Annotated in this window: 28 protein-coding genes; 27 read left to right on the top strand and 1 reads right to left on the bottom strand. The window is 40.9% G+C overall.

Features of this window, described 5'->3' with window-relative positions:
• On the bottom strand, window positions 1-122 hold a 122-nt coding region (locus ACRD69_RS21710; RefSeq protein ID WP_430817252.1), incomplete at its 3' end, for an endonuclease domain-containing protein.
• Window positions 123-1,010: 888 nt separating this feature from the next.
• Here ACRD69_RS21710 and ACRD69_RS21705 point away from each other — a divergent pair.
• The 27 genes from ACRD69_RS21705 to ACRD69_RS21575 all read left to right on the top strand — a co-directional run bounded on the left by ACRD69_RS21705 (window position 1,011) and on the right by ACRD69_RS21575 (window position 53,667).
• Entirely contained in the window at window positions 1,011-2,633 is a 1,623-nt protein-coding gene (locus ACRD69_RS21705; protein ID WP_430817251.1) for a tetratricopeptide repeat protein, read from the top strand.
• 598 nt (window positions 2,634-3,231) lie between these two features.
• A complete protein-coding gene (locus ACRD69_RS21700; protein ID WP_430817250.1) occupies window positions 3,232-3,489 on the top strand; it encodes a hypothetical protein in 258 nt (85 codons plus the stop codon).
• Window positions 3,490-3,552: 63 nt separating this feature from the next.
• Entirely contained in the window at window positions 3,553-11,250 is a 7,698-nt protein-coding gene (locus ACRD69_RS21695) for a S8 family serine peptidase (protein ID WP_430817249.1), read from the top strand.
• A gap of 77 nt (window positions 11,251-11,327) precedes the next feature.
• A complete protein-coding gene (locus ACRD69_RS21690) occupies window positions 11,328-11,744 on the top strand; it encodes a DUF4625 domain-containing protein (RefSeq protein WP_430817248.1) in 417 nt (138 codons plus the stop codon).
• A gap of 131 nt (window positions 11,745-11,875) precedes the next feature.
• A complete protein-coding gene (locus tag ACRD69_RS21685; RefSeq protein WP_430817247.1) occupies window positions 11,876-13,459 on the top strand; it encodes a T9SS type A sorting domain-containing protein in 1,584 nt (527 codons plus the stop codon).
• 499 nt (window positions 13,460-13,958) lie between these two features.
• Window positions 13,959-17,030, top strand: a complete 3,072-nt coding sequence (locus ACRD69_RS21680) for a SusC/RagA family TonB-linked outer membrane protein (protein WP_430817246.1) — start codon at window positions 13,959-13,961, stop codon at window positions 17,028-17,030.
• 22 nt (window positions 17,031-17,052) lie between these two features.
• Window positions 17,053-18,435: a RagB/SusD family nutrient uptake outer membrane protein gene (locus ACRD69_RS21675; RefSeq protein WP_430817245.1), complete on the top strand. Its 1,383-nt coding sequence runs from the start codon at window positions 17,053-17,055 to the stop codon at window positions 18,433-18,435.
• Between the two features lie 10 nt (window positions 18,436-18,445).
• Entirely contained in the window at window positions 18,446-19,354 is a 909-nt protein-coding gene (locus tag ACRD69_RS21670; protein WP_430817244.1) for a hypothetical protein, read from the top strand.
• 319 nt (window positions 19,355-19,673) lie between these two features.
• Entirely contained in the window at window positions 19,674-20,528 is an 855-nt protein-coding gene (locus ACRD69_RS21665) for a T9SS type A sorting domain-containing protein (protein WP_430817243.1), read from the top strand.
• Between the two features lie 75 nt (window positions 20,529-20,603).
• A complete protein-coding gene (locus tag ACRD69_RS21660; protein ID WP_430817242.1) occupies window positions 20,604-22,874 on the top strand; it encodes a sulfatase/phosphatase domain-containing protein in 2,271 nt (756 codons plus the stop codon).
• A 377-nt stretch (window positions 22,875-23,251) separates the two neighbouring features.
• Window positions 23,252-24,634: a hypothetical protein gene (locus tag ACRD69_RS21655; protein WP_430817241.1), complete on the top strand. Its 1,383-nt coding sequence runs from the start codon at window positions 23,252-23,254 to the stop codon at window positions 24,632-24,634.
• Window positions 24,635-24,649: 15 nt separating this feature from the next.
• On the top strand, window positions 24,650-27,775 hold the full coding sequence (locus ACRD69_RS21650) for a SusC/RagA family TonB-linked outer membrane protein (protein WP_430817240.1): 3,126 nt from the start codon (window positions 24,650-24,652) through the stop codon (window positions 27,773-27,775).
• A 121-nt stretch (window positions 27,776-27,896) separates the two neighbouring features.
• Window positions 27,897-29,591 (top strand): RagB/SusD family nutrient uptake outer membrane protein, encoded by a 1,695-nt coding sequence (locus tag ACRD69_RS21645; RefSeq protein ID WP_430817239.1) that lies wholly within the window; start codon window positions 27,897-27,899, stop codon window positions 29,589-29,591.
• A gap of 17 nt (window positions 29,592-29,608) precedes the next feature.
• On the top strand, window positions 29,609-31,024 hold the full coding sequence (locus ACRD69_RS21640; protein WP_430817238.1) for a hypothetical protein: 1,416 nt from the start codon (window positions 29,609-29,611) through the stop codon (window positions 31,022-31,024).
• 11 nt (window positions 31,025-31,035) lie between these two features.
• Complete coding sequence (locus ACRD69_RS21635; RefSeq protein WP_430817237.1) at window positions 31,036-32,562, top strand: sulfatase-like hydrolase/transferase; 1,527 nt, start codon at window positions 31,036-31,038, stop codon at window positions 32,560-32,562.
• A gap of 18 nt (window positions 32,563-32,580) precedes the next feature.
• A complete protein-coding gene (locus ACRD69_RS21630; protein ID WP_430817236.1) occupies window positions 32,581-34,176 on the top strand; it encodes a T9SS type A sorting domain-containing protein in 1,596 nt (531 codons plus the stop codon).
• Window positions 34,177-34,244: 68 nt separating this feature from the next.
• Entirely contained in the window at window positions 34,245-36,494 is a 2,250-nt protein-coding gene (locus tag ACRD69_RS21625) for a glycoside hydrolase family 3 N-terminal domain-containing protein (RefSeq protein WP_430817235.1), read from the top strand.
• An 18-nt stretch (window positions 36,495-36,512) separates the two neighbouring features.
• Entirely contained in the window at window positions 36,513-38,066 is a 1,554-nt protein-coding gene (locus tag ACRD69_RS21620; protein WP_430817234.1) for a sulfatase family protein, read from the top strand.
• 23 nt (window positions 38,067-38,089) lie between these two features.
• Entirely contained in the window at window positions 38,090-39,868 is a 1,779-nt protein-coding gene (locus tag ACRD69_RS21615; protein WP_430817233.1) for a sulfatase family protein, read from the top strand.
• Window positions 39,869-39,979: 111 nt separating this feature from the next.
• Entirely contained in the window at window positions 39,980-42,811 is a 2,832-nt protein-coding gene (locus tag ACRD69_RS21610) for a helix-turn-helix and ligand-binding sensor domain-containing protein (protein ID WP_430817232.1), read from the top strand.
• Between the two features lie 57 nt (window positions 42,812-42,868).
• Window positions 42,869-45,760 (top strand): helix-turn-helix and ligand-binding sensor domain-containing protein, encoded by a 2,892-nt coding sequence (locus tag ACRD69_RS21605; protein WP_430817231.1) that lies wholly within the window; start codon window positions 42,869-42,871, stop codon window positions 45,758-45,760.
• A 258-nt stretch (window positions 45,761-46,018) separates the two neighbouring features.
• Complete coding sequence (locus ACRD69_RS21600) at window positions 46,019-47,353, top strand: sulfatase family protein (protein WP_430817230.1); 1,335 nt, start codon at window positions 46,019-46,021, stop codon at window positions 47,351-47,353.
• Between the two features lie 10 nt (window positions 47,354-47,363).
• A complete protein-coding gene (locus tag ACRD69_RS21595) occupies window positions 47,364-48,950 on the top strand; it encodes a sulfatase family protein (RefSeq protein WP_430817229.1) in 1,587 nt (528 codons plus the stop codon).
• 63 nt (window positions 48,951-49,013) lie between these two features.
• Complete coding sequence (locus ACRD69_RS21590; RefSeq protein ID WP_430817228.1) at window positions 49,014-49,367, top strand: hypothetical protein; 354 nt, start codon at window positions 49,014-49,016, stop codon at window positions 49,365-49,367.
• Between the two features lie 328 nt (window positions 49,368-49,695).
• The gene (locus ACRD69_RS21585) at window positions 49,696-51,948 is read left to right on the top strand and encodes a sulfatase-like hydrolase/transferase (RefSeq protein WP_430817227.1); all 2,253 of its coding nucleotides are present in this window, start codon (window positions 49,696-49,698) and stop codon (window positions 51,946-51,948) included.
• 3 nt (window positions 51,949-51,951) lie between these two features.
• The gene (locus tag ACRD69_RS21580; RefSeq protein WP_430817226.1) at window positions 51,952-52,434 is read left to right on the top strand and encodes a hypothetical protein; all 483 of its coding nucleotides are present in this window, start codon (window positions 51,952-51,954) and stop codon (window positions 52,432-52,434) included.
• A gap of 6 nt (window positions 52,435-52,440) precedes the next feature.
• On the top strand, window positions 52,441-53,667 hold the full coding sequence (locus ACRD69_RS21575; protein WP_430817225.1) for a sialate O-acetylesterase: 1,227 nt from the start codon (window positions 52,441-52,443) through the stop codon (window positions 53,665-53,667).
• Window positions 53,668-54,226 lie beyond the last annotated feature (559 nt).

Raw genomic sequence — 54,226 nt, 5'->3', positions numbered from 1 at the left:
CAATAAAAATCCAGAATGTATTGCCCAATAGAATGTTGTCGCCTAAACTTCAGATTGCATATTCTTTTTCCTTTAAGGTAATTCCAAAGTTCACATTCCGCTGGAGTTGCTCTGTTTCTCAATAGTTATCTCCTATAAATCATTTCTGGCCGGTTACTTTTTATATCTTTCTTATATTGTTGAAAACTAATTTATAAAAAAGACTTAAAACCACCTCCCCTCTCCTTGCCAGGAGGAGAGCTGATTTACAGCTGGCAAAACACTATATATGTGAATGTTTGAATCTTTTCGAACACTCGTGGGCAGAGCCCTTAAATGGATTAATAACATTAATAAATACCTGATTACTCATGTGTACTCGTTATAGTTGGCTGGGCTTTCCGAAGTGACTGAGATACCTGTGTTTGTAGATAAGGTTTTGAACTAATGGCTCAAGATGCTTTGGCATATGTTTGCATGGTTGGCAAGCCAAAGGCAATTGTAATCCACAAGTCAAATAACAATAAAATATATTATAAATGTTATTATGACATCCTTAATCATTTGTGCTTGCCACATTCCACGCAACTATCACAAACCTGCCGGATAGGTACCAAACAGGGGTCTTCTTCGGATCAACCTCGCTAACAGCGAGGTTGATCCGAAGCATTACCGAAGAAATACCGAAGAAGGGTCGAAGGATTACCGAAGCCGTCCCGAAGAATTACCGAAGCATTCGCAAGAATTACCCGGCAACTCATGAATTATTGAGAGGAACATGTAAGAAATCTTGGTGCGAATTAAGGCTCAAAAACGGCTGAAATGGGAATCGTGGAAGATTGCATCCAATGATATTATATTAAATAGATGCAATGAAAAGCAGGACTCCGCATAGTGTTAAAATTATGGCTTGTTGTTAATCGGAGATGAACCAACAATTCGGTTATTTATTTTATTGCTATTAAATTTCTGCCTATTTTTGAACGAAGACGATAGATAAATAGCGTTGAACCATCCGTAATTAAAAATAAGTGGTTAAAACATATCTCATATTAATTTCTTTGGGTTTGTTCCTGTGCTTCAATGACCTTTATTCTCAAAATAAGTTCATTGAGGATAGTCTGCGTTTGGAAGTTGATAATGCCGAACAGGGGGAAGATGAGATACGTAATATGTTGGTATTGGCCGGTTATGTGCGTAAAACAGACGTGTTGGAAGGGATCAATATACTTCAGGATGCATTGGAAATAGCCAGGGAAATAAACCATGCTTTTTTGATAACCGATATTAATAATAAACTGGGTGCACTGCATGTTAGTATTGGTAATTATGAATTGGGAGGACGTTATTATTTTGATGCTCTGAATACAGCCGAGGAAAAAGGTTATAAGAAGTTCGTTTTTTACTCTTTTAATAATTTGGGTACCTTGAATCTTAAGTTCGATGATCTGGACGATGGCCTTGAATATTTCTTTAAAGCCTTAAATGTATTTAAGGAGATGGATGAAGAGGAAGCAGAAAATGAACGTCGGCATTTGAGTGGCACCTATAATAACATTGGGCTGATCTATAATGAGAAAGAGGATTTTAAAAGTGCCATAAGTTATTTTCACAGAGGCATAGATAATTATAAAGATTATCCTGCCGAAGATTTCATCATTCCGTTGTATAATAACCTGGCAGATGCTTACCGCTCACTTAATGAGTTAGATAGTGCACGTTATTATTCCGATGTATCGTATCGCTTAGCACTTAAAATGGAAGACAGCCGATTGATTGCGGTAGCTGCCACCCATAAGGCCAATTTTCATTTGTTTGCCCGTGAATATGAGGAGGCATATAAATACAGCATGCTGGCCTATGATCATGGGGATAAAATTCACTCCATGAACCACAAACTTGAGGCGACGGAAGTGCTTTACCAATCGGCAAAACAACTTAAACGCTATGAAGAGTCAGTTGCTTTCTTAGAGGAAAACAGGGCTTTGCAGGATAGTCTGTTCAATATGAAGAACATTGCGGAGCTGGCTAAAATGCAATTGAAGTATGATTATTCAAAGCTTGAAGAACAAAAGGAGTTGGAGGCCAAAAAACAACGTTTATACATTAGCTTGTTAGTTGCTTTATTATTGGTTGGTTTAATTATCGCTCTCTTAATTCTTAATTTAACGCGTTTAAGATCCAAGAAAACAAGGCTGGAAAAAGAAAAGCTGGAAGATGATCTGTTAAATAAAAATAAGGAGTTAGCTACAAACGTGATGTACCTGGTGAAAAAAAATGAAGTGCTCAATTCCATAACCAATAGCTTACAGGAGCTAAAAACAGACCTGCCTGCTAAGGCATCTCAAAAAATACAAAGTGTCATTTTTGATGTACAGGGTATCACTGATCAGGATGTATGGGAAGACTTTGAGCTGCGCTTTCAACAAGTGCATGAGCAGTTTTATGAAAACCTGAGGTTGGCCCATCCCGATCTGACACCCAATGAGATACGACTTTCAGCTTTTCTGAGCTTAAACATGACCACCAAAGAAATATCAGCCATAACCAAACAAAATGTAAGGAGTGTGGAGGCCGCCCGTACAAGATTGCGTAAGAAATTGGATTTGACTAACACCGATGTTAATTTGATTACCTATTTGTCAAGTTTGTAGTTACTTGTGGTGTGACGTTGAACCTATCGCTTAGTATAATTTATTGATTGAGGCTCCATAATTGCCGATACAGAATAAGTCTCCTTCGCTACCGCACTCGCACGGCAGCACTGCCTAAATCTATGTCCTGAAGGCACATAACATGAATAATCATCGTTGGCCGGAGCTAGTCTTAAGCACCTGACATCAGCCCTGAATGGGCTGAACCCGATACAGATAGGGTGGCAGTTTAACAGTTAAGCAGTTCGACCAATAAACTCCTCAACTCCTCACATATAATTTATACACAATCGAACATTAGCTATGGCCGACCTACAGCCTGCTAATAAAACAATGGCCAGCCATTATTATCTGTTAACCCCGATATCATGTGCTGGTTCATTTTCATTAACGCATCGCATAGCACTTACCTATCATAAATCGTCATCCGATGAGGAATCATTAAGGTAACTACTCATTTTCTCTTCTAAAACACAAATTCATTAAGATGCTGAAAACTAACATTTAAGACTTTGGTGTTGTAGTGATGTTGTACTGCCAATAGCCCCTGTTGTAGTCAAATAAGGGTATGTTTTCTCTTTCTGCTAGTCATGTGGGGGTGTTAAAATTTTTAAAGGTTTTACCTGCCGATATATTTGACCCATCAATATCAATAAGAATTGAGATGGCCTTTAATGAAGAAAAAATCGACAGGGAAATAGAAAGCTTATATGAAAAAAGGATGCTGGAGAATGAGGCCTTAAAAAAGATCATGCTTCATCTGGAATCCGGGAATCTGAATGCTCCCAGGAAATCAGCCAGGAAACAATCATGGATGAGCATGATCAAAGAGCTGTTCAAACTGCGCTTGGTTTAATACACTGAGCTTCCTGTAATAATAAATAGTCACAATTAAATCAGAGTAAACAGATAAAATCAAATGAAACAATTACTACGTATAACTAAAGTATTCTTAATACTCATGCTCTTTCTGGGTATATGCCGGTCTGTGGAAGGACAGGAGTTTAAGAAGGGAATTCAAAAGGGTATTGTAAAAGTGAAGTTACAACCCGGTTTGCAGGGGATAGAGAGCAACTTAAAGACAGCGCGAAAGACTGGAGTTGTGATAACCGGCTTTGAGCGCATTGATAAGTTGAATAACGATGTGAAGGCGGTTCAGATGACCCGTTTATTTCCCTATTCACCAAAATTTGAAAACAGGCATCGTAAGCATGGTCTTCATCTTTGGTATGTGATGGAAATTGACGAGGAGCTGGATGCCGGTGAAATAGCTGAGTTGTATAATGCTTTACCGGAGGTTCAGTATGCTGAGCCGGAATATGAAAAGATACAACAGCCTGTTAAGGCAAGTATTGTTGACAGACCTTCTGGTCTAAAAGGAGCGACCAGCGAATTATTTGATGATCCTTACCTGAAAGATCAGTGGCACTACAAAAATACCGGTCAAACAGGAGGATTAGCAGGTGCCGATATAAATGTAGAGAATGTTTGGAAGGAAACAGCTGGTGCCAGCAACGTTGTGGTGGCTATCGTTGACCATGGTATAGATATTAAGCATGAAGATCTGATCGATAACTTATGGGTTAACAAGGCTGAGTTAAATGGTGTTGCAGGTAAAGATGATGATGGAAATGGTTTTGTAGATGATATTCATGGTTACAACTTCTCAGACCAGATGGGTGAGATCAACCCGGGTTACCATGGTACACACGTGGCCGGAACAGTGGCCGCTGTCAATAACAATGGTATAGGTGTTGCCGGTGTTGCCGGGGGTACCGGAAATGGTGATGGTGTAAAACTAATGTCATGTGATATATGGGGCTATTCGGGTTCGAAATTGTACGTGCCACAGGCCTTTATATATTCGGCCGATAACGGAGCGGTTATTTCTCAGAACTCATGGGGCTATACTGTGCCACACATCTATGAGCAAGCTGTTTTGGACGCCATTGATTACTTCGTGGCCGAAGCCGGGAATTATCCTGGTAGCCCAATGCGCGGAGGAGTAGTTATTTTTGCCGCGGGTAATGACAATGACCCGGAACCTCACTATCCGGGAGCATACGAAAGTGCCATTGATGTGGCTTCTACTACAGATAAGAACGAGCGTGCCAGCTACAGTAATTATGGACCACATATTAGTATTGCTGCGCCTGGTGGTGATATGGATTACAACGATAAGTCCGGAGTGCTGAGTACGATGCCTGATAATAAATACGGCTATTTGGATGGTACATCCATGGCCTGTCCTCATGTGGCAGGACTAGCTGCTCTGATCGTTTCAAAATATCAGGGTGATGATTTTACTCGTGACGACCTGAAGCGTCGTTTAATCACTGGCGCCGATTATGATGCTATTTATACTATTGAGCATAACGAACAGTATAGTGGTAAGCTGGGTGTTGGATTAATTGATGCAGTGGCATCTATGCAGGAAAACAGTGGAATTGCACCTGATGCAATTGCCGATTTTGCTGTTACTAATATTGCTCAGGATTATGCGATCTTAAACTGGACAGTGCCGGTTGATGAGGATGATCTCAGACCTTATGAGTTTGAATTGTATTATTCTACAGTTCCTTTTACTGAGTTGAGCTTAGACCAGGCGAAGAAAATAATTATTCCTGTAGAACGTCGTCAGGCTGGGGATATGATGGAATATGTCATTGAAGATCTGGATGCATTAACAGAGTATTATTTTGCTATGCGGGCTGTTGATCGCTTTATGAATTTTGGTCCCTTAAGCGATGTATTGATGCGTAGCACCAATGCAGGACCAACGGTGGTGATTAATCCGGAGAATGTGGGACCGATAGCTATCGATGCTACAATGTCATTGAAAGGCGAAGGTGAGTTTACCATCAATAACGTAGGTGAAGGTGACCTGAAGTGGTGGAGTACACCGCGTCACTCATCAGTGATTGATGTATATGACAATGCCGAACCGGTAGTTATTACCAATTCTGCGCCTGTGCCATATCGTCACACCATCTCATCATACGAGGTGGATCGTCCTGAAATTGTACCATACGGACAAAAAGAAACATACAACTGGTTGTGGCAGGACATTCCTCCATATATGTTATTTATGGGGGAGACGGACCTGAGTTTGTCCAACTCAGCGGCCATACGTTACTATATAGAAAAAGGTGACGAAAACAATACAGATTTCATTGGTGGAGACCAGGTAAAAGTTGTTTCGGGTTTTAACCTCACTGACCTGGAGCTTGCATTGAATCATATTCCTGAAGATCTGGATCGTACCATTACAATTCAATTGTATAGCGGTTACGATATTAATAATGCCAAGTTGATATATGAGGATCAGTTTGAAGCAGATAAACCTGATGGAGCATGGTTTTATCAGATCGAGCTGAAAGATCAGTTTTATTTTGCACCTGACAGTTATTTTTGGGTAGCAGTTCATGTGCCTGCCGGCCCAACAAGTCCGTTGGCCGCTGGTATTGAAGAATTCAATGCTAATTCAGAGAACTGTTACTACAGTACCAATATGGGCCAGTCGTGGACAATGCTGGAAGAATTGATCTATCAAAACGATCGTGTGTGGGTAATTGGTGCAGGTAGTGAGTACGAGGCCCTGGAAAATTACATTACTCTGAGTCCCGATAGCGGACGCGTTACCTCTGGTGGGAATCAAATGGTGGCCATGGAGCTGGATGCTACCAGGCTGGCTAACGGTGATTACAAAGCAGGGCTGAGCTTATTTACCAATGAGACGGGAAAAGAGCTACAGCGTGTTGGAGTTGATTTTACAGTTCGTGGACACCAACCTGAATTAATATCAGCCGGTATTGTTGATTACCGATCGGTGTTTATTGGTAACAGTGTTGAAAAGGAAATAGAAATTGCCAACCTGGGCTATGGTCACTTTGCTTCAGATGGTAATGCACTGGATATTGAATTATCAAATCCATTGTTTACATTGGATTATAGCCTTGGTCCTATCATCAAATCACAGGAAACCATCCGCTTAAATGTACGTTTCTCGCCTGAGGCGGCGGGAGCTCAAAACTGTGAAGTGATATTACACGATAAAACGGGTTATGAATACCGTTTTACACTGTATGGTGTTGGTATTGAGCCACCAAAAGCAGAAATATCACCTTTGAGCACTGATTTTAACGATTTGACCCTGGGTGATGTGGTCACAGGTTCATTTACCTTAACGAATACAGGTGGATATCCATTGGATTACTATGTGCCTAAGTTTGGTGAAGAAACCATAGTAGATGTGGATAGCTGGGAGCATAAATCAGGTTATACAGGTGTGGTTAAAGAAGGAAACTTGTCAACGCCAGCTTTTGAATGGAACGATATTGCTGCCACGGGAACAGATATATTACCTTTCTTCATTGATAACCCTGAAGAGGATTATTACCAGGTCGAAATGGGTTTTGATTTCCCTTTCTTTGGCTTGCCGGAAGACAGTATCTATATCACCAATAGATCGGGCTTATTAAGTTTTGACACGCGTTATCGATTTAATACCAGTAGTTTGATGTATAGATATCGGGACAATAACCGACGCTATATTTCAGCCAATGGACAAATGTTCCTGATGGATATTACGCAGGGCGACCTGGGACATATTTATGTACAGTCATTTCCTGATCGATTCGTGGTGCAGTATGATGGTATTCGCCAATCCTATAGAGAGTCTGTTGAAGATGGTTTGGCCCCACCGCCTTTTGAAGAGGAGATGACCTACCAGATTATACTCTGGGACAGTGGTGATATTGATATCCATTTTAAAGATATTGGCGAAGCAGGTGATGATTACAATGGCCGTTTCCAGACACTGATTGCCATAGAGGACAAAGAAAAAGAAGATGGGTTAATGCTGGCCGGCAGATGGCATTACAATTACCAGGGTGTCTCATCTGCACCGGCGTCGTATAATCCGACACTGGTAACACCTCGTTCCGGCTATTACTATAGCTTTAAGAGTCCGGGATACGGGGCAGTAACGCAGGTGACAAATGCCTCGGGTACCATACCTGCAGGACAGTCTGTAACAATTGGGTATACCATAGATACCGACACCTTGTTTGTAAGTGATTTTGTAGAACGTATTGGCGTCGCATCCAACGATCCTGTCAATGGTAGTATTTTTCACGCAGCGAACCTAAACATCACTTCAGGCGGTGTGGTTGATTATCAACTATCTGAAGCCAGTCTTGATTTCGGTGAAGTATTCCAGGGCGGTTCAAAAGAAATGTCAGTGTTGGTTGCCAATGAAGGTAAGGCTTCAGGTAACATTATTTCTGTGGTAAGCGCCAATGGCAACTATAGCATCGATGGCTATTTACCGGCTAAATTGAATCCGAACGGTAAAGCCAAATATACCTTTAGCATTGATGCCGGTACATTAGGTACTGTTAATGATGTGATCACTTTTACCGATGATAAGGGCACTGTTTTCACACTGAATATCACCGGTACCATTATTGAAGCACCGGTGATCAGCAGCGGCACAAGTTCTTACAATGAGTCCTTAAATTTTGGAGAAACACTGACACGAACCCTAAGGGTGAATAATAGTGGTAAAAATCCAATGGAGCTAAGTACGGGAGGAACACAATGGTTAAAGGTGTGGGAAAAAGGAAATACGACCTTGGGCACCAACTTTGATTATCATTTGATTGAAAGTACCAGTGAGAACGATCCTGAGCACTATTGGTTTGATATTGCTGAACCTGAAAATGCCGTTCAGTATGGTGATGATTTTTGGAAAGCAGGAGGTTACTTTAAGAAACGGGCTCTGCCGTTTGATTTTAACTTCTACGGTGTTGAATACGATAGTCTTTATGTAGGTTTTGGTGGTGTTGTTACATTTAGTGATGGGCAGGATATTAATGGTTTGTTCTATGGAGGAAATGAGGTTGCGCCTGATCCTGATGCAGGTATAAGCAATTACATTGCGCCATTCCATGGGTTTATTACCTCTACAAATCCGGCATGGTATCGTAATCCGGGGCAATATATGTGGGCCGACGAAGAAAAGGCGATCATCCAGTATAACAACATGATTACCATGTTCAATGACGGTGAGCCGATGTCCTTCCAACTGATTCTTTACAAGGATGGAACCATCAAAATGCTCTATAAGTTCCATGATTATGAACGCGACTATACGCAAAAGATGGGTATAGTAGCCATGGAGAACCACGATGGTAGCAAAGGAACGACTTATAAGAAACGTGGACAACGAAGGTTAACGCCAGGATTGACACTTACCTACGTACCTAAAATGTCTTATACCATTCCGGCAGAATCGTCTAAAGATTTTGACCTGGTATTTGATGCCACAACCGTTTATGGTGGTGAATACTCAGGTGTAATCAGTTTGGCGAATAATACACCGGATCAACCGGAGTTTACAATACCGGCCACCTTAATCGTGAATGGAGAACAGGTACTGGACTTACCACAGGCACTGGAACTGGGTGGTAAGATGGTTATCGAACTAGGGAATGGCAACTACACAAGTTATGATAGTACGTTTACAGTGACCAATACGGGTACAGATGATATCTTAATCAAAGGATTACGATTGAAAAGCGCTTCAGCCTATAATGGAGCCTTATTGGGGGATGATACCAAATTTGGAACCGGTGAGGCCATTGATGGCTGGTATGATATATCTTACTCTTTATTGAACCATACTTTACGTCCCGGACAAAGTGAAACGTTTGCTGTAAGGGTAACACCGGAGCTGGTTGGTGATTATAGTGATATCATCACAGTATACACCGATAAAGCAGAAAATGCCAATGTTGAAATACCCCTGTCAGTCAATTATTATAATCCACCATCCATTTCAATTTCAGGAGATGACATGTATGTATATGCGCAATCGGATGCTGATGTGCAAATGCGCAATATGGTGATTGATAACACTGCCGGTGAGTCGGAACTTAGCTATAATTTTAGCATGGCTTATGAGCGTCCGGAAGAGACAATGGAAGCTTCAGGTGCCCATGGTTCATTTATCAGTGCATCTTCGTTAAAAGGTGGGAAGGCTCAGGCTTCGTCGGTTCTAAAAGGAACTCAGAATGAAGTGAACTTCAATCGTTTAATGGCATACAGCGATAAGCGTGAAGCAGATGGTGCCATCGGTTTTGCAGGTACTGCTTTATATCGTTCGGCTACACGATTCAAAGCTCCGGCTGATGGTTTTAACCTGACACATGTTCAAACCTTCTTTTTATGGGAGGAAAGCCTGAATAGTAAACTGACCATTGAAATATTATCGGGTGAGGCTAACCCCAATAATTCGGAAGTATTGTATTCAATGGAATACCTGCACCAGGAGAATGAGCCGGCCGAACAAGCTTCGGGTAGGCTTATTACAATTGAACTGGATGAGGAGATGACCTTCTTCCCCAATGAGGAGTTCTTTATTAGTATTACTTACCCTGAAGAGATATATTATCCTCAAGGTTATGTGAATCTTGAAGAAAGACTGGAGAACACTTCTTATTATGGTAATCGGGATGCATGGGCTGAGATGACCAGTGTAAGCGGTTTTGGGCTGGCTTGTAACCTGGTGCTGGCAGGTGAAGAAACCTATAAGGTAGCGGGCTGGGCCACACCGCAAGTGAAATATATTGGCAGTGTAGCTGCTGGCGAGAGCCTGACGGTACCGGTTGAATTCAACCCGGAACAAGCTTCCCAGGGCATGAACAAAGCCATTTTAACCATTGCTACCAACGACCCTGTTAACCAGGAAGTGGAAGTGGAGATGATACTGGATAAGAATAAAGGCCCTCAGTTTGTGAATGACCTATTCCTAAACATTGATATGCAGGAAGGCGATACCCTGGTTCAGGTCATTACTGCCAGTGATCCGGAAGGTGATGCCTTTACTTATGATCTGACTGAGACGATTGATTTTGCTGAGTATGAAGAGAAGAATGGGACGGTATACCTGACGCTGACACCGGGTTATGAAGATTCATCAGATGACTACCGCCTAGTTGTGGTGGCCACCGATGAACATGGAAATGCCAATAAAACCAGGATCAACCTGGTGGTGAACCATACCAACCGCGCGCCCGAAATGGTGAATCCTTTGGAGGAAGTAGTGCTGGTACTGGAGGGCGATTTTACCCATGAGATTGACCTGGATGATTATTTCAGCGACCCGGATGGTGATGCCATTAACTATTCAGTCGTCAACACAGGCACAAGCTATGTTGATATGTTCGAAATGGATCGTAGCCTTGTACTCTCTCCGCTTGCCCTTGGTACAGCAGGTATTAAAATTTCGGTTTACGATGGATTTTTTGGTAGTGCTGTGTTCGACCTTAAGGCCAAAGTGAAACACCGTGTGGGTATGGATGACCTGGAGGCTGACAGCTTTAAATTATACCCTAACCCGGCAAATGATATACTAAATATTCAGGTGGCCGACACTAACAATAAGGTTAAGGAAGTACGTGTGCTTGGTATATCCGGTGAGGTGCTTAAGCTTGTGAGAGATGGTTTGGGCCTTCATAACCGGATTAATATTTCTGATCTGGCCCCGGGCATCTATATGATAGAAGTAATTACAGAAACGAATAAAACAGTTAAGCGATTTGTAAAAGCGTAGGCAAGGTTGAAAAAACCGGCTCCCCTATTCCCATGATCGGGGGGCGGTTTTTACATCCGCCATTAAATCAAATTATTATGAAACAATTTAAATGCATTATTGCAGCCCTGGCGCTACTACTAATGGTTTCTGGTTGCGAGAACGACAATGATACAATTAGCCCCTCGGTAGAAATGGAAACACCTGCCATTGGACAGAAATACTTCAGGGGACAGATCATATACCTCAATGCCCATTTTAGCGATGAAGGTGGAAGTGGGCTTAAAGAATGTGTTTTAGGCATTAGTCCTGTACTTAAAGGATGGGACGATCCGTGGAGACCCGATGAGGAAATAGTAGAGATTAGCGGTAGCACTCAGACGTTAGAAAACTATATCGTGTTCAATGGCGAAATACCCTATGATATTATGTCGGGCTCCTATGTCATCAGTGTTCGGGTAACTGATAATAATGGCAACCTCACTCAATTCAGCCGGAACATAGAAATTGAGTAAGGTAATTGTTATAATTCCCCTCCTTTTCAAGGAGGGGTGCCAAAGGCGGGGTGGTTTAATCTCCTGCCTGATAGCTATTAACTCTTTAAAGGTTCAACGGAACCTTCATTTATTAATTTAATATATTCACTATGAAAAGATTTACATTTTTATTGGCAGCAGTTATGGCTGCAACAACTTTGTTTGGTCAAAACACAGGTTCATGGACAAATGGAGGTTTAACGGAAGGGCCTGTTCGTCAGGCTGTACGTTACGGCGGACAAATGCTGACATTATCTGACGATGGTACTAACGAGCATTTAAAGTATACCAATGTTGGATTAATGGGATCATCTTATTCAGCAATTACGACTTTACCATCAGAGACCATTCAATTTCTTCAAGGTGCGCAAGATGGTACATGGACTAGTTGGTGGGCTGAAGGTAATACAATTAAGCAAATTCAGAACGGTAGTGTTACCACAATTGCAGAATCGCAGGTTGACATTATCAACAACGTAGTACGTTTAGATAATGGCACCTACATTTGGGTTGGAAGTGATAACATGCTTTATATGCCAGATGAGTTAGGAACAGGAGGTGTTCAAATTGGCACTTATATTATATTACCAAATACAAAGATTATTGCTATTGGTAATATTCTTTATTTTGAGATGAATGTGCAACCGGCATTTGGATGGGCCAGTGATCAATGGTGTTCATTAGATTTTACTGACGATGTTAATGCTCCTGTATTTAGCAACTTAACAGGCTTCTCAACTAATCCAAGTTATTCTACGAATAATGCTGTTAACACAACGATGGATATTGGTGGGACACCAATTATTTTTGCTGCTGATGAATTAGCGGGGTATAATCGAATAATTGTTCACGGTGGTGATTATAATGCAGAAACACTTAAGGTTGGTGGCATGTATGCATGCAAATCATCGGTAGAGAACATTGCAGCCTATGGTACTAAAATGTACCTTGGAGCAGAAGTTACTGAAGGAGTATCAAAGCTATATTCTGTTGTTCCTGCACCATTGGCTAATGCTACTGTTTTTGTTGAGATAAATGGAACTGATGTGTCAGATGAGATTGAATCTGTTACAGTATCAGGTGATTATTTATTCTTTTTTGCAACTGATGCTACTTTAGGAAAAGGATTGTATAGCGTTGATTTAACTGCTGGAACACCTTCTGCAACTCGCCTTGGTGAGGCAGCAAATGGAATGAACCTTACAGCAATTAGCAGAACTGGAACTATTAATTACTATGCTGTATATAGTGTTGGAACGGCTGGTTCAGAACAGGTATTTGTTACTGATGGAATGAATATTTACGAAGTTATTTTAGATGATACATATACAGCTCAAAGTGGTATTAGAGCTATTTACGGACACGGTCGTGTTGTTTATATCATGCATTCGGAAGGTACCTTAAATGAAGTGAGCGAATTATACTCATGGCCAATGGATGTCGTTACATCGCTTGAATCTGCAACAGAAGCGAATGTATCAGTTGGTCCAAATCCTGTTTCCGACATCTTGCGCATTGCAGGTGAGACAGTGACAAACGTTGAGGTATACAATTTAGCAGGTGTCATAGTTCTTTCTGAAACGGGTAGCAACATTACTGCTGTTAACATGGGCCGACTAGGAAGTGGCTTATACATTGTAAACGTTACAACGGTTGATGGAGCAACCAGGACAGTTAAAATTACAAAACGCTAACGAGCGTGACAGAGGTTTAAATTAATAAACAGGATAATTTAATTAAGCCGGAAACACAATCTGCCCCGGATAAGCAATCTAAATCCTTGCAACTATTGTCAGGACTTAAAGTTCGACTATTTAGGGCCTTACCGGGGCAGTTTTTAACCAGCATCTTTTCAATTTGCAATTACTCATAATAGAATACCACAGGAAACTTATTACCAAATCACCAATCCTCAATTGGCTGGCAAGCCCAAATGCTGCAGCTCAAGCGCTGCTCCTGATATGGAAATAATGCATCTCCCTGTGAGATACAATATATAGAATGTAAGAATAGTATTCAGTAACGTTAAGCATGCGAACAACCAAGGGAAATCAAACAGGCATCTCTCTCTGGTTATTAGCAACTAAACTAAAATTAAATGAAACGAACAAGTAAATCGGACTGCCTGCTTTAATGGGTTGTCTATCATTTATTTGGGAGTTCCATCTGACATATGAAAATAAAAATTAACAGATGAAACGATTATTCAGTTTATGCATGTTTCTGGCCCTTGGTATCTCTCAGGTACTGATGGCTCAAACACGAACAATTACCGGAAAGGTAAGCGGGCAAGCCGATGGTCTGCCCATTCCAGGCGCTACAATAATGGTGCAGGGAACTTCAATAGGCACCATTACCAATATTGATGGTCAGTATACGCTTGAAGTTGACGGATCAGCTCAGGTACTGGTATTTTCGTTTGTGGGTATGGCCAGGCAGGAGGTTGTTATCAATGGTCAGTCGGTAATAAATGTAGCGCTAAGCGACGATACACAAACGGTGGAAGAAATTGTGGTAACGGCCTATGGCAGTAAGGGTAAAGTAGGACTGAAAGGTGCCATTACCACTGTGTCGGCTAAAGAGTTGGAACAGGTGCCGGTAGCAACATTTGATCAGATGTTACAGGGTAAGACAACTGGGTTGGCTATCTCATCGGGGTCAGGACAGCCCGGGGCATCAGCAAAAGTACGTATCCGTGGTACTTCTTCTATTACAGGTGGTAATGCACCGCTTTATATTATGGACGGGACACCTATCTCTGCTGGTGATTTTGCCAATCTCAATGCCAATGACTTTGAAAATGTAGTTGTTCTTAAGGATGCAGCTGCTACCTCTATCTATGGTTCACGCGCCTCAAATGGTGTGATATTAATCACGACTAAACGGGGACAAGCCGGAGAAACCCGTATCAATTACCGTTACCAGGCGGGTGTGTCCGTTAAAACGCAGGATAACTTTGAGTTAATGAACTCATCTGAAAAGTTATGGTTTGAAGAATATGCCAAAAAAGGTGTTGGCTGGGATTTAAGTCCTTTAAACCCTGTTAATGCGGGTTTAAGTCCTGAGCTCTTAGGACAACATGAAACTGAATTAGATCGTTTACGTGGTATCAATACCAACTGGCAGGATGTCTTTGTAAGAAACGGCCAAACACAAAGTCATGAAGTCAATATGTCCGGAGGTAATGAAAAGACTAAATTTTACCTGGCTTATCAAAACTTCTACCAGGAAGGGTTGGCTCAAAGATCGGATTTAAAACGTCATACAGGGCGATTGAACCTTGATCATAATGTGTCGAAAAAAATACGTGTTGGAGTGTCAACAACCTTTAGTTATGCTTCCAATAATACCATTGAGTCAGAAGGGGGTATTGCCCTTGCCAATCCATTTGCAGCCATGTACCTGGCCAATACTTATGAAGAACTGTATAAAGCCGATGGCACATACAACAGAGGGTTTTATAAATTTCCATCCAATAATGAGCGAAACTTCGATAATGGAAATGATTACCAGTCATTTGCCCTGACGGGGGCCAATGCCTATGATCGCATTCTATACATGTCAAGTACGGGTGAAAATACCAAGTTTGTCGGGGTGTTCAATGCTGAATGGGATATTTTACCTATTTTGACAGCCAAAACACAATATGGTATAGATTATCGCCAGGGCTATGGTGAACGTTATGTGAGTCCTGATTCATGGGAATCAAGCATTGCCAATGATGACGCGGCAAACAGGGGTGGTTATATATCTGAAAGCACCAACAGACGCGTTGAAACAACCTTTACCAATACCCTTGATTATAAGGAGCAAATTGGTGAGAAGCATATTCTGGGCGTACTGGTGGGTTCAGAGTACAGTGACCGTTATAATCAGTCATTCGGATTTACAGGATATGGCTTAAGTGCAAAACTACCGGAGTCGATGGCATCTATTACTCCCGGAACAAGCACCAATAACTTTATCCCGAATGTCGGAGGAGGAGAAAGTCAGCGCCGTTTATTCTCATTATTCACAATTCTCAACTATACATTCAATGAAAAGTATAGCTTTAGCGGAAGTATCAGGCGCGATGGTTCGTCAGCTTTTGGCGCCAATAACCAATTTGCCATTTTGTACTCCGGTGGATTTATTTGGGATATCAGTCGTGAATCCTTTATTGACAATATTCAATGGGTTAATAGTCTGAAATTGCGTGCCAGTTATGGAACCACGGGTAACCAGGGAGTGGGAGATTTTGAATCGTTGACAGTTTGGGGTACACCATCCTATAACGGTGAGCCGGGGCTTGGACTGGCAGGTTCAGGAGATCCTGATATCAAGTGGGAGATCGGTCATAAAGCCAACCTTGGAATCGATTATAACCTGTTCAATAACCGCTTGAACGGATCTGTTGATGTGTATAATAACATAACATCTGATCTTTTCCTGGTACAGAGCCTGTCATCTACAGCTGGAGTCCCTGGCGATGCCAAACGTGTTAATGCCGGTAAGATGCGTAACCGGGGTGTTGAGTTCCTTGTAAACTATGATGTTATCCGCAATCAGAATTTAGTATGGAGTATCAATGCCAATATTTCTTATAATGATAATGAGATTTTGGATTTGGGACAAGTGGATGAGTTCGAAAGCGGTACATCGATCGTACGGGTGGGGCTGCCGTTAAACTCTCATTATTTGCCTGAATGGGCAGGTGTGAATCCTGCTACAGGAGATCCAATGTATTATGCTACCGATGGCAGTGTGACCAGTGATTTTAATAAAGCAGCATGGGTAGCTAAGTTTGGGACCTCAGAAGCACCGGTGAATGGTGGATTTGGAACTGCTGTCAAATGGAAGGGCTTTGATTTAAGTGCCGCATTTACTTATGCCTATGGGTATTCGCGATTAAACAATGAATCGTTCTTCCAGGAGAACCATAATTTCGCCCAGTACAACATGTCGCGTAAAATGCTGGATATATGGCAACAACCAGGAGATATAACTGAAATACAACGATTGGGTACAGAACGGCAGATCACATCAAAAGATATTGAAGATTCTTCGTTTTTGCGCCTGCGTAACGTGCAGTTAGCCTATCGGGTACCTGAAAATATACTGATGAAAACAGGTTTCATTAAATCGATGCGAATTTATGGTCAGGCACAAAACCTGCTGACCTGGACCAGCTGGTCTGGCTTTGATCCGGAGGACAGCAACAATATTGCAACTTATGAATACCCGGCGGCAAGAACCTATTCTGTGGGTGTTGATGTGGCATTTTAATCAATCTAAAAAGAATATTGCAATGAAAACAATGATAAAATATATATGGTCAGCACTTGTCGCAATGAACTTTATGGCATGCGATAGTTACCTCGACCTTAATCCGAAAGATTCCATTGTGGATGAAGATGCGTTTCAATCCATAGAAGATGTGCAGGATGGAATGATTGGGGTGTATGCGTCTTTGAACGGGCATACAATAGTGGCTGTCTCTTCCCGTGCGAGTGATGATGTGCGATTATCTGAACAAAACCGTGGGCAGGGTATCGCCATTCACAACTGGGAGTTTACAGCTAATGTTGGTGAGTTTTACAGCATGTGGCGCGACATGTATCATACCATTGACCGTGCCAACCGTATGCTGGAAGTTGCGCAGCGTTTTGATGTGGAAGATGCGCGTATCAGGCAGGTAATAGGTGAGTGTTACTTTATGCGCGCTTATTGTCATTTTGAATTAATGAGGGGATTTGCCAATAACTATGATGCATCTGATGTATTGGGTGTTCCTTATATGTTAGAATCAACCATTGGTAATCCTGAGCGTATTTCACAAGCAGATGTTTATCAGTATGTAAAGTCCGATCTGCAACAGGCCATTGCCTTGATGGGAGATGAATTCCGAAGTAATAACGCCAATAAAATTGCAGCCAATGCTTTGATGGCTCGCGTGGCATTGTACCAAAAGGATTATGATGCAGCTATAGCTTTTGCATCTGATGTAATTGATGATTCAGGGATGCGTTTGGCCGAATTAAATGAGGTGGCTGATATTTGGAATGACGCTTTTGAAACAGAAGAGAAAACAGAGGTGATATTTAAGCTTTCGCGGGTTGAGGGATCACCAGCTTTAGGAAATATTTTTAACGATCCGTCAAACGGCGAGTTGTATTTCTCGCCAAGTAATGATCTGCAAAATCAATATACCTCTGATGATGTGAGAGCGAATATCTATTTTGGCGTCAATACACAAAACAATCCAGCCATATTTAAACATGATGGTAAGGGAGTAGGGCCGAACATTGTCGACTTGAAGGCTCTGCGTTTATCAGAAATGTTTTTAATAAGGGCTGAGGCTCATATCATGAATAATAACCTGGTTGGTGGAGCTGGAGATCTCAATATTCTTCGCAGCAAACGTTTGACTATGCCTGTGGCAGCTCCTGATGATAATCAGGAAACAGCGTTGGCTTTTTTGCAGGAAGAGCGTCGCAGGGAAATGGCATATGAAGGACACCGTTACATCGACTTGAAAAGGTGGGGTCTGGGTATTAAGCGATTGCCTGAAGATAGTGAGCTGGCATCAGGCATTGAGCTGGAGGCTGGTGATTATCGTTTTGTTTTTCCGGTGCCTCAGAACGAAATGTTTGCCAACGATAATATGGAACAGAATAAGGGATATAACTAACAGAATAAAAATGAAACAGATAATATATAATTCAATTGCATTTATATTATTAGTGCTGGCAGGTGCATGTACAGATCAGGAGGATCATCTGTTTAATGACAAGGATGCCTTCTTTGCCTTTAGCACTAATAAAGACAGAATACTTGAAAGTGAGGTTGAACCTTTATTGGTACCTGTTTATATCGCCAGTTCAATGCCGGGTGGACAGGTAAGTTTTGAGGTTGATATTGAAGGAATCGAGAATGCCGCCATTGAAGGAGTGGATTTTGAAATAGTTAATTCTTCCAGGAATCTAATTTACGCAGAGTCACTGACTGAGTACATCAGCATATTACCAATTGATAATGATGAAATGGATGGTTCCAAGACTTTTCGCTTAAAATTGATAAGCTCAGAAACAGGCCACAAGGTTGGCATGACAGATGGTGTTGGTACTATTGCTGAAATTACTATTGGAGATGACGAACATCCACTAATAGACTTTTTTGGAACGTTTGACTTATATGAAACGACCATTGAAGAGGGACATCCATCCTATGAATATGAAGTGACGATTTCAGGGCATGAAGATGCTGATAAGGCTGTTCTGACTGGTTTATGGGCTGAGAATCAGGACCTGGTTTTGCAGTTTGATTACGATAACGGAACTGTTAAAATAATGCGCGATCAGCAATTGTTCGGAGTAAACTATGCCGGGTTATCACTTAATCTGGCTGTTCTGGGCTGGGACTGGGCCGACCAAAGTGCAGGGTTGGTCAATTTGTATCCGGAAACCTATGGAACCTTTAATACGGAAACGGGCATTATAGAGTTTCCGAAAGGCTATTTATTACAAATTAAAGCTCCGGCAGAATACGCAGGTGCTCTGTTTGCAGCAGGTATTCAGGATTATTGTATCATGACTAAACAAGCTGAATAGATATTTCATAATAGATTCATAGTCGTAAAAGAGAGTTGCTTTCGGGTGACTCTCTTTTTTTGTCTGTTAAATATGATAAAATCATGGAGGATCTATCAATTTATATAAAAAACCATAGTGCTGTTTTTTTATTGAATATCTCAAATTTAATGCTTTGTCAATGTTCAGTTAGTCAGGTAGAAATGTGTTGTTAAAAATTACTTGTATAGGTGTTTTAACCGCTGAAAAAAAACAGTGAAAGTTGTTGATAGGTGTATTTATTAATTGTCGCTGACAGAGCTTATAGATTTGTTGCATCATTTATTTAAATCTATTTGTTATGAAAAAACTATTACTTCTTTTAACAACTGTTTTTTTTGCCAGCAGTTTATTTGCTCAGGTGGTAATTTGCGATTTTGAAACCACCTTAAAATATGGACCTGTAACAATTGGAGGCAGTGGATTGCAAACAACCAGCCTTGTAGCTAATCCCTCGCCTGATGCCATTAATTCATCAGCTACAGTTTTAAAAGTAAATGCCAATGCCATTGGAACGAATGGAGGCAATAAAATTGATGCCATAATGTTTCAATTGCCTGAAGGAGTATCATTTAAAGCAAACGATTATTCTGCGGTTAAGGTAAATATTTATGTGACAGGCGGTACACCTGCTACGGTTCTTAAGCCCAGAGGTAAAGCCGGCGTATGGAATTCAGATAATGTAAGCTCTCCTAATCCGGGTACATGGATCGGTGTAGTTAAAAACAGGTTTGATGGTGAAGATGGTTTAGCTACTAATAAAAGTGGCTGGATGGAATGCTATTTTGATATCTCAGCTAAAACGCAAACTGATGATTATGACGCTTTTCAAATCCAGGTAGACTGGAATGATGAAAGAGCAGAGGATTTGGAAATATATTTTGATGATTTCGTATTGGTCAATGAAATTCCTACCGGCATAGAGGATGAAATTCGTCAATCATCAAAAGTCTATTATAACAACGGGATCGTTAATGTATTGAGCGATGCCCGGGTAAGCGAAATAGGTATTATCGATCTAACAGGTAAATTGGTTAAAAAGATCAAAGGAAATGATTTGACACAGTTATCAGTTACTGAATTACCAACAGGTATTTACATTGTTAAGGTGGTTGCCGGTGGCATTGTGATGACTGAAAAGGTTATGAAAAATTAAAAGATACATAATAATTCAAAGGAAGGGCTTATCTTACGATAGCCCTTTTGTTTTAAAATATAGAGGGATTCTGATATGAAAAGAGCTTTGTTAATTATAGTTGGATTGGTGATTTTGTTGGCTTCAAGTGCTCAAAAACCCAATGTTCTTTTGATAATGGCAGATGATCATGCCAATCGAACCATAAGTGCATACGGAGACGGTATTAATCAGACACCGAATATTGACAGAATCGCTGATGAGGGAGCTATATTTTTTAATAGCTACTGTGCAAATTCCATTTGTCAGCCTAGCAGAGCTGCCATATTAACCGGTAAACACAGTCATAAAAATGGCGTATATGGTAATGGTTCGACTTATGATAATACTCAGCAGCAATTGCCCCGTATATTGCAAAATAACGGGTACATTACCGCTGTTATAGGTAAGTGGCATTTAAAGGGAGAGAACCCGGGCGATGCATTTTCTTATTGGAATATACTGACCGAAGGAGGGGGACAGGGATATTATTATAATCCCACGTTTAAGTCTCATACGGGAAGCACACAGCAGGTTGAAGGCTATTCAACCGATGTGATCACCGATCAGTCATTAAGTTGGCTGGATGATAATAAGAATTCTCCATTTTGCTTAATGGTTCATTATAAGGCACCACATGTAACGCGTATGCCAATGATCAGAAACCTTGAATTATACGAAGGAGAAACAATACCTGAGCCAGGCACGCTATACGATGATTATAGCACGAGGGAGAAGTATGCTTCTTCTGCGGTTAATCGTTTGCGTAGCGATATTGAAACAACAGCTTATAATTATTTTCCTAAATACGGAACATATGATCTGTCGGATTATAAATTGCTGGAACGAATGACGCCAGAGCAGCGCGAGGCCTATCATGCTTACTACGATGCTGCCAATGAGGATTATGATACCAAGGTTGCAAATGGAACAGTTGTTCCGGGAGCACAAAGTGGAAAAAGTTACGCCTATCAGCGTTTTATAAAGGACTATTTAAAGGTAGTGGCAGGTGTTGATCAGAATGTTAAACGTATTCTCGATTATCTTGATACAAATGGCTTGACTGAAAACACCATTGTCATCTACTGTGGCGATCAAAGCTACTTTACAGGTCAGCATGGTTATTACGAGAAGCGTTTTATTTACGAAGATGGAATGAAAATGCCTTTACTGATGCGTTTCCCTAATAACATTGAGGCAGCGACAGAAGTGAATGAGATGGTTCAGAACATTGACTTTGCACCTACCATTCTCGATTACCTCAGTATTCAAATTCCTGATGATATGCAGGGAGAATCATTCAAGCCGGTGTTGGAAGGCAATGTGCCGGCTGACTGGCGTGATGCCGTTTATTATCACTATTACGATCACGGTAAGCATGGCGTGCCTCGTCACGAAGGGATCAGAAGCCATCGGTTTAAGCTTATCAATTTCTACACCGACGATGCCTGGGAGTTATATGATTTGGAAAATGATCCGGATGAAGTGAATAACGTTTATTCCCAGGGCGAATATGCTGATGTGGTAAAAGATTTAAAATTGGAACTGGCTGTCTTAAAGCAGCAGTATGAAGTTCCGGGTGCCGAGCTCATGGCCGAAGATTTTGAAGGTGGCCCCTATAAAAGCAGTTTGGCTAAATTGGATTGGAAATTGCTGGCTAGTGCCGGATCGAGTTACAGGGTGGTTAACAATCCCATGCAGGATGCAACTAATGCATCAGACAAAACAGGTAAGTTGATTCGCGATGGTGCCAACACACAAACTACACTTTCTGTCAATCTTGAGAATCAGTATTGGGATTTGATGCTTAGTAGGTATTTATCACTTAAAGTCCGTTCAAACTTTAATAGTGATATACAAATTGTATTGTCTAAAGATGGAAGTGGGCAATTTATAAAATCAAAAAACATTAGTGGTAATAATGAGTGGACTGAACTAAGGTTTGATTTTTCTGATATCCCATATAGTAAACTTCAAAATACCTTTAATCAACTGGATATTGTTTTGGCTTCATCAAATCCGGGTGAAGATGGAATTATTTGGTTTGATGACCTGCTTTTTGAAGATAACCTTTCAACAGATATGGAGCGCTTACCAAGTGACGAAACGGTTTTATATCCCAATCCAACTGATGGATTACTCTACATCGGAGGAGAAAAGACAGTCAATGAAGTAGAAGTATTTGCCTTAAATGGAGCCATTGTAGCAACACAAAGTGGTAGTAATATATCTAAGGTGTCATTAAACGGCCTTAAGAAAGGAACCTACCTGGTCAGATTAAGAAATGGTAAGGAAACTTCATACATCGGGAAAATAGTAAAGAATTGATCATACACTTTTATCCCGGTATATAATAATTAAGGATGCTTCTTACAGGCATCCTTTTTTTATTTTTATTTGTTTTATAATTGAAGTATATAGACCCTACATTGGAAAGAGGCTTTAATCTGGGTATTTGAAAGATGTAATAAATGATAGTATTTTAAGTAGCACTGTAATAATATGATAGGTATTTAACTGTAACTAATGTATGGGTAATGTGTGATTCAAATATCAAAGAAAATTTACGAAATGAAAGCTCTGCTGTAGTCGGTTTTTACATCTGCATGCAGGGGTGAAAATATATTTGCTGTACAAAGTCTGAAAAAGGAAAATATTACCTGAATCAGACAGGAGATACAGTAACTAATAGAAAATTCAGTTTTATGAAAAATGTAAAGGGAAGGTTTCGGAGGGGAAGGAATTACCTGCTAATAGCCTTGGTGTTCTTTATAGCGGCCTGCACAACTTTTCTGGATGATGAAAAGTATACAGGCTTACCTCATTCATTGCGCTATATGCCAGTGGACTCATATCGCATAGGTGATGACTATGTATCTGCAACACCAACAGTGATGGGAGGAGAAAATGCAGTCTTTGAAATCGCATCCGTTGAAGGGCCATCACCTGATGAGGTGTTGAATGCTTCATTTGCGATTGATGCACAAAATGGAAATATCAATATTAAAGAGTATTGTCAATTACTACCAGGCGATTATTCATTGGATATTCAGGTGACTAATCCAGCCGGTACAGAAGTGTTTGCTGACGTTTTTAATTTCTCGGCCGTTCAGGTTGCTCCTGACAAACTAAGGTATATTCCATCGCTGTATTCCTTTTACAGCACTGCAACAGGGGATATGACGGCTGCTGCCAGTGTTAACGGAGGTGGTCCTTACGTTTTCACAATGGATGATCCGTTAAATTATTTCACAATAAATGAGCTGACAGGTGAGATAACAAAAGAAGCAATAGTTGAAATAGGTGATGATGATAAGCTTCTGCAAACTTTTGATGTTAGTGTTTCCAATGAAATGGGGACCCATACAGAATCCAAAGCAGTAACAATAGAGATAATTGGTGCCAATGTTGGAAAAGTGGCTTATAACGCCGAGTATAATAGTCCCAATGCGGTAAATTTAGGCCTTGTCAACAGCACTGCTTCTACTTTCGCAGGTACATATTCAGCGACCGTCAATGGTGAAGAGTATACCACGGAGCTCAGCCAAAGCATTAATGGCCCTGTTTATAAAGGTAACCGACATACCAATACCTGGCATGCCACCAGCGTTCCTGTGGTAATGGATGTCAGCGGTAATGGTGAGCAAGAGAATAGTTTATTTCTAAGTTTTAAAACCTCAACCAATACTACCGAATGCGTTTCAATCGTTGTTAGTGATCCGATTGATCTGAATAATGCCCAAAGTGCTTATGCTGAAATTGTAGCATATAAGCGTTATATAGATAATGATTTTAACCAGCAATTTGCTCTTTTGGTTTGTGATGATGAGCAATATAACAGCGACGATGCTTTTGCTACCGAATGGACAGTAATGAGTGAGAATATTGCACCGGGCATGTTACCATATTCTAATCCGATCAGTGAATCAAAGTTAACAGAAGGGGGTACACAAGCTTTTAATATACCAGGTGAGTTGACAGGTAAAAAGGTGCGTCTGGCACTTAAGGCTGTTCACCTGAACCCTGAACTTGGGAAGATTGGTAGAGAAGCCTTTGTATACAAATGGCAGGTAAGAGCGATGTACTAATTAATTTTTGCGAAGATGATGAATATTATAAAATATAAGAGAGAAGCGTTCTTTCTGGCTATTGTTTTGAGCTTGTTTTTGGGTAGCGCTAATCTGTTTGCACAAGCACAATTTAAAAAGCTGAATGGAACAGTGGTTGAAGAAAGCACAGGTGAGCCTATGCCTGGTGTGACAATCAGAATTAAGGGCCGTACCGAAGGAACGATCAGTGACTATGAAGGTAAATTCACTATAAGGGTTAAGGAAAGTGACGTACTCATCTTTTCATTTATCGGGATGGTTACGCAGGAAATCCCTGTTGGTGTTAATCAGCGCCTTAAAGTTGCCATGGTAAGTGACCTTGAAGAGCTGGATGAAATTGTTGTTACAGGTTATGGAACTACAAAAGCGAAAGATGTAACCGGTTCTATAAAATCCATAAAACTCAATGAAATTGACGATAACGCTTCTCCGTCCGTAGATGAGATGCTACAGGGACGTCTTGCAGGAGTAAGGCTTAATAAAGCCGACGGTGCTCCGGGACAGGCAATGGTATTTGAGATAAGGGGAAGCAATTCCATCACCGGTAACTCTGATCCATTATATATCGTTGACGGATTCCCAATTGATGATCCAAGCTATATTACCACCATTGCTCCGGAAGACATTGAGCGAATCGACATCCTTAAAGATGCATCAGCTACTGCCATTTATGGATCCAGAGGTTCAAATGGTGTGGTTATCATCAGTACGAAAAGTGGAGTTGATGATTCAAAAACAAGGGTAAATGTTAATGTTCAGCAAGGAGTTAGCGTAATACCGGAAGAAAGACGTTTGGATGTTTTATCGCCCTATGAATTTGTTTCTCTGCAACAGGAACAGGGAAATACGGCCTATGGAGACCCGGAATTATACAAGGGTGTAAAAGGTACCAACTGGCAGGATGAGATATTTAAACCAGGTAATTTCAGCCGTGTCAATGCATCTATGCAGGCAGGTAATGATTTAACACGCCTGTTCAGTTCTTTTGGCTATGTTAATGAAGACGGAACCATGCTTAATACAGGTTTTGAGCGATTTACAGGACGTTTAAAGGTTGACCATAAAATAAGTAAGAAGTTTGAGCTTGGTATCAATGCCGCTTATACAAATACCGAATATACAGGTATGAAAATTTCAACCTCGTCGGTTAGTGCCATTAAAAGTGCCATTATGTTTCGACCAGTGTTGCCCTTAGATAATGGATCATCGGAAGATGAAGAAGATGATTACAACGCTGGTTATTTTCCTCCTGATCAAACGCTTGAAAATACCGATCGTTCTGAGCCCCGTGATGTGGTTCAGGTTAATACATACTTAAACTATAAGCTTGCTAAAAACCTGAAGTTCAGAACTACTTTTGGTTATACCTACGATAACAAGCAGATCAAAACGTTCTATAATGAAGGAACAAACCAGGCTGACAGGGGAACAGATGGGATAAATGGCAGTGTGAAGCAAATTCAACGCCGTTCGTGGATCAATGAGAATACCCTGACCTATAATCTGGTTAAGGATAATCATAAGTTGAATGTACTGGGAGGTTTTACCCTACAGGATACCAAAATTTATGAAACCTATATGAAGAGTAACCATTTTCCTTTTGATGATTTTGGCTGGAATGATTTTGGTTTGGGAATCAGTCCCCAGGTTTCACAAAGTAATTTTTTGAATACACGCCTGATGTCAGGTTTGGCTCGTGTTAATTATACCTTTCGGGATAAATATTTACTTACCGCATCAATGCGTGCCGATGGGTCCTCTAAATTCCCAAGTCATAACCAATTTGGATACTTTCCATCATTTGCCCTGGCCTGGAGAGCCATTGAAGAGCCTTTTATTCAGAATCTGAATGTATTCTCAAATCTGAAAGTAAAAGGTGGCTATGGTACAACAGGTAATAATCGTATTGGTAATTTCGACTCCCTGGTGACACTGGGAAGTGGTAACGGATACTATTTCGGAAATTCCTATAGTCCGGCCATCTACCAGGAGAAATTGGCGAACACCAATCTAAAATGGGAAACGACACAACAATATAATGTTGGATTGGAAATGGGCTTTCTTAAAAACCGGATTATTCTCGAAACGGAAGGCTATTATAAATTAACGGATGACCTATTACTGGATGCCTTAGTGCCTCCGTCAGCTGGTTTTACAGGAGTGAAGGAAAACCGGGGCAGTATCACCAATTATGGAGTGGAAATAACTTTGCAGACGGTAAATGTGCACACCAGGAACTTCAAGTGGACAACCAATTTTAATATTTCATTTAACCGCAATGAGGTTAGTAAGCTAAGTGTTGGTGAAGATGAACGTCTATATAATCCTAATGTTGGGGGAATCTTTTCTGAAGAAAATATATATGGTTTGTTTGTTAACGAACCGGTTGGTGTAATGTATGGCTACCGAATGGAAGGTATATACCAGGTCGATGATTTTATTCATAACTCTGAAACAGGCGAATACATGCTAAAAGAGGGGGTGACCAAACTTGATTACACAGCCGGGAAACTGGGGCCGGGAATGCCTAAGTACGCTGATTTGGACAATAACGGTATTGTTGATGAAAATGACCGAGAGATAATAGGTGATCCTAATCCGATTCATCATGGAGGCTTGCACAATAGCTTCGAATACAAGGGCTTTGATTTAGGAGTATTGCTTACCTGGTCATATGGTAATGAAATATTCAATGGTAACAGGGCTGTTTTTGGAGTTCCGGGTGCCCAAAGAAATCGTAACTACCTGGGTGAGGTAGCTAACAGGTGGACACCTCAGAATCCGATCGAATATGGTGTATGGGCTGCTCCTTCAGGAAATAATAGCTACATACCGGTTTATAGCGGAAAAATGATGAGTGATTTCTGGGTTGAGGATGGGTCCTATCTGCGCATTAAAAACATAGCCCTGGGTTACTCATTACCTAAACACTTGGTACGAAAGCTGAATGTAAGCAATATAAGGCTTTCAGCCAGTGTTGATAACCTCTTCGTCTTTACGAAATATTCTGGTTACGATCCTGAAGTATCTGTGAAAAACGAAGCGCTGAACAGGGGTATTGATTATTCAGCATATCCAAAAGGACGCTCATATACCCTGGGACTGAATGTGGTATTCTAATGATGAAAGAAAATTTAAGCATATGAAACGGACTTGTAATACGATTTATCCAATACAATAATTAGGAATAATTGGTCTTTCAGGTGAGTTTCTTATGACAAATGAAATAAAATACAAGCATATGAAAATACAGTTCAAAATATATACAATACTGATATCAGTGCTCATAAGCGGTCTTACATCCTGTGAATTTCTGGATATTGAACCGGCCAATGAGTTTGAGCGCAGTGACTATTACCAGGATAAGAACCAGGCAGAAATGGCATTGGCTGGGATTTATAGTAAGATGGCAGAATCCTATAAAGAGCATTTATCCATATGGCTCAATGCCGGTACCGATGAATTTCTTCATAGTAAACTAGCAAGTAGTACAAGAGGGAGTGAAATTTCGAAGTTCAATTACAATGCGTTTAATACCGATATTAAGAAAATTTGGACGCAGTCTTATACGCTTATCTCACGTGCCAATGATTTGATTTATAACCTTGAGGGTAGGGATACAATAGCCGGTCTGAGCTTTGAACAACGGCAGGGAATGATTGGAGAAGGCCTCACTTTACGTGCTTTCGCTTATTTAAACCTTGTACGTATGTTTGAGCTTGTACCGCTTCGTACCTTACCATTCGTTGATATAGCAGAAGATAATGGTGACCTGCACCTTGAAAGTCAGGAGGCGAATGTAGTCTACAACCAGATCATAGCTGATCTGAACGCTGCCACAGGCATGTTACCGGAGGAAGCTCAAGCTTATGGACGTCTGACCAAATATGTGGCTCATGGTTTATTGGCCCGAACTTATCTTCATTTGGCCGGTAACAGGATTAATGGAGGTGACGTTGGCATTGAAGAGTGTCACAACCAAGTGATCAAACATTGTGATAAAATTATCGCCAGTGGTCAACATTCATTATTGGATAATTATAGTGATGTTTTTCTGAATCAGATACAACAGGTAGCAGATAGTCGTGAGGTAATGTGGGAAGTATCGTTTAAATATACAACAGAGCGCGACCTGGGAGGTTATATTGGTAACTACAACGGTCCTAAAGTGGAAGGTGAAGTTAATGATGACCCTGAATCGAATCCATTGGTCTATGCAACGGCAACGCTCAATCAGCTTTATGGTGATGATTTTGAGTCAATGCCAGTTGATAATCCGGATGAACGTCACGCCTGGAATATAGTTCCTTACAACATTAAATACCAGGATGGAGAATACTCTTTTCCTGCTGATATCGGCAATAAGTTACGCTGGTATGGAGGTAAATGGCGACGTGTGCAAAAGGTAGTATCCGGGACTAATGACGCTGGCGAAGCAATGTACAGTGCCTTGGTATTGGAGAGTGGTGCTATTAATAAGTGGCGCACCTCTATTAACTTTCCTTTATTGCGTTATGCAGATGTATTGTTAATGAAAGCCGAATCGGTTAACCATTTATACGGACCAACACTTGATGCACTTGACAATGTTAATGCTGTAAGGTTAAGGGCTGGAGCCGTTACTGTTCAGGAATTACTAGCCGGTCAGGCTTTGGCACTCACACAAGATCAATTGTTTGAAGTGATAAAAGATGAACGTAGTCGCGAACTTTGTTATGAGGGAATCCGTCGCTTTGACCTGGTACGGTGGGGAATCCTGATTCAAGCGATGCAGGAGCAAAACATCCTAATGGTAAATCACCCTGACTATGACGCATCAAAGGATGAATACCTGACTTATCCGGGAGATGCTGTTGAAGAACGTCATAATGTGTTTCCTATACCAAATGATGAGATCACATTAAACAAGAATGTTAAACAGCACCCACTTTGGTAGGACTTAAACTTAAAAAGATGACACGATATATATTATCACTTTTAATGATCTTCAGTCTTTGGGCATGCTCTGAAGATAAAGAAGTACTGGAGTTAAATGCAGCTCCTTCCTTATTGGATTATCAAAACTATCTTCCATCAGTGCTTAAAGGACAAGCCTGGGTCTCAGGTGAACCTATTGTGCGGGGAGAAGGAAAAATGACTTATAAACTCAAAGGCGTTACATATCTCAATGAAGTTCTGGAAGAACATGGTTTCACCATGGATGACAATGGAATAATATCATTAGCAGAAGGCAATATCCTGGAAACAGGAAGTTATTCCTTATCTGTCGAGGCGAGCAATACCTATGGTTCGATCATAAATGAACAGGCCATCAAGCTTGAGGTTGTTGAAGAAATGTTACCTGTTATTATGGTCCATACGCCATCAGGTACCAATGAAGTTGAATTATTGATCAACCCTGCCGGCTTGCCGGTCGATGCTGACGGAACATTGCTGGATGGCTTATTACCCGATGTAAGTCTTTCCTTTACAAATTTGAATATCGGTGAAATACTGATGAGCCCCGGAGATGTTTTTACATTTGGTCGTCAATCAGATTATGTGACAGATGGAGATAGTAATACAGGGGTTATTGAAATGGTCGGACCCTTCGAACAGGGAACCTATACCTTAGTATTTAATGGTACTGTAAGTAAGCCCGAGCCAGTCACTCTTCATGTGCATGTAAGTAAGCTAAATCTGCCGTATGATGAAAGCATCTTCGAACTGGATTTATCACAGGAGCAAACAGGCCCGCATAACGATGTGCCGGAACTTTTGATTGCTGGTCTTCAAACAAGCCTTGTATATGGTGAATTAAAAAGTGGTAAAGCATTCTGGAATGTACAGGCGGATAAGAATCATCCTGATGATACATTTGATACCACACCCATATTACGCTGGCTACCATTCAATGCTGCAACAGGATATGATAATGCTACCGCCAATAAATCACAATCCATTGCGGTTGTAAATGATGCAATTGATGTTTCTAAGGCATTGGAATTGCGAATTGATGCTTCGTTTCTTGCTAACAAGGCAGCCGAACTGACATCAGGCCTGCTGCGTTGCGATGTACGTGTCTGCTCCGAAGAAGATTACCAGGCTATGTTGGCTTTATCTTCACAAAGTGAAAAGCAAGCTGCTGTGAGCAACTGGAATGTGGTGGCCAGTTCATTTGGAACGAGCCCTTCAGCCGGGACTGATGACAATACAGGCTATGGCTATTTTGAATTATCAGCTGTAATAGATAAGGCAGAACTGCCGGAAAGTACTTCAAATCAAATTCGTGTCCTGTATCATATGGTAGCTGATAAAGACGGCCCTAATCCCGGTTACCTGGCTATTCAAAGTTTAACGATTGAGGGAACGTTTCGCGATAATCAATAATTAATGAAATTATGAAGAATAGAATCCTAATTATATTGTCGCTAATACTGAGCATTTCAATTGTAAAGGCTCAGAATGAACCGCTTAATATACTGCTTTTTACAGCTGATGACCTGGGCTATGAAGCAAGTGGTACTTTTGGAAGAGATATTCCGGACCTGACACCTAACCTGGATAAGTTTGCCCACGAAGGAGTGCGTTTTGAACAAGCACATACCAACACACCAATATGCATGCCCAGCCGTAGTATTATGGCGACGGGTTTGTATGGAGTGTCAAGTGGGATGATGGGTTTTATGCACATGAAAAAGAAAGTGCCGACCACTATGCAAACCTTTCAGGATAATGGTTATCTCACAGGCATTTTGGGAAAAGTCAATCACTCAACTCCCGATATGAAGTTTGAATGGGACTTTGTTCATGATTATGGAGAACTGGGTGCGGGAAGAAGTCCATCGAAATATGCAGCATTTAGCGCTGAATTTTTTGAGCGTTGCAAAGCAGAAAACAAGCCTTTCTACTTTATGGTTAATTCCCACGATCCGCATCGCCCGTTTTTTGATCCTGAAAAGAAGATGAAAAAGGGTGAGGAACACCCTTCAAAATTATATTCGCCGGATGAAGTGGAAGTACCAGGTTACCTGCCAGACATAGCACAAGTGCGTTATGAATTGGCGTGTTATTATAACTCTGTACGCAGACTGGATGATACGTTTAATGCAGTTATAAAGGCTTTAAGGAAAGCGGGGCTCTATGAAAACACAATGATCGTTTTCTTATCAGACAATGGTTCAGCCTTTCCATTTGCAAAAGCTAATGCTTATGTGGCTAGTACTAAAACCCCTTTTTACATTCATCATCCATCAATGAAAGCAGGTCACAAGGATGATGTGCATATGGTTGCCGAGGTTGATTTATTTGCCACTTTTCTTGATGCTACCGGTATAAAAATTAAAGAAGAGACTGATGGTAAGTCTTTAATGCCTTTGATAAAAGGAAAGAAGCAGAAAGGCTGGGATTATCACTTTGGTGAAATTGATTATAAAATCGGGGGTAAAGCGACTCCTATGCGTTCAGTGGATAATAAGCGATTCCGCTACATTTTTAATCCGTGGCACATGACCGGCTACCGTTATGCGAACTCCAATGAGGGCGATATTCTCAAAACGATAGAAAACAATGAAGAATACAGTGCCTGCCATAATTGGGCAGAGTTTTACCGTCATCGTGCTCCGGAAGAATTATATGATGTTGTAAATGATCCCGATGCAACAAACAACCTGATAGATGATCCAAGGTATCAAAGAGAGCTGCTTGAGCTGCAAAAAGTGCTTCGTAACTGGATGGTTGATAAGAAGGATCCGGCGCTTGTGATGTTTGATAACCGAACAGATGCTCAAAAGGTTACTGAGTTATGGCAAAATGAATTTCCAGCTAAACGCAGTTTAATGCCCGAAGCGCAATTAGAAGAGATCAGGCAAAAGGCTGAACTTAAAAAGAAGAAGCGCAATGCTGAAAAACAAAAAAAGAAGCATTAAACATCAAATCTAAGAAAAATGAAAAAGCTTAATATATTACTCGTTTTTGTGTTGGCACTTACTGTTAACCTGAACGCTCAAAAGACTGATGATGAATTACTGGAGGACTTATTCCACAATACCTATAAGTTTTACCAGGCCTTACGTCATGATAATGGCGCTTATTATGATATGGTAAAAATGGAAGGCACAACAGACCGGGGCTCAGTGGCTAACATTGGAATGGGATTAATGTCTTTATGTGTCGGTCATGCAATGGGGTGGGAACCAACAGCAGAACAAAAAGTGCTACAGACTTTAAAGGCTGTTTCGGGTCAGGTACCGGGTTTTAAGCTGCCTCGCACGGCCAAAGGTTGTTTTATTCACTTTTACGATATCAATACCGGAGCTGCACGCGGCAGTAATTGGAGTCCTATTGATACGGACCTGATGTTGGGAGGTGCTTTGTTTGCCCGTAATTATTTTAAAGATAATGCAGAGATTAATGAACTGGCTAGCGACTTGTATAATTCAACCGATCATTCTGTTTTTGTTGGCGATGTTGATAAAGGACAAATTGCTTTAGGCATGAATGAAGATGGCACACCTAATGGAAACTGGACTGTGCCTTTTAATGAATACATGATCGTTGCGTGGTTTGCTAAAAATCAAGCTAATAATGTTAATTCGCCAGCTCATAAACTCTGGATGAAGCATTATGAAAATCCATCAAGCCTGAAGCATGCAGTTTATGAAGGGAATAAGGGAGATATCCCGGTTGCCTCCCCATCTTTATCACGTTTTACCTCGATGTTTACATTCATGTTTAACCACAATTTTGTGCACCATTTTTCATCTAATAAATTCTATATCGATGAGATGCGTATGGCCATGAAAGCAGACTCTGCATGGTGGTCAGACCGAAGTGATGCTGGTGATGTTGACCTGAAGGCGCTGGGATGGCAGCCTTATGAATATGGAACAGGAGCAGGTGTGGGGGCACCCGATAGTAAATACCAGGTTGATCGTATTTGTTTACCCGAAAATATGGGTACTTCAAAGGATCAGAATCAGAACCTTAATGTATCCCCACATATTCTGGCCGGTTTTTCACCTGCCGCACCAGGTCAGGTCAGGGCCGACTTATTATCCATGTTGAAAGATCCCCGAAAAATTGGTCAGGTAGATTTTGAGCCCGGTTCAACAATACTATGGAAATACAGTTACTCAGATCTGAATTGGAAACCTAATAAAGTGGAGGGGGTTGACTATTCTTGTATGTTCTTTGGACTGGCTGCTTTGCCCCAATTTCTGGGAACCGGTTTTTTCAATAAATACAACGATTTTTTTTCCGAAAAACCAAGTGCTGTTCGCGACTATAGAATGGAAAACGATGTGGTACTCAGTCCAAATCCTTCTACCGATCTGGTTAGTTTGAGAGGGGTGCATGTTGGTCAGGGCTTTGATTCTTTAAAAGTGTACAGTATAAATGGTGCCTTAGTAAAAGAAATAACAGTCAGTACTTCGCATGATTCAAAAGTAGATTTTTCCGTGAGCGATCTGGCAGATGGTAATTACCTGGTTTGCCTGTACAGTGATCGTTCATTCATTACCAAGAAGTTAGTTAAAAACTAAGAGCATTTATCATACATAAATCCGCTTAGTAGGTGTATTGAGGAAAAGCTATAAAAGAAAAAGACAAAATGAATACGATCAATAAAATACTACTGGCCATTGGTCTGCTTGCTTCTGTTGTTGCATGTAAGCATTCGGCTGATACAATAGGTCATAACAACGATAAAATATCACAACGGGTAGATAGTCTGCTCAACCTGATGACACTCGAAGAGAAAATTGGGCAAACGGTTTTATTTACCAGTCGCTGGGATGTTACTGGTCCTGTATTGCGTGAAGGTGAAGAAGATGCCATTAAAACGGGTAAATGCGGTAATATTTTTAATGCTCATACCGTTGAGTATACCCGTAAATTACAAGAGTTGGCTGTGAATGAAACACGACTCGGAATACCCCTGTTGTTTGGCTATGATGTAATTCATGGACACCAGACCCTGACACCGATATCATTGGGCGAATCAGCCAGCTGGGATTTAAAACTCATCGAGAAAAGCGCACGCATGGCAGCACGGGAAGCTGCAGCATCTGGGTTGCACTGGACTTTTGCTCCTATGTGTGATATTGGACGCGACCCGCGTTGGGGACGTGTTTCAGAAGGAGCAGGTGAAGATACTTTCCTGGGAGAACAAATTGCCGCAGCAAGGGTTCGTGGGTTTCAGGGCAATGATCTTAGTCAGACCAATACAATACTGGCCTGTGTTAAGCACATGGCTGCCTATGGGGCCTCATTGGCAGGTCGTGATTATAACAGCGTTGATATGTCTGACAGGGTATTGCGTGAAACCTATTTACCACCTTATAAAGCCGCTATTGATGCAGGAGCGCGAACCGTAATGACCTCATTTAATGATCTGGATGGAGTACCGGCATCTGCCAATAGATACCTGCTAACAGATATCCTGCGGGATGAATGGGGATTTGACGGTATGGTTGTGACCGATTACACTGCCATTAATGAACTGATACCTCATGGTGTTGCCAAAGATGAATATGAAGCTGGCGTACTGGCCATGAAAGCGGGTGTTGATATGGATATGGAAGGTGGAGTTTTTATGGACCATTTGAAAGAAGCCATTGAAAACGGAGAGATAAGTGAAGAAGAATTAAATAATGCGGTTCGTAATGTGTTACGTTTAAAGTTTGAACTGGGCATCATGGATGATCCTTTTAAGTACTGTAACGTAGTGCGGGAGCGAGAAGAAGTACTATCGGAAAAGAACCGTGAAACAGCATACGAAATGGCGGTGGCTTCATGTGTACTGCTTAAAAATGAAGCAAATGTTCTTCCTTTAAAGAAAGACGAGAAAGTTGCAGTCATTGGCCCATTGGCTAATTCAAAGCGCGATCTGCTTGGATCATGGAAGGCAGCAGGTAAGCCTCAGGCAGTTGAAGCAACAATATTGGAGGCCATAACAACTAATGCCGCGAAAGGTAAGGTGCACTTTGTTAAAGGATGCGATGTTAATACTGAAGATCGTTCCGGCTTCAGTAAAGCTATTCAGGCAGCTAAAAATGCTGATAAGGTTGTTATGGTAATGGGGGAAAAGTGGAACATGTCAGGCGAGGCAGCTTGCCGGACTAAGCTTGACTTACCTGGAGTGCAAACAGATTTGATCAGTCAAATTGCACAATTGAACAAGCCCGTTATTCTGGTTTATATGACAGGACGCTCAATGACCATTGAAAAAGAGGTAGAGGCTGTTGATGCGGTAATGAATGTATGGTATCCTGGAACAGAAGGCGGAAGGGCTGTAGCCGATTTGCTTTATGCCAAACAAATACCTTCCGGGAAATTAACGATGACGATGCCGCGTAATGTAGGTCAGATCCCGATTTATTATAATTACAAGAATACTGGTCGCCCGTTTAATCCGGAAAAGCCAAAGGATACTTATAAATCACGTTATCTTGATGTGGAGAACACACCGCTGTTTCCTTTTGGCTATGGATTGAGCTATACAACGTTTGCCTACTCCAAGCTTTTGCTTGATAAAAACACGATGAATCAGGGTGGCGAGCTAAATATCACCGTTGATGTGACAAACACCGGTGATTATGATGGCAGTGAGGTGGTCCAGCTATACATAAGGGATCATGTAGCATCAGTAACCCGACCATTGAAAGAACTGAAAGGCTTTGAGAAAGTATTTATCAGGAAAGGGGAAACCAAAACTATACGCTTCGCCATAACTGAAGATATGCTGGCCTTTTTCAGACAGGATATGTCTTTTGGTACAGAGCCCGGTACTTTTACTGTTTTTGTAGGTGCTGATTCTGATACTCAAAACCAGGTCGAATTTACCTTATTAAATCAATAACCAATAAAAGCCGGAAAAATGGTATTTACAAATCGAATTAATCAAATTATACTTCTTGTTTTTGTGGTTATGTCATTCGCCTGTTCAGCTACAAAGCCAGTAAAGAAACAACCGAATATTATTTTAATAACCTCTGATGATCACGCCATACAGGCTATAAGTGCCTATGGTCATGGTATCTCACAAATTGCTCCAACGCCAAATATTGATCGCATAGCAGCAAATGGCGCGGTTTTTAACAAAGCGTATTGTACCAACTCCTTATGCGGACCAAGTCGGGCAACCATATTAACAGGTAAATTCAGTCATATAAATGGCTTTACCCGCAACAGGGATAAGTTTGATCAGAATCAGCCTACATTACCCAAGTATCTGCAGGCGGCAGGATATGAAACGGCTATTGTTGGTAAATGGCATTTAAAAGGAGTGCCGACACAAGGCTTTGATTACTGGGAGGTCTTAAATGATCAGGGTGAATATTACAATCCTGATTTTATTACCGGCAAAGATACGGTTATGAACCATGGATATGCCACAGACCTTATCATGGATAAGTCTTTGCACTGGCTAAAAGAAGGCAGGGACAAGGATAAGCCATTTATGTTAATGGTCCAGAATAAGGCTCCACACCGTAATTGGTGGCCGGCCGAACGTCATTATAATATGTATGACTCAGTGCAATTCCCTGTGCCCGACACTTATTTTGATGATTATGAAGGTAGAGAAGCATCGGCAAAGCAAAAAATGAATGTCTATCGCGACATGTACGAAGGGCATGATTTAAAAATGACAATAGAAGCAGGTGTTGATAGCTTTCGTTACGATCCATGGCCGCACTTGTTTAACAGGGCGACAGATGAACAAAAGGAGACTTTCTGGAATGCATACAGGCCAATCAATGAAGCATTTCATAAAATGGAACTGAATGATAAAGAATTGGCGCTATGGAAGTATCAGCGATACTTGCAGGATTACATGGGGACCATTGCTTCGGTTGATGAAAACGTTGGACGTTTACTTGATTACCTTAAAGAGAATGGATTGGAGGAGAATACCATTGTTATTTATACCTCCGACCAGGGATTTTACCTGGGAGAACATGGCTTTTTTGATAAGCGTTTTATGTATGAAGAGTCTTTTCGTACACCACTGTTGATACAATATCCAGGCCAGGTAAAAGCCGGACAGGAAATTGACAAGATGGTACAAAACCTTGATTATGCACAAACAATCCTTGATTTCTGTAATGTAAATCAACCGGAGGATATGCAGGGACTTTCTTTTAAACCACTGCTTATGGGAGAAAAGGTTGATAAATGGCGTGATGCTTTATATTATCATTTCTATGAGTTTCCTGGTTTTCACGCAGTCAGACGACACTATGGCGTTCGAACAGAACGCTATAAACTAATGCATTTCTATCATAAAATGGATGTTTGGGAATTATATGACCTCCAGCAAGATCCTTCAGAAACGAATAATCTATATGGTAAGCCTGGTTACGAGGAAATTACACGCAACCTGAAAAAGCGCTTGGCTGAATTGCAGGAAGAGTACAAAGAAACCATTTGACAAACAGAAAGAAGGAACAGATTATGAGGATATATATGCTGATATTAGGCATCATTATGAGTCAGTTGCTTTTCGCTCAAAAGCCCAATGTGATTGTAATAGTCGCAGATGACCTTGGTAATGCTGATGTAGGCTATCACCAACAGAGTAAGGATATTCCAACACCTAATATTGATGAACTGGCTGAGAGCGGTGTTTATTTCAGTTGTGGGTATGTAACAGCACCGGTTTGTGGACCATCACGAGCCGGCTTGCTGACTGGAAATTATCAGCAAAGCTTTGGCTTTGATGACAATCCGGGACCCTTTCGGGCTCAACCCGATGTGTTGGCTGGTATCCCTACGGACATTAAAATAATCTCTGAATATCTAAAGCCGCAAGGCTATCAAACAGCTTGTATTGGTAAATGGCATGTTGGGCACGAGGCCGATGAGTATTTTCCAACCAATCGTGGCTTTGATTATTTTTACGGCTTCCTGGGAGGGGCAGCCAGTTATTATCCTGGCAATAATGAAAACAGAACCTTATATAAAAACACCCGGGTCGTCAAGTCAGAATCCCGTTACCTGACTGATGCTTTTGGTGATGAGGCTCGTGATTATATTTTGAACGCACGTAATAAGCCATTCTTTATGTACCTGGCTTTTAACGCTGTTCATGGGCCACTGCAGGAAACACCCGATAAATACAAAGAACCATTTAAACATATTGAAAATCCGAAGAGACGAACACTGTGTGCCATGCAGTATGCCATGGATGCAAACATAGGTAAGGTGCTGAAGACTCTTGAAGAAGAAGGATTACGAGATAATACGCTGATCTTTTTTGTAAGTGATAACGGAGGAAAGATAAAAGGTAATTATTCCTATAACATGCCTTACCGTGGAGAGAAAGGAACCTTATATGAGGGAGGGATCCGATTACCATTTTGTGTTTCCTGGCCGGCGAAAGTAAATGGGGGTGAAGAATATTCAGAGGCAGTAAGTACTTTAGATATCTTACCAACCATTCTTGCAGCAACGTCGGTAAATGACAAAAATACAATGGTGGGAAAAGACTTGTTGCCATATATAAGCGGAAAAGAGAATGGTCCTGTCCATGATGTCTTGTACTGGCGCATTAATCACCGTTGGGCTATTCGTAATAATGAATGGAAGTTGGTGAACAATGAGGCAAATGGAACACCAAAGTTGTTTAGAATATTGAGTGACAGGTCAGAATCTGAAAACCTTTACGAAAAGTATCCGGAAGTAGTAAAAGCACTGGAAGAAGAATACCAGGCATGGTCCGATAAAATGGGACCCAAACTATGGGGCTGGAGCCCTACCGTTGGCAAATATGTTCATCATCCTGATGAAGACTTTGAAGGAATAAATACAGAACAGTTTCTACCTCAGCCAAACAGAGGGCAACTGGCTTTTGTCGATAATCCGCTCAGACAGGGGCTTAATAAAAGCGATAATGTGCTTAAAATTATGCCATATGATTCAGCTGAAAGTGATTTGTCTGTTTTAATGAAAACTTCTGTTTTTCAACGACGAAAGCGCTATTTAAGCCTTAAGATTAAGGCTGTTGAGCAGTGTTTGCCAATGATTGAAATAAAAGGAAAAAAGGGAAAAGCAACATCGATTCAACCAATGGAAACATTCAAAGCAAATGGTCAATGGCAAATACTTTGTTTCGATTGTCAAGCGTTTAAAGGAGCTGTCTCACAAATTAGTTTTACATTTCAATCTACAAAGAAACCTTTAACAGAAGCAATCTTTCTGGATGATATTCATTTTAAGTCTAAACCTGACTAATGATGATAAAGACTATTTGAATCTTAAGATGAATCATTAATTTTAAGCAATAACGAATAAAATAAGCGGTCAATGGTATACAGAATATTGATAGTGCTAATACTTTTTCAGATGACGTCATTTGAGAAAAGTTTATGCAGCAATCGCTTTACCTTACCGCAGGTCACAACCTTTTACAAACACCAGTACAATGCCAGCAACCGTAATTGGTGTATTGATCTGGGAAAAGATGGCTATGTATACATAGGCAATGATATGGGTTTGATGAGTTTTGATGGTGTCAACTGGACATTAAACGAATTACCGGCCCGCTCCAAGATACGCTCTGTTTGTGTTGGTTCAGACGGACTAATATATACAGGTTCGGCAGAAGAAATTGGTTATTGGAAAAGAGATAAAACCGGACGACTCAATTATATTTCGCTGAAAGACAGGTTGGTTAATGTCACTTTCCATAACCAGGAAATTTGGCGCATCTTTGAGGATGCAGATAAAAACATAGTATTTCAGGGATTTAGCCTGACTTTGCGATATGACGGTCAACGGGTTAAGAAAGTAGAAGTGGACTCACCCCCCAACCTGATGGTAGAGTATGATAATCGTTTATGGGGAAGTACGCGTCAGGGAATCCTGCTTGAGTTAACAGGATATGGATATCAGAAAATCCTGCAGTCACCACAACTGAAGCAAGCTCGTTTAAAAGGGATCTTTCCTTATGCAGACAATCAGGCTCTGCTTATGACCCGGACGAAAGGTTTATTCATATGGGAAGAGAATACACTGAGCCCCTGGCAATGTGAAGCTAATGAACGATTAATTAATGAGGATATCAATTGTGCCACGTACCATAACGGCTTCTATTATATCGGAACGATTAATTCAGGTCTGTTAATTGTTAATTCGAAGGGGCATATCGTCCATGAGATAAACAGTCAGAACCATTTACAGGATAATACGATCCTATCACTCCAATTAGATGAATACGATCGTCTTTGGTTTACAATGAGTGTTGGCCTTGGCTACCTGGAACTTAATTCACCGATAAAGTTTTTGATTGATGCCAATAAGCGAATCGGTGCAGTTCACTCTGTGACCCATCATAAAGGTCGATTCTACATCGCTTCAAATAAAGGGGTGTGGTGTAAACCATTTGCAAAAGGTGAACAATTAGTATCATTTGACGATTTTAAGCTATTGCCTGATTTAAAAGGTCTGGCATGGTCGTTAAAGGTAGTGGATGATCATTTACTTTGCGGACATAACCGTGGTACTTACATTATAAATAAAGAGAATGTCAGGAAAATATCGAACCATGCCGGCGGTAGAAGTTTTCAAAAGCTCAAGGTCCAGGGAAAGAACTATCTGATTCTGAATAGTTATACAAATCTTGTTGTTCTGGAACAGGGTAAGCATGGCTCATGGCGATTTAAGACAACTGTTGAAGGCTTCTCTGAGCCAACCATGTCGGTTGCTGTTGACCACAAAGATCAATTATGGCTGCAGCACGACCGGAAAAGTGAACTATACAATATTCGTTTACAACAGAATCTGAAAGATGCCTATAGCTATAATGTGTATGATGCAGAAAATGGTCTGCCTCAGGATATGAAAAGTGAGGTATACGAATTCAAGAACCGGATCATTATAACCAGTTCTAAAGGTATGTTCACCTATGATGGTTTAAAGGATTCGATTGTAAAATATGACCAACTTAATGCCCAATTGGGAAAATTTAGCAATGCCCATAAAATTATAGAGCAAGACGCCAATCATTATTGGTTAATACGAAATAATCATCTTGCCCTTTTTCGTATAGAGGATGGTACAGCAACAAAACAATTGCAATATCGTTTCTCAGAACCACACATGGGATTGGTTGAGGATTTTGAAAATATTATCAACATTGATTCAATTGGTACCTTTATTGGTATGGAGAATGGAGTTGGGATGATAGGGCATGGTTCGGTCGATGATCTGAAAGCCGGGAATAGCGCGCAGGCATTTAAAATCAATGTGACACTGCAATACAAAACGGGCGATCGAATTGTTATAAGCAGTAATCCCCATGAAGGGACAATTGATTTACCTTATAATTATAAAGATTTGGAACTTACTGCTGCTTCACTTGCTTCTCCAGGCAAACGGATGGAATATCGCCTTGAGCTGATCTCTGAAACTGACAGCACTGTGCATCATGGGTATAATAACAGCTTTAAAATAGATAGTTCTGATGACAGGTATGAGTTGCGGATTCAGGCATTTGATCAATGGGGGCAGCCTGCATTGGCAAAACATATTGAGGTAAGTGTATTAAAACCATGGTATTTATCCAATGGATTTATCATGCTATGGTCTGTTTGTTTTCTGGTGGTAATGAGTGTATTGGTGCTACGATTTAAACGGAACCTCAAACGTTACCTTAACGAAGTGCCACAGGAAAGTGATAGCTTGCAAAGCAGTATAGAGTTATCGGAATTAAAGGATATAAAAAGTCAGCTTGAAGATGAGGTTATTCAACAAAATAACCATATTGCGACTGGTGCGCTAAATGCCATTAGAAATAAGGAAGTTCTGAGCAATATAAAAAAGGAGTTGACGGCACAAAAGGAAAAGTTAGGTATTCGCTATCCTGATAAATACTATAAAAAGCTGATTGATCTGATTGAATCCAATATTCATACGGAAGATGACTGGATTTTGTTTGAACGGCACTTTGATAAAGCCAACAATAATTTTGTATCACGATTAAAAGCGGTCTATCCTCAATTGACACCGCGTGATCTAAGGCTTTGTGCATATCTGAAAATGAATCTGTCGAGTCGCGAGATCGCACCACTTTTGGATATCTCGGAACGGAGTGTTGAAGTACACCGTTATCGATTAAGAAAAAAACTGGATTTACCTGCGGAAAGCAATCTGTCAGAGTTTATGATCAGTTTTTGACCTTCGGCGAAACGCTGTTTTGAATGATTTTGTATATTGCTGCTTTACCTTAATTGCATGGGAATAAAAAAAGTGAATATCAGGATTGGAGTAATTGTCATTTGTTGCCTGTTTTTAGGTGCAAACATGTTAATGGCTGCCAATGAGATAACAAATATTCTTAAAAACACATACGGGGGATTCAGTAAAAACTGGGCGATTGACTTTGATGAAAAAGGAATCGCTTATATAGGCAATGAAGCAGGCCTTTTACGTTTCGATGGCAATTTGTGGGAGTTATATAGTACACCCGGTAAAGGTAGTATCCGTTCTGTTTTTGTTGCTGGTAAAAGAATCTATACAGGTTCATTCGAGGAGTTCGGCTTTTGGGAAAATAACGGGCGTGGTCAACTCAGGTATACATCCCTGTCTATTGAATTATCCCAAGAAATATTGCATAATGATATGATCTGGAAAATCATTCCGGGGCATCAGGGAGAAGTCATATTTCAGGCCTTTAATACCTTATATATTTATAAGAACAATGCATTAGAAGTTAAGGAAATTGGGAGTGGCATTATTTTTCTGACTAAAGTACGTGACAGGATTATCACTCAGAAAACCCGGGGCAATATCATAGAATACGCAGATGGTGATTTTAAGGAAGTTGCGGAAAGCGATGCATTGAACAGAGCATATACAAGAGTGTTCCTGCCGTTCGGTTCAGATAAGTTTCTTTTAGGCTCTGGTAAGAAAGGATTGTTTATTTGGGATGGTCATTATGAACTGAAGGAATGGCAATGCGACGCACAGGAGCTGATCAGGAATTTTAATATTAACACCGGTGCCTATGATGGCCGTCATTATTATATAGGAACCCTTGATAATGGTGTTTTTAAGATCAACTCCAATGGTCAGGTTATTGAGCATTTACACGCCAGTAATGGTCTGGAAAGTAATACAATACTGGATTTGAAGTGTGACAGGCAAAAGCGCCTCTGGATTGCTTTAAATAAGGGCATCTCATGTGTCGAGTTCAATCGGCCGGTTCATTATATTACTGATCAGAAGGCAGATTGGGGTGTTGTGCATACTGCCGCCATATATCAGAACAGGCTATACGTAGGCACCAATCAGGGGGTTTATTACCATGCGATTGATAAGCTTGATTTGAGTGATCTGAAACCATCTGATTTTAAAACCATAGAGGAACTTAAAGGTCAGGTCTGGACACTGAAGACAGTAAGCAATAGCTTATTATGTAGTCATAGCAGGGGCACTTTTCAAATACAGGGAAATGATATTAAACAATTGTCAGATATTGGTGGAGGACAAAACTTTGTACCTCTACGTTTAAAGGATCAGGACTATTTGATTCAAAATTCACATACATCGCTCGTTTTGTTTGATCAGAATAATAAGGGTGTAAAACTTGCCAGTATATTGAAAGGTTTTTTTGAGCCGTCCCGCAATATGGAAGTTGATCAGAACAATAATATCTGGGTGTCTCATACCCGTCGCAAAGAGGTGTTTAAAGTGAAGATCACCGATGTTGATAAACCACTTATTAAAGAACGTTATGGATTAAACAAAGGAATGCCTCAAAACGCCGGTAACAAAGTATCAAAGCTGGATGGACGTATTATTTTTACGACTAACGATGGCTTGTTTACCTATGATGAATTACGCGATACCGTTGTACGTTATTCTAAAATAGAAGAGCAAATTAACGAATATGCCAATGCCAATGCAGTAACGAAATCCGGTTTTAATGCTTATTGGTTTGCTTTACCTCAAAAGGTTGCCCTATTCGAAATGACATCAGGTACATTGAATAAAGTGTTTGAATTTGCATTTAGTAATCCTTACAATTCACTGGATGAAAAATATCCGGTAATTGTATCCTTAAACGATAGCACAACAGCGTTTGGACTTGAAAACGGTTTGGCATTGGTTTATCAATCAGCCTATAAAAACAGGAAAGAGAGCAATGATAAAATTGTTCTTAAGCATGTCGCCTATCGGGATAAAGATAATGTAACGCGTCGCTTGTCATCTGATTCAGACACGACTGTTAGTGTGATACCATATGCCAACAAGCGTATTGTTTTTGAGTATATGTCCATGGCATCCATTGCTCATAAGGGTGAATACTGGCTGATGCTTGAGGGATTTCATAAACGATGGATCAAGGGAAATCTGCAAAATAGAATTGCATTCGAGAATCTGTCATGGGGTGATTATACGCTTCACATTAAGGGTGAAGATGAATTTGGGCATGCATTGCTACCTTTATCCTATGCATTTACCATTCCCAAACCGTTTTTTCTGAAAAGTTGGTTTATCATTCTTGCGGTATCCTTTGCTATAGTCCTATTGGCCGGAATAATATTCCTTGGTAAAAAACTCCTGAATAAACACCACAACAAGCTAATTGAAGACGAGAAAAAGGCCTGGGATGAAAAATACGAGGAAGAGCAAAAGCAACAGGAAGAACGGATGATTCGTCTGAAAAATGAATTGTTGCAGAAAGAAATTCAGCATCAAAGCACCGAACTGGCCAACCGAACGATAGCAACCATAAAAAGAAAAGAAGTACTAACGGAGGTTAAAGAGGAAATTCTGAAGCAACGGGAGCATCTTAAGTATAGTTATCCTGAAAAGTATATGAACCGTCTGATACGAATGATTGACCATAGTATAGAAGACGAAGATGACTGGAATGTATTTCGAATGCATTTCGACAGAGCTCACGAAGATTTCTTTAAAAGAATAAAAAATACCTATGACGATTTAACACCGAAGGATCTTCGTTTATGCGCTTATTTGAAAATGAACCTATCTACAAAAGAAATAGCACCCTTAATGAATGTGTCCACAAGGAGTGTTGAAGTTCATCGTTATAAAATCCGCAAAAAACTGGGACTGGACCCCAATGATAACCTGACCGAATTTATGATATCCTTTTAAGTTTGTTGTTGTTTTAAACGTCATGTTATTAGGTGTATACGACTCGTTGTTTAAGATATTAAGAGGAGATGTATAGGTGATCTGATGTTAATATTTATCCTTTGAAATACTTGATAAGGTCTGTTTATTGAAGACAGTGTTGGATGTTGATATTTTCGTTGTGCTTATAAACGAAATAGAAAGATGTCTGACACAATTAAATTACCCTGCATTCAAATATTCACTGGCCTTTTATTATTTTTTGCCGGTTCGCAAATCATGGCAAAGCCAACAGGTGATCAGCCAAATATTATAATTGTATATGCTGATGATATGGGTTTTGGAGATGTTGGCTACAACGGATTTACCGATGTGTTAACACCCCATATTGACAGCTTAGCTAAACAATCTGTTGTTTTTAACCAGGGGTATGTTTCTGCATCAGTATGTGCGCCATCACGGGCCGGCCTGTTAACAGGTCAGTATCAACAGCGCTTTGGATTCGGTGAGAATTGCAGTGCTACGGGGTGGCCGCATTCAGAAATATCGCGAGGTTCAGGTATTCCTGATGACCAGGTATTAGCACCCGAACTGTTAAAGTCTGTTGGTTATACAACCGGGATGGTCGGTAAATGGCATTTGGGAGTAGCTGAATCAAAGCGTCCTAACCAAAAGGGCTTTGATTATTATTATGGTTTTCTGAATGGCGCACACTCATATTACAAATCGGAATTGGAGATGGGCTCTAAGAAAGCCCATTGGCCGCTTTTTGAAAATAACACACCTGTTACTTTTGATGGTTACCTGACGGAGGTTTTTACAAAGAAAGCAGTGCAGTTTATTGAAGAGTCACAGGATCAGCCTTTTTTTCTATATGTAGCTTATAATGCCGTCCATCACCCGTGGGAAGTACCTGATGAATACATCGAACGACTGGCGCATATTTCACTTCCTAACCGAAGAAAGTTTGCTGCCATGGTATTGGCTCTTGATGATGGTATTGGTCAGATGATGAAAGTGCTTGAGCAATATGGTATTTCTGATAATACCATCGTTGTTTTCATCAGCGATAATGGCTCACCGCAGGGACAGGCAAAGGTCGGCACGCCCAATGATCATATGTCTTCAACCGGTGGTTTAAGAGGATGGAAGGGCGATACTTATGAGGGAGGGATCCGCGTTCCATTTTTAATTAAATGGCCTGGCATGCTTCATTCAGGTAATTATAATAAACCGGTCAGTAACCTGGATATATTACCTACTCTTGCTAATTATTTGAATATTAAAGAGACGCCTTATTTCGATGGCGTTGACCTCTTACCTTATTTGAAAGGAGAGAAGCAGGGTAATCCCCACGAAATCCTTTACTGGCGACGGGATGATGATTATGCAGTAAGAAAAGGAGACTGGAAATTATGTTGGAATAACAGGGGCATGAAAAATACCGAGACTGCCGAGCTGTTTAATCTGGCAGAAGACCCCAAAGAACAATATAACCTGGCAGAAGAATTCCCTGAGTTAGCCAGGGAGTTGCAGGAAATCTTTGACAAATGGGATGTTGACCTGCCTGATTCAAAATGGTGGGGTGGACCTCAGAATCGTAAATACAATTAACTACTTGATGATGAATAGAAAAAATCCAATTATCCTGTTGGTAGCGACCTTATTGATTGTCGCTTGCCAACCGGCAGAAAAAAAGAAGACTAAGAAAACGAAACCAAACATCGTGTTTATTTTTAGCGATGACCACGCTTATCAGGCCATAAGTGCTTATGGAGGTATATTAAAAGATTATGCCCCTACACCGAATATCGATCGTATAGCGACTGATGGTATGTTGTTTAATAGGTGTCTGGTAACCAACTCAATTTGTGGCCCGTCACGAGCTACCATACTGAGTGGTAAGTATGGTCATCTTAATGGATTTGTATCCAATGAAGGTGGAACAAAATTTGATGGCTCACAAATTACCTTTCCCAAGCTTCTGCAGGAGTCTGGCTATAAAACAGGTATTGTTGGTAAATGGCACCTGGGCTCTGATCCAACAGGTTTTGACTATTGGGAAGTTTTACCTGGTCAGGGATCTTACTATAATCCTGTTTTTAAGACTGCTGCGGGTGAGCATACGGAAACCGGGTATGTTACAGAGCTTATTACAGAAAAAGCCATTAACTATATGGAGGAAGCTCGCGAAGGCGATCAGCCATTCCTGCTGATGTTGCAGCATAAGGCTCCTCACCGCGAGTGGGAACCAGGGCCCCGGGAACTAGCGTTATATAAAGACGTCACCTTTCCTGAACCACCCACTTTATTTGATACATACGAAAACAGGGGTAAGGCGGCCAAAGAGCAGGATATGTCCATTGAGCTTACCATGCGCCTTGATCGTGATCTTAAACTGTTCGAGAATGAAAAGCTGGGAACAACAGCTCGTTTAAATGAACAGCAGGAGGAAGACTGGGATAAAGTATACGATCCGATCATTGATTATTTCAATAATGCAAAACTTGAAGGTGATGAATTGATCCGTTTCAAATACCAACGCTACATGCAAGATTACCTGGCCTGCATTGCCAGTGTCGATAAAGGTGTAGGGAAAGTACTGGATTACCTGAAAGAGAAAGGACTGGACGAGAATACAATTGTTATTTATTCTTCAGATCAGGGTTTTTATTTAGGTGAGCATGGTTGGTTTGACAAACGTTTTATGTACGAAGAGTCCCTGCGTACACCACTATTGGTTAAGTGGCCGGGAGTAACCCGACCCGGAAGTGTCAACAACAATCTGGTGTCTAATCTTGATTTTGCTCAAACATTCCTTGAAATAGCGGGAACTGCTGAACATGATGAAATGCAGGGACAAAGTATTGTGCCGCTACTTACTGGAAATAGTCCTGATAACTGGCGCATGGAACACTACTATCATTATTATGAATACCCAAGCTGGCATATGGTAAAGCGACACTATGGTATCGCAACCGAACGCTATAAACTGATGCACTTTTATCATGATGTGGACGAATGGGAGATGTATGACCTTGAAACGGACCCCAATGAAATGAATAATATATACGGGCACGCAAGCTATGCAGATGTACAAACCGATTTGCACCAACGTTTGGAGCAACTTAGGGTAAAGTATCAGGATTCAGACGAGCTTACTGAGGAGTATCTGCAGAAATCGCTCAAGCGTCTGAAACACATGAAATAAAAAAATCATAAGCTGGCCTGCATCGCTAAGTGCAGGTGGCTTTAATTAATTAAACCAGTAGATATGAAAAATCAAATATTAAGATTAGCATTTGTTATATGTGCAATAAGCATGTTTACCTGTGTCAATGCACAAAAGCTTAGTAAAAAAGCAGAGGAAACAGTTAAGAAGGAAGTGGCAGAAATGTCTGAAGTAATGCAGCTTTCAGCTGAACAGCAAGAAAAGGTACTGGAATTAAAAACCGCTTTGAGGTTGAACAATCAGAAGGCAAATAAGACTTATGAAAAGAATTCCACCGAACTTAAAAATGCGCGAAAAGAAAATATGAAGCTTTATACTGTTGAGTTAAAAAAGGTTTGTAGCAAAGAGCAGTTGTCCACCTGGCAAAAGCATAAGCAGGCCAAAAAGAATAAATAATCTGCCGGCAAAGCGTTTAACCGGATGGGAATGCCAGAGTAACAGGTGACCAAATTACGTGTAGATCTGATTGTTGAATACATATTTTATCAAAATATATAAGGAGGGGATATGATGGTGAGGAGTAATTTCTTAAACGAAAAGGAGGCGATTGAAACGATCAATATTCAGCATGTTGAATATGTGTCAGTACACTGTTCTGATGGTCGGTCTTATTCTTTGTTAAGGTCTGAAATACCCACTGATAGCAAAGCTCTGGTAAATTGGTCTGACTATTTATTTCTTGCCATCAACATGGTTAATGGTGAGTTGAAAATCATTCAAAAGTATGAGAAAACTAAAATACATTGTTGCAGCCTTTACGCTTAGTATAAATCTATTTAACAGTGAGGCGCAAAGACCTAATATTTTAATAATTACGGCCGATGATATGAACTGGAACACAGTGGCTTCATTCAATGGTCAGCAACAGGGTGAAGGTGTGACACCTAATATTGATGCCCTGGCTTCTCAAGGCGTAAAATTTACCAATGCTCATGTGGCGTCTACAGCATGTATGCCCTCCCGCAATGCAATAAATACCGGCTTGCTGCCTCATCGCAGTGGAGGAGAAGGCTTTCATGATCTGCGCATTAAAAATATACCTACTATCCCCGGTGTTTTTGATGCCAACGGTTATTTTGTTGGTATCCTTGGCAAAGTACCGCACAGCACACCCTACGAAGGTATTACACCCTGGCATATTGCCGAAGAGATGCACCGTAATACAGATATGTTCTATCAGCGCGTATCAACTGTTGTTGATTCTGCTTTAAACACTGTGGGTAAACCATTTTACCTGATTGTCAATTCTCATGATCCGCACCGGCCTTATTATAATCTGAATTCAGCAGGAACCGAACTGGATGATAAAAAGTCACACCCTTCAAGGATTTATTATCCTGAAGACGTTCAATTACCGGCCTGGTTGCCCGAACACGAAGATATCAGGCTGGAGATGGCAGAATACCTTTGCACATGCAGGCGAATGGATGATGTGGTAGGGAAAGTGATGCAGGTTATTGACGAGCAAGGTATTGCCGATAATACCCTGGTGTTTTTCTTATCTGATCATGGCATGGCGGCTCCCAGTGTAAAATCCAATATTTATTATCATTCCACTAAAACACCAATGATAATGCGCTGGACCGGGAACCCGGATCTGATCTCTGGTTCTGAGATAAAGTCCCTGGTTTCAGCGCTCGATATTTTCCCAACGATTTGTGAAGCAGCTAATATTAACGTGCCCGAAAACCTGGATGGTCAATCCTTAATTCCATTGATAAGTGGCGAAGAACAAAATGGAAGAGACATGCTGTTTTCCACTTATAATACTACCATCAGTAAAAATATTTATGCATTCAGGAAAGTTCACAGTACCAAATATGCCTACATATTTAACCCCTGGCATGACGGCAGAACAACATACAACAGCTCCTCCTTAGGAGCCAGTTTCTTTGAAACAATGCTTAATATCGGACAAACTGATGATATGTGGCAGGAGCGATGTGATTTTATCTTAACCCGTATTCCTGAAGAATTCTATGATGTGGAGAATGATCCTGATTGTCTGAATAACCTGGTAAATGAAGAAGCATACCAGGAAGAGATTACCAGGTATAAGGAACGCTTGCGACAAGAAATGGCAGCCAGTGAAGATCCAATGTTGTCAGTCTTTAATGAATACCAGGCAAGTGGTGATGTGATGAGGACTTATGAGGAGTTTGTTAAGGCAATTGAGCAGGCTCAATGGATAGGACATGCCCCCAATCTGGTTGTGGTCGAGGAGAAATGGACCATATATCCGGCGGCTGGAACAATCTATGATGAAAACTTTGAAAACACGCCATATCAATACGGCAAGTTAGGTGGAGCAGCTGTGGAAATTGTCGAAAATCCATTCAAACAAGGTATAAATACAAGTGAAAGCGTATTAAAGGTATCAAGAGATGCCTCCAATACACGCACATATATCGGAACTTCTGCATTGATTGCAGAGTTTGACGCGCCAAGGTATGTTCACATGAAAATACTAAAAAGCAAGGCATCGGCTACACGTTTCCAGGTCTCAAAGAAAGATAATTCTGAGAAGCTGATAAAAACGAGCATTAATAGCTATGATGAGAACCATCTGGGAGAGTGGCAGGATCTGGTTTTTGACATGGGAAGCACGTACGAGGCTTGCGGTAAAGTGTGGATGCAGGTGGATTATGCCGGAGATCCCGGCCCACATGATATATATATTGATGATATCCTGTTTAATGATGATCCTGATTCAAGGGATGCAATCAGTACCTCTGTTTTAACTGGTAAAAATCAGCATATAAAGGTCTTTCCCAATCCAGCGCAAGACCGCTTGTTTGTTAGTGGGTTTAGTGGTGAACGTATTGATGTATTAGATGTTACAGGGAAGGTATATTGCTCTTTAAGCGGATGGTCTGAAAACAAGGAGATTGATCTTGCCCACTTGCCAGATGGCGTATATTTGCTCCGTTTAAAATATGAAGATAGGTATCTCGTTCGTAAATTTCTAAAACAATAGATGATGTATCGAATTAAAAGTATGAGTTGTTTGTTCCTTTTTCTTGTTTTATTGCAGGTTAAGGTGTTAGCAGAGTTAAAAATGCCTACTTTCTTTGGCAATAATATGGTGCTGCAGCAAAATACCTCAAATGCAATATGGGGTTGGGCAGGAAAAAGTGAAAAAGTAAGCATTGAAACATCATGGGGTGAAGTACAAAATACCAAATCAGATGAACAGGGGTATTGGAAAGTGTTCTTACCAACACCATCTTATCGGCTAAACGAAGTCATCAATATATCTACATCGTCAGACAACCTTGTCTTGAAGAATGTCGCGATCGGAGAGGTGTGGTTATGCCTTGGGCAATCCAATATGGGGTGGGCTTTGCAAAATTGCTTTGGAGCAGCCGATGATCTGAAGAATGCAGAAATGAATGAATTACGCATCTACAAATCAGACCGACAACACTGGCATGAGCCACGTAACGATTGTGCAACCGGGTGATGGAGCGTGTCAGATTCCGCATCTGCAGCCCGTACTTCGGCCGTTGCATGGTATTTTGGCTCTACTTTGCAAAAGCATGTGGGCATTCCGGTTGGTATTATTGTTCAGGCTTATGCAGGCACTCCTGTTGAAGGCTGGATACCTTGGGAATACCAATCAGACATAAAGCGCAGCCGGTATCATAAACAAGCTTTAGATGATGTGGCTCAGCGACAGACAGAGAAGCTTGGGTTGAGCGCAGATGCAGCTGTTGTTGAGTATAGAGCTGCACTTGAGAATTATCAGCAAAGAATGGCTGCCGGAGATACAATGAAGAATAAAAATAAGCGCTTAATGGCTCCCGTTATTACTAAACCTGCTGATTTGGGAAACCAGTATCCCCAGCATATTTATAATGCCATGGTGCATCCTTTGCTTGGTTATGGTATCAGAGGTGTCATCTGGTACCAGGGGGAACGCAACTCGAAGAGCGTTCAGCAAGCCCTGGCATTTAAAGGGCAACTAACCAGGTTAATAAATACTTACCGCGACTTATGGAATACTCATTCAGAAGGAAACGTTACTAAGGATTTGTACTTTTCACTGACGCAGTTACCCGCCTGGGGAGCGACGCAGGAGCATCCATCAGAAGGTCTGGAAGCTCCTTGGGCAGTATCCCGTCAAATGATGTTTGAGATGGCCCGGGAATCCGGTAATATTGGTCTGGCTGTATCCATTGATACCGGCAGCCCTGTAGAACTTCACCCAAAGAATAAGAAGCCAATAGGCATGCGTCATGCTTTTACTGTGCTTCATGATGTTTATAATATTTACGAAACGGGTCATGGTCCATATTACACATCGTATGAAATAGCGGGCAATGAGGTGATCTTATCGTTTAAAGGGAACGGCAGTGGATTATCGAAAGCCAGGCAAGAGCCCTTAAACAGTTTCGCAATTGCAGGTGCAGATAAGAAATGGTATTGGGCCAGGGCCAGAATAGAAGGTGAAACTGTTGTCGTTTCATCCAAGTTCGTTGAAAAGCCTGTTGCAGTGCGTTATGCCTGGGCAATGAATCCGTCGCAACGTAACCTCTTGTACAATAAAGAAGGATTTCCCGCATCACCTTTCCGAACTGATGATTGGCCTTTGTATAAAGAAGGGGAGGAGGAAATAACGGTTGAAAAGCCCAAAAAAGGACCAGGTTATGTGGCAAAGGACTGGTCCAGACCTATAATGAAGCCTCTTAAATAATTGTTTAGCGTATTGCACTTAAGCGTTGTTTGCTGTTAAGTTTAGTACGCTTGTTTCCCGATTCAAAGAGGATGTCCAAAATGTAGGATATTGCTCGCAAAGAACGCAAACGAAGAAAAACGCAGAGTACGCAAGGTGTTGAAAAATAACATCATATACTTTGTTGTCTTGGCGTAATCCTTAGCGGCCTTAGCGTGAAACTATAAATTTGGACAGCCTCTTTTTTATGATTTGGATGAATGAGAATTTGCAATCAGTACCATCAAAGTAAACTAATAGCGATTCAATTATAGGCATAGTTTATGCAACCACACTCCGATAGCTATCAGGGTGCTCAAATTACACAAATGGATAAACAGCTAAGCTGTTTGTGAATGGATCATAATGACAAAATGTCGAATCGCTATTTTGTGCATTACATACCCGGGACGTCGCTGCGCTTTGCCTTTTAGTGTTCGAAAAGAAGTTTTATAAACGTATAGATCTATGCATCATGTAAATCAGCTCTCCTCCTTACAAAAAGCTACTCTTTATACGCATTATTGTTAAACACATATTT

The organism is Carboxylicivirga agarovorans, from assembly GCF_050589845.1.
Classification (GTDB): domain Bacteria; phylum Bacteroidota; class Bacteroidia; order Bacteroidales; family Marinilabiliaceae; genus Carboxylicivirga; species Carboxylicivirga agarovorans.
This window is presented reverse-complemented; position numbering and strand designations above follow the sequence as displayed.

Coding starts and splice junctions, on each gene's coding strand:
- ACRD69_RS21695 (WP_430817249.1), top strand. CDS start 3,553: ATGAAACAATTACTACGTATAACTAAAGTATTCTTAATACTCATGCTC.
- ACRD69_RS21690 (WP_430817248.1), top strand. CDS start 11,328: ATGAAACAATTTAAATGCATTATTGCAGCCCTGGCGCTACTACTAATG.
- ACRD69_RS21685 (WP_430817247.1), top strand. CDS start 11,876: ATGAAAAGATTTACATTTTTATTGGCAGCAGTTATGGCTGCAACAACT.
- ACRD69_RS21680 (WP_430817246.1), top strand. CDS start 13,959: ATGAAACGATTATTCAGTTTATGCATGTTTCTGGCCCTTGGTATCTCT.
- ACRD69_RS21675 (WP_430817245.1), top strand. CDS start 17,053: ATGAAAACAATGATAAAATATATATGGTCAGCACTTGTCGCAATGAAC.
- ACRD69_RS21670 (WP_430817244.1), top strand. CDS start 18,446: ATGAAACAGATAATATATAATTCAATTGCATTTATATTATTAGTGCTG.
- ACRD69_RS21665 (WP_430817243.1), top strand. CDS start 19,674: ATGAAAAAACTATTACTTCTTTTAACAACTGTTTTTTTTGCCAGCAGT.
- ACRD69_RS21660 (WP_430817242.1), top strand. CDS start 20,604: ATGAAAAGAGCTTTGTTAATTATAGTTGGATTGGTGATTTTGTTGGCT.
- ACRD69_RS21655 (WP_430817241.1), top strand. CDS start 23,252: ATGAAAAATGTAAAGGGAAGGTTTCGGAGGGGAAGGAATTACCTGCTA.
- ACRD69_RS21650 (WP_430817240.1), top strand. CDS start 24,650: ATGATGAATATTATAAAATATAAGAGAGAAGCGTTCTTTCTGGCTATT.
- ACRD69_RS21645 (WP_430817239.1), top strand. CDS start 27,897: ATGAAAATACAGTTCAAAATATATACAATACTGATATCAGTGCTCATA.
- ACRD69_RS21640 (WP_430817238.1), top strand. CDS start 29,609: ATGACACGATATATATTATCACTTTTAATGATCTTCAGTCTTTGGGCA.
- ACRD69_RS21635 (WP_430817237.1), top strand. CDS start 31,036: ATGAAGAATAGAATCCTAATTATATTGTCGCTAATACTGAGCATTTCA.
- ACRD69_RS21630 (WP_430817236.1), top strand. CDS start 32,581: ATGAAAAAGCTTAATATATTACTCGTTTTTGTGTTGGCACTTACTGTT.
- ACRD69_RS21625 (WP_430817235.1), top strand. CDS start 34,245: ATGAATACGATCAATAAAATACTACTGGCCATTGGTCTGCTTGCTTCT.
- ACRD69_RS21620 (WP_430817234.1), top strand. CDS start 36,513: ATGGTATTTACAAATCGAATTAATCAAATTATACTTCTTGTTTTTGTG.
- ACRD69_RS21615 (WP_430817233.1), top strand. CDS start 38,090: ATGAGGATATATATGCTGATATTAGGCATCATTATGAGTCAGTTGCTT.
- ACRD69_RS21610 (WP_430817232.1), top strand. CDS start 39,980: ATGACGTCATTTGAGAAAAGTTTATGCAGCAATCGCTTTACCTTACCG.
- ACRD69_RS21605 (WP_430817231.1), top strand. CDS start 42,869: ATGGGAATAAAAAAAGTGAATATCAGGATTGGAGTAATTGTCATTTGT.
- ACRD69_RS21600 (WP_430817230.1), top strand. CDS start 46,019: ATGGCAAAGCCAACAGGTGATCAGCCAAATATTATAATTGTATATGCT.
- ACRD69_RS21595 (WP_430817229.1), top strand. CDS start 47,364: ATGAATAGAAAAAATCCAATTATCCTGTTGGTAGCGACCTTATTGATT.
- ACRD69_RS21590 (WP_430817228.1), top strand. CDS start 49,014: ATGAAAAATCAAATATTAAGATTAGCATTTGTTATATGTGCAATAAGC.
- ACRD69_RS21585 (WP_430817227.1), top strand. CDS start 49,696: ATGAGAAAACTAAAATACATTGTTGCAGCCTTTACGCTTAGTATAAAT.
- ACRD69_RS21580 (WP_430817226.1), top strand. CDS start 51,952: ATGTATCGAATTAAAAGTATGAGTTGTTTGTTCCTTTTTCTTGTTTTA.